Origin of the sequence: Paenibacillus hebaui (assembly GCF_051934385.1) — a bacterium.
In the GTDB taxonomy this organism is placed as follows: Bacteria; Bacillota; Bacilli; order Paenibacillales; family Paenibacillaceae; genus Paenibacillus.
Genome location: NZ_CP196836.1, coordinates 1,038,085 through 1,095,755, shown reverse-complemented (window position 1 = coordinate 1,095,755; position 57,671 = coordinate 1,038,085). Strand labels below are relative to the sequence as shown.

At 46.8% G+C, this 57,671-nt stretch carries 46 protein-coding genes and 3 pseudogenes (2 of these 49 only partly in view); 7 read left to right on the top strand and 42 right to left on the bottom strand.

The features are described from left to right. Positions 1-1,049: pseudogene (locus ACR32F_RS04830) on the bottom strand (DUF3427 domain-containing protein) (its annotated part extends 126 nt beyond the left edge of the window); the annotation flags it as partial. 242 nt (positions 1,050-1,291) lie between these two features. On the opposite strand from ACR32F_RS04830, the gene ACR32F_RS04825 reads away from it, so the two are divergent. After that, positions 1,292-2,140 (top strand): hypothetical protein, encoded by an 849-nt coding sequence (locus ACR32F_RS04825; RefSeq protein WP_440116672.1) that lies wholly within the window; start codon positions 1,292-1,294, stop codon positions 2,138-2,140. Positions 2,141-2,235: 95 nt separating this feature from the next. Here ACR32F_RS04825 and ACR32F_RS04820 read toward each other — a convergent pair whose 3' ends face one another. The 8 genes and pseudogenes from ACR32F_RS04820 to ACR32F_RS04785 all read right to left on the bottom strand — a co-directional run. Next, complete coding sequence (locus ACR32F_RS04820; RefSeq protein ID WP_440116670.1) at positions 2,236-5,373, bottom strand: DUF3427 domain-containing protein; 3,138 nt, start codon at positions 5,371-5,373, stop codon at positions 2,236-2,238. A gap of 222 nt (positions 5,374-5,595) precedes the next feature. Further along, entirely contained in the window at positions 5,596-6,486 is an 891-nt protein-coding gene (locus ACR32F_RS04815) for a permease prefix domain 1-containing protein (RefSeq protein ID WP_440116668.1), read from the bottom strand. Next, a complete protein-coding gene (locus tag ACR32F_RS04810; RefSeq protein ID WP_440116666.1) occupies positions 6,473-6,817 on the bottom strand; it encodes a PadR family transcriptional regulator in 345 nt (114 codons plus the stop codon). Before ACR32F_RS04810 ends, ACR32F_RS04815 begins: the two co-directional genes overlap by 14 nt. Positions 6,818-6,919: 102 nt before the next feature. Further along, positions 6,920-7,022 (bottom strand): annotated as a pseudogene (locus ACR32F_RS04805) (IS30 family transposase); the annotation flags it as partial. Between the two features lie 251 nt (positions 7,023-7,273). Further along, on the bottom strand, positions 7,274-7,687 hold the full coding sequence (locus ACR32F_RS04800; protein WP_440116664.1) for a hypothetical protein: 414 nt from the start codon (positions 7,685-7,687) through the stop codon (positions 7,274-7,276). A gap of 78 nt (positions 7,688-7,765) precedes the next feature. Further along, complete coding sequence (locus ACR32F_RS04795; RefSeq protein WP_440116662.1) at positions 7,766-8,236, bottom strand: hypothetical protein; 471 nt, start codon at positions 8,234-8,236, stop codon at positions 7,766-7,768. 18 nt (positions 8,237-8,254) lie between these two features. Further along, the gene (locus ACR32F_RS04790) at positions 8,255-9,397 is read right to left on the bottom strand and encodes a WXG100 family type VII secretion target (RefSeq protein WP_440116660.1); all 1,143 of its coding nucleotides are present in this window, start codon (positions 9,395-9,397) and stop codon (positions 8,255-8,257) included. 186 nt (positions 9,398-9,583) lie between these two features. Further along, positions 9,584-10,069: pseudogene (locus ACR32F_RS04785) on the bottom strand (NgoFVII family restriction endonuclease); the annotation flags it as partial. Between the two features lie 595 nt (positions 10,070-10,664). On the opposite strand from ACR32F_RS04785, the gene ACR32F_RS04780 reads away from it, so the two are divergent. After that, positions 10,665-11,066 carry a hypothetical protein gene (locus tag ACR32F_RS04780; protein WP_440116658.1) on the top strand — a complete coding sequence of 134 codons (402 nt, stop codon included), beginning with the start codon at positions 10,665-10,667 and terminating at the stop codon, positions 11,064-11,066. A 211-nt stretch (positions 11,067-11,277) separates the two neighbouring features. Here the strand turns inward: ACR32F_RS04780 and ACR32F_RS04775 are convergent, their stop codons facing one another. The 26 genes from ACR32F_RS04775 to ACR32F_RS04650 form a co-directional block, all read right to left on the bottom strand. Beyond that, positions 11,278-11,424: a hypothetical protein gene (locus tag ACR32F_RS04775; RefSeq protein ID WP_440116656.1), complete on the bottom strand. Its 147-nt coding sequence runs from the start codon at positions 11,422-11,424 to the stop codon at positions 11,278-11,280. Between the two features lie 210 nt (positions 11,425-11,634). Continuing rightward, entirely contained in the window at positions 11,635-12,237 is a 603-nt protein-coding gene (locus ACR32F_RS04770; protein ID WP_440116654.1) for a hypothetical protein, read from the bottom strand. Between the two features lie 347 nt (positions 12,238-12,584). Beyond that, on the bottom strand, positions 12,585-13,055 hold the full coding sequence (locus ACR32F_RS04765) for a hypothetical protein (protein ID WP_440116652.1): 471 nt from the start codon (positions 13,053-13,055) through the stop codon (positions 12,585-12,587). Beyond that, positions 13,055-13,393, bottom strand: a complete 339-nt coding sequence (locus ACR32F_RS04760) for a hypothetical protein (RefSeq protein WP_440116650.1) — start codon at positions 13,391-13,393, stop codon at positions 13,055-13,057. The genes ACR32F_RS04765 and ACR32F_RS04760 overlap by 1 nt, the downstream gene beginning before the upstream one ends. After that, positions 13,377-13,730: a hypothetical protein gene (locus ACR32F_RS04755; protein WP_440116648.1), complete on the bottom strand. Its 354-nt coding sequence runs from the start codon at positions 13,728-13,730 to the stop codon at positions 13,377-13,379. Before ACR32F_RS04755 ends, ACR32F_RS04760 begins: the two co-directional genes overlap by 17 nt. A 13-nt stretch (positions 13,731-13,743) precedes the next feature. Then, positions 13,744-14,238: a WXG100 family type VII secretion target gene (locus ACR32F_RS04750; RefSeq protein WP_440116646.1), complete on the bottom strand. Its 495-nt coding sequence runs from the start codon at positions 14,236-14,238 to the stop codon at positions 13,744-13,746. Positions 14,239-14,393: 155 nt separating this feature from the next. Then, the gene (locus ACR32F_RS04745; protein WP_440116644.1) at positions 14,394-14,678 is read right to left on the bottom strand and encodes a DUF4183 domain-containing protein; all 285 of its coding nucleotides are present in this window, start codon (positions 14,676-14,678) and stop codon (positions 14,394-14,396) included. Between the two features lie 82 nt (positions 14,679-14,760). Further along, on the bottom strand, positions 14,761-15,618 hold the full coding sequence (locus tag ACR32F_RS04740; RefSeq protein WP_440116642.1) for a DUF4183 domain-containing protein: 858 nt from the start codon (positions 15,616-15,618) through the stop codon (positions 14,761-14,763). Positions 15,619-16,128: 510 nt separating this feature from the next. Next, positions 16,129-16,950 carry a hypothetical protein gene (locus tag ACR32F_RS04735; RefSeq protein WP_440116640.1) on the bottom strand — a complete coding sequence of 274 codons (822 nt, stop codon included), beginning with the start codon at positions 16,948-16,950 and terminating at the stop codon, positions 16,129-16,131. Between the two features lie 606 nt (positions 16,951-17,556). Then, positions 17,557-17,889 (bottom strand): hypothetical protein, encoded by a 333-nt coding sequence (locus tag ACR32F_RS04730; RefSeq protein WP_440116638.1) that lies wholly within the window; start codon positions 17,887-17,889, stop codon positions 17,557-17,559. Continuing rightward, positions 17,879-18,505 (bottom strand): hypothetical protein, encoded by a 627-nt coding sequence (locus tag ACR32F_RS04725; protein ID WP_440116636.1) that lies wholly within the window; start codon positions 18,503-18,505, stop codon positions 17,879-17,881. The genes ACR32F_RS04730 and ACR32F_RS04725 overlap by 11 nt, the downstream gene beginning before the upstream one ends. 27 nt (positions 18,506-18,532) lie before the next feature. Continuing rightward, complete coding sequence (locus ACR32F_RS04720) at positions 18,533-19,120, bottom strand: matrixin family metalloprotease (RefSeq protein ID WP_440116634.1); 588 nt, start codon at positions 19,118-19,120, stop codon at positions 18,533-18,535. 309 nt (positions 19,121-19,429) lie between these two features. Further along, positions 19,430-22,978 carry a glycoside hydrolase family 2 TIM barrel-domain containing protein gene (locus ACR32F_RS04715; protein WP_440116632.1) on the bottom strand — a complete coding sequence of 1,183 codons (3,549 nt, stop codon included), beginning with the start codon at positions 22,976-22,978 and terminating at the stop codon, positions 19,430-19,432. 313 nt (positions 22,979-23,291) lie between these two features. Next, positions 23,292-25,262, bottom strand: a complete 1,971-nt coding sequence (locus tag ACR32F_RS04710; RefSeq protein WP_440116630.1) for an IucA/IucC family protein — start codon at positions 25,260-25,262, stop codon at positions 23,292-23,294. After that, complete coding sequence (locus ACR32F_RS04705; protein WP_440116628.1) at positions 25,222-26,511, bottom strand: type III PLP-dependent enzyme; 1,290 nt, start codon at positions 26,509-26,511, stop codon at positions 25,222-25,224. Before ACR32F_RS04705 ends, ACR32F_RS04710 begins: the two co-directional genes overlap by 41 nt. Continuing rightward, a complete protein-coding gene (locus tag ACR32F_RS04700) occupies positions 26,508-27,284 on the bottom strand; it encodes an HpcH/HpaI aldolase family protein (protein ID WP_440116626.1) in 777 nt (258 codons plus the stop codon). Before ACR32F_RS04700 ends, ACR32F_RS04705 begins: the two co-directional genes overlap by 4 nt. Continuing rightward, the gene (locus ACR32F_RS04695; protein ID WP_440116624.1) at positions 27,281-29,383 is read right to left on the bottom strand and encodes an IucA/IucC family protein; all 2,103 of its coding nucleotides are present in this window, start codon (positions 29,381-29,383) and stop codon (positions 27,281-27,283) included. The genes ACR32F_RS04700 and ACR32F_RS04695 overlap by 4 nt, the downstream gene beginning before the upstream one ends. Further along, the gene (locus tag ACR32F_RS04690) at positions 29,358-31,160 is read right to left on the bottom strand and encodes an IucA/IucC family protein (protein ID WP_440119686.1); all 1,803 of its coding nucleotides are present in this window, start codon (positions 31,158-31,160) and stop codon (positions 29,358-29,360) included. Before ACR32F_RS04690 ends, ACR32F_RS04695 begins: the two co-directional genes overlap by 26 nt. Beyond that, the gene (locus ACR32F_RS04685; protein ID WP_440116622.1) at positions 31,138-32,553 is read right to left on the bottom strand and encodes an MFS transporter; all 1,416 of its coding nucleotides are present in this window, start codon (positions 32,551-32,553) and stop codon (positions 31,138-31,140) included. Before ACR32F_RS04685 ends, ACR32F_RS04690 begins: the two co-directional genes overlap by 23 nt. 11 nt (positions 32,554-32,564) lie before the next feature. Continuing rightward, complete coding sequence (locus ACR32F_RS04680) at positions 32,565-33,920, bottom strand: diaminobutyrate--2-oxoglutarate transaminase (protein ID WP_440116620.1); 1,356 nt, start codon at positions 33,918-33,920, stop codon at positions 32,565-32,567. A gap of 147 nt (positions 33,921-34,067) precedes the next feature. Beyond that, a complete protein-coding gene (locus ACR32F_RS04675; RefSeq protein ID WP_440116618.1) occupies positions 34,068-35,093 on the bottom strand; it encodes a hypothetical protein in 1,026 nt (341 codons plus the stop codon). A 652-nt stretch (positions 35,094-35,745) separates the two neighbouring features. Beyond that, positions 35,746-36,528, bottom strand: a complete 783-nt coding sequence (locus ACR32F_RS04670) for an IucA/IucC family C-terminal-domain containing protein (RefSeq protein WP_440116616.1) — start codon at positions 36,526-36,528, stop codon at positions 35,746-35,748. Continuing rightward, positions 36,497-37,318 (bottom strand): ABC transporter ATP-binding protein, encoded by an 822-nt coding sequence (locus ACR32F_RS04665; RefSeq protein WP_440116614.1) that lies wholly within the window; start codon positions 37,316-37,318, stop codon positions 36,497-36,499. Before ACR32F_RS04665 ends, ACR32F_RS04670 begins: the two co-directional genes overlap by 32 nt. A 13-nt stretch (positions 37,319-37,331) precedes the next feature. Next, complete coding sequence (locus ACR32F_RS04660) at positions 37,332-38,375, bottom strand: FecCD family ABC transporter permease (RefSeq protein WP_440116612.1); 1,044 nt, start codon at positions 38,373-38,375, stop codon at positions 37,332-37,334. Further along, entirely contained in the window at positions 38,372-39,385 is a 1,014-nt protein-coding gene (locus tag ACR32F_RS04655) for a FecCD family ABC transporter permease (protein WP_440116610.1), read from the bottom strand. The genes ACR32F_RS04660 and ACR32F_RS04655 overlap by 4 nt, the downstream gene beginning before the upstream one ends. A gap of 96 nt (positions 39,386-39,481) precedes the next feature. After that, positions 39,482-40,495, bottom strand: a complete 1,014-nt coding sequence (locus ACR32F_RS04650) for an ABC transporter substrate-binding protein (protein WP_440116608.1) — start codon at positions 40,493-40,495, stop codon at positions 39,482-39,484. Between the two features lie 431 nt (positions 40,496-40,926). On the opposite strand from ACR32F_RS04650, the gene ACR32F_RS04645 reads away from it, so the two are divergent. Further along, positions 40,927-41,505 carry a hypothetical protein gene (locus ACR32F_RS04645; protein ID WP_440116606.1) on the top strand — a complete coding sequence of 193 codons (579 nt, stop codon included), beginning with the start codon at positions 40,927-40,929 and terminating at the stop codon, positions 41,503-41,505. A 259-nt stretch (positions 41,506-41,764) separates the two neighbouring features. Continuing rightward, positions 41,765-43,534, top strand: coding sequence for an alpha-glycosidase (locus ACR32F_RS04640; RefSeq protein ID WP_440116604.1), 1,770 nt, complete (start codon positions 41,765-41,767; stop codon positions 43,532-43,534). Positions 43,535-43,831: 297 nt separating this feature from the next. On the opposite strand, the gene ACR32F_RS04635 is transcribed toward ACR32F_RS04640, so the two are convergent. The 3 genes from ACR32F_RS04635 to ACR32F_RS04625 are packed head-to-tail and all read right to left on the bottom strand — an operon-like array spanning position 43,832 to position 48,029. Next, complete coding sequence (locus ACR32F_RS04635) at positions 43,832-45,241, bottom strand: ANL family adenylate-forming protein (RefSeq protein WP_440116602.1); 1,410 nt, start codon at positions 45,239-45,241, stop codon at positions 43,832-43,834. After that, entirely contained in the window at positions 45,238-46,653 is a 1,416-nt protein-coding gene (locus ACR32F_RS04630; RefSeq protein ID WP_440116600.1) for a hypothetical protein, read from the bottom strand. Before ACR32F_RS04630 ends, ACR32F_RS04635 begins: the two co-directional genes overlap by 4 nt. A 2-nt stretch (positions 46,654-46,655) precedes the next feature. Then, complete coding sequence (locus ACR32F_RS04625) at positions 46,656-48,029, bottom strand: alpha/beta hydrolase (RefSeq protein WP_440116598.1); 1,374 nt, start codon at positions 48,027-48,029, stop codon at positions 46,656-46,658. 500 nt (positions 48,030-48,529) lie between these two features. On the opposite strand from ACR32F_RS04625, the gene ACR32F_RS04620 reads away from it, so the two are divergent. Then, a complete protein-coding gene (locus ACR32F_RS04620) occupies positions 48,530-50,686 on the top strand; it encodes an alpha-amylase family glycosyl hydrolase (protein ID WP_440116596.1) in 2,157 nt (718 codons plus the stop codon). 596 nt (positions 50,687-51,282) lie between these two features. Further along, positions 51,283-51,675, top strand: a complete 393-nt coding sequence (locus tag ACR32F_RS04615) for a hypothetical protein (RefSeq protein ID WP_440116594.1) — start codon at positions 51,283-51,285, stop codon at positions 51,673-51,675. Positions 51,676-51,989: 314 nt separating this feature from the next. Here the strand turns inward: ACR32F_RS04615 and ACR32F_RS04610 are convergent, their stop codons facing one another. The 4 genes from ACR32F_RS04610 to ACR32F_RS04595 all read right to left on the bottom strand — a co-directional run bounded on the left by ACR32F_RS04610 (position 51,990) and on the right by ACR32F_RS04595 (position 57,036). Next, positions 51,990-53,276, bottom strand: a complete 1,287-nt coding sequence (locus ACR32F_RS04610) for an MFS transporter (RefSeq protein WP_440116592.1) — start codon at positions 53,274-53,276, stop codon at positions 51,990-51,992. Positions 53,277-53,462: 186 nt separating this feature from the next. After that, a complete protein-coding gene (locus tag ACR32F_RS04605) occupies positions 53,463-54,299 on the bottom strand; it encodes a sugar ABC transporter permease (protein WP_440116590.1) in 837 nt (278 codons plus the stop codon). Next, positions 54,296-55,651, bottom strand: a complete 1,356-nt coding sequence (locus ACR32F_RS04600) for a carbohydrate ABC transporter permease (protein WP_440116588.1) — start codon at positions 55,649-55,651, stop codon at positions 54,296-54,298. The genes ACR32F_RS04605 and ACR32F_RS04600 overlap by 4 nt, the downstream gene beginning before the upstream one ends. Before the next feature lie 95 nt (positions 55,652-55,746). Next, positions 55,747-57,036: a sugar ABC transporter substrate-binding protein gene (locus ACR32F_RS04595; protein WP_440116586.1), complete on the bottom strand. Its 1,290-nt coding sequence runs from the start codon at positions 57,034-57,036 to the stop codon at positions 55,747-55,749. 459 nt (positions 57,037-57,495) lie between these two features. Between ACR32F_RS04595 and ACR32F_RS04590 the strand changes: the two genes are divergently transcribed. Then, positions 57,496-57,671 carry the beginning of a LacI family DNA-binding transcriptional regulator gene (locus ACR32F_RS04590; protein ID WP_440116584.1) on the top strand. The gene runs 853 nt beyond the window's last position, so the window shows 176 of its 1,029 coding nt (coding positions 1-176); it begins with the start codon at positions 57,496-57,498; its stop codon lies beyond the right edge, outside the window.

Sequence of the window (57,671 nt, the reverse complement as noted above, 5' to 3'; positions counted from 1 at the left end):
TGGAGATGTATAGTTATGTTCCTCCTTGTACTCCCTCACAAACAGTGCGATCCGGTTGCCCGTCTCCCGCTGATGAATATAACGCTGTGCAGTAGCCGTATGCTCCGACACCCGGCTCTGAGTCTGCCAGTGGAATAGACGCTCGTTGATCGCATAATCCTCATACAGCGTAGATGGTGAGAAATCTTTGTCCGACTTGTTCAATGTAATGAAGAAGATATCGGTCTGTTCGTCTGCAAAATACTTCACGCCTTCACGGAAGGCGGGAGATTGCTCAGCGTTCCAGTAGCCGAAGGCGGCGAGCACTTGGTCGATAGAGTACATACAGTGGATATCCAGTGGACAAGTGTACGGGAACGAATTGCTTTTATCCACAAATCGCAGATGAGCCAGATTATATTTAAAAATATCCACAAGCTCTGCCCGGAACGCCTCGCAGGACAGGACACGCTGCACACCCTCTTCGACGCTGCTCAATCCTAGCTTCTCGGGTGTAGCCCGGTGGAACGTATAGTAAAACATGATCAACATGCGCCGTTCATCGGAGGTCGCGGGTTCTTTGCCTTTTTCAATATAGTCGATCAGGAACGTCAGCCAGCTTCGGGAGTTGATCGTCAGCACAGACGGTAGTCTGCGGATATACTCCTCCTGCTCGCCCTGGATGGGTGCGGTGAGTCCGGCTTCGGCCAGCAGGCCGCGGAAATACCTTTTTCCCGTGCGTCCACCATACAATTCAACCAGTGTCATCCCGTGATGTTCCACAAAATGAGCCAAGGTCTGCGGCAGTCCGGTGTCTTGCTGGAACGTTTGCAGCTTCTGGATCAACGCTCTGCGATTTCGGCTCATCTGTTTCAAGTTACGCATAACGTAGTCCTTCGCCTGTTTCTCCAATTGAATGAATGTGCCGCGAGGCAGATATGAGAAGCCGTTCTCGAGGTAGTGCGAGATGAATGTTTGGTAGTGCCGATCAGGGCGCGGAATTTATCCTGAAAGTTGTACTCCTGATGCGCTTGTCCGATGGGATCAAGCATGTTAAGGCATTCTTTGCCCTTTGTTCCTAGAACCTAGGACTTATAACAATGTTCAGGCAAATGCAGAAAGTCATGCAACAAATACACAGATGGGGCCGTTTAGATTTACAAGTGTATCTTATAAAAATTCAAGTGGAGTTTGGACTGTAAATGACACAGCCCCAACCGCTCAGAGCCCTTATTCGGTCAGTAAGACCAATAATGCAAATTTCCGAGTCTATGGACCTTAAATTTAATCTTTTATAAGGAGGATAATGATAATGAGAAATAAAAAGTGGTTTCTTGTCGCAGCAGCAGTAATCGTCCTAAGCGGAGCATTTTACATGAACTCTATTTCTGCTGAAAGTCCTACCCAACTAATCCAAGATCAGCTTATTAAGGAAGGAGTGGTTATTTCTAAAATCACCACCCATGAGAGGAATTTAAAATTGGAAACAAAATCAACTTCTACTTCTGGAGAAGCAACCATAGAGGATATTAAAGCCATCCGAAAAATCCGGAATGAAGTAAGAAGTGGTGTTAATGGAACCTCACAAATCCAAAATGTTGATCTCACGATCACAGGCAAAAATGGTCAGAATATATACAATGGTGTTTCTAATGACATTACCCGAATACCAGACTTCTCATCTAAGATTGTGGGTAAGCTCGATTCTGAATCAGTCCAGAACGCTATATACAGTGAACTGAAGGCAAACGGTGTGACTGTGGAATCGGCGAAAGTTACGGATAACGAACTAGGTGGAAAGTTCGCCTCGATTGTGCTTACAACGGAAATCTCAGAGGTAAACAGTCTTGTTCCTAAAATTGAGCAATGGATCACAGCGCTTAATGATTCTGATGACATTGGGGTTTCTCAATATGAACTGACCATTAATGATAAAAGTAATCATTCAACGTTATTATATTTGACAACAGATCTAGTGTACCGTGATTTTTATTGGTGGCAGTCCCCTGCTCTAAGCGATGAAGTTTGGACAAAAACCAAACCAGAAAGTCAAGAATCAGCTACTAGTAAAGACAAGGTTCCAGCGACAATTGAAGAAGGCATACATGCTGGGCCCTCTGGATCAGATAACAATGGGTATGAAGGGCCTCAATTCAAATAATAATAACAGCTTTTATCTAACTCTCGTTTGAAAGACACAACACACTCTCTCTGAATTTGAGGAGTTTCTGTTGTGTCTTTTGTTATTACATATACTCATACAATACACTTATTCGCCACCGCCACCATCTTCGCAGGCATTTCTTCCCACAGCCGCCACACGAAGCTCATCGGTTTGTTCCCTTCATGACTCACATAATCGGCTTCGCCCAGAAATACAAATGGAGATGTATAGTTATGCTCCTCCTTATATTCCCTCACGAACAGCACGATTCGGTTGCCCGTCTCCCGATGATGGATATACCGCTGCGCGGTAGCCGTATGCTCCGACACCCGGCTCTGAGTCTGCCAGTGGAATAAGCGATCGTTAATCGCATAGTCCTCGTACAGTGTCGATGGAGAAAAGTCCTTGTCCGATTTGTTCAATGTAATGAAGAAAATATCGGTCTGTTCGTCTGCAAAATACTTCACGCCTTCACGGAAGGCGGGTGATTGTTGGGCGTTCCAGTAGCCGAAGGCGGCGAGCACTTGGTCGATAGAGTACATACAGTGGATATCCAGTGGACAAGTGTACGGGAACGAATTGCTTTTATCCACAAATCGCAGATGAGCCAGATTATATTTAAAAATATCCACAAGCTCTGCCCGGAACGCCTCGCAGGACAGGACACGCTGCACACCCTCTTCGACGCTGCTCAATCCTAGCTTCTCGGGTGTAGCCCGGTGGAACGTATAGTAAAACATGATCAACATGCGCCGTTCATCGGAGGTCGCGGGTTCTTTGCCTTTTTCAATATAGTCGATCAGGAACGTCAGCCAGCTTCGGGAGTTGATCGTCAGCACAGACGGCAGTCTGCGAATGTACTCCTCGTGTTCATCCTCGATGGGTTCTGTTAATCCGGCTTCTGCCAACATACCGCGGAAATACCTTTTCCCCGTACGTCCACCATAGAACTCATGCAGTATCATCCCGTGATGCTCTACAAAATGAGCCAAGGTCTGCGGCAGTCCGGTGTCTTGCTGGAACGTTTGCAGCTTCTGGATCAACGCTCTGCGATTACGGCTCATCTGCTTCAGGTTGCGCATGATGTAGTCCTTCGCCTGCTTTTCCAACTGGATGAACGTGCCGCGTGGCAGGTTCGAGAAGCCGTTCTCGACGTAGTACGAGATGGAATGTTTGGTGGCCCCGATCAGAGCACGGAACTTATCTTGGAACCTGTACTCCTGATGCGCTTGCCCGATGAAGTCGAGCACGGTCAGGCACTCTTTGCCCTCCGCCATCCGTAGTCCACGCCCCAACTGTTGCAGGAATACAGTCAGACTCTCGGTAGGACGCAGGAACAGGATGGTGTTCACCTCAGGGATATCCACGCCCTCATTGTACAGATCAACGACAAAGATCATGCGCAATTCCCCGTTCACCAGCTGTCCTTTCGCAGAATGACGCTCCTGTTCGTTCGACCCGCCATGTAGGGCCATGGATGGAATGCCGGCTTCGTTAAATATTTTTGCCATATACAGCGCATGATCCACCCCTACGCAGAAACCGAGCCCCTTCACATCGTCCAGGTCGGTCACGTATTTGTTCAGACTGTGGATGATCTGATTGGCACGGATCTTATTATGAGTATAGAGCTTCTCCAGTTCGTTCAGATCGTAGCCTTTGCGCGACCACTTCACCTGAGTTAGATCGACAGTATCGGTGACACCAAAATATTGAAAAGGACTCAGTAGCTTCCGATCAATCGCATCGGTTAGACGGATCTCGGCGGCAATCGTATGATCGAAGTAGGCGGTAATGTCTTTGCCATCCATCCGTTCCGGGGTTGCAGTGAGTCCAAGCAGAATCTGCGGTTCGTAGTGAGACAACAGCTTCTGGTATGAAGGTGCCGCCGCATGGTGGAATTCATCCACAATGATGTAATCGTAATAGTCTGGGCTGGTGATCTCCGTCAGCTTGATGGAATTGAGGCTCTGAATGCTAACAAACAGATGATCCAGCGCCTCAGCCCGATGATTCCCGACATGCAGCTCGCCAAAGTTCATATCTTTCAGGATATACCGGAACGTGTCCCGGCTTTGCTTCAAGATCTCTTCCCGATGGGCGACAAAAAGTAGCTTTGCTCCCACATGGCTTGCCCCGAACCGCTTGTAGTCGAAGGCAGAGATAACCGTTTTGCCCACACCTGTGGCGGCGACGATCAGGTTGCGGTTTCGTCCATACAGCGTACGCTCAGCGTGAAGCTGTTCCAATACTTCTTTTTGGTAATCGTAAGGCTGGATGTCGAGGTGAAAGTGGTTGGACTGATCTTTTTTGCGATTCAGAGCGGCCTTCAACTGTGCCTCATGTCTCTCATCTTCAGCTACATACCGCGTAAATTCACGGTCATTCCAGTAACTCTCGAAGGTCGCTTCAATCTTGCGCAGCACGTCGAGTGAATCCTTCTCCGTCACCTTGAGGTTCCACTCCATACCACTGGTCAGCGCCGGGTTGGATAGGTTGGAGGAGCCGACATAGGCGGTGGTGAATCCGGTATCGCGGTGGAAAATGTACGTTTTGGCGTGTAGGCGGGTCACTTTGGTATCATATGAAATTTGGATTTCCGTGTTGGGCAGTTTGCTAAGTTCGGTAATAGCCTTGAGGTCCGTTGCTTCCATATAAGTTGTCGTGATAATTCGCAGCTTCCCGCCACCCGCCGTGAATTGTTGAAGCTGTTCCAGCAGCAGACGAAGCCCACTGAATTTGATAAACGAAACAAGCCAATCGATCCGATCGGATGTTACGATCTCTTTTTGCAACTCCAACAGCATACTCGGCTCGGACTTTGCACCTGTGAACAAAGAGCTTTGGGCGATGGGCGTATCTGGACGAACAATTTTGGTATCCCGGACCGCACGAATGCTGTTCAGCTTGGAATATACATGGGTCAGCACTTCCCCCTGCTCGTCAAGTTGCAATTCGTTGTACTCTTCTTCCCCAAGCGTGCCTTTCAGGGTAGCAATAATCTCATTACACGTTCGGATCTGCGCCAACACTGCTGTCTTATCTTCTGTTTGTTCCCGTACAATCTTGAGCGCTCGCCGGGTCACTGCCGCCAAATACGTGGACAGTAGCTTGCGAGCTTCCTCCGCATCCAACTTCTCAGTCCCAATGTTATACACATCCGGGTCCAGCGCCGAAATCTCCTGCCTGGTGATGGTGTTAATAAGCTGTTCATATATGCCCTGTTTCATGAATATACCTCGCGAGATTTAGGATGGTTGTGGATAGTTCACTATGTATATGTTATAGCTAAAAGTTGCTTCTTCTATATTATCGACCAACCTGTGGAAGATTTCATTAGTTGTTTGATTTCATAGGAAAAAGCACCTCTACTTTTGGTTTGGTAGAAGTGCCTGCATAATGTTAACTCTATCATGTTCATCCGCCATCATCTCTGCATTTACTGAATACCATTATGACGCAGAGCTCAACTTCCTTTTTGCCGCCCAATAACTCCAAGCTTTGAATAATACAAACAACAATGCAGCCATAGCCAAATTCGTCCCCATCTCCATCACACGCTGCACATTCCCTTCCAGGAAAACGCTGTACCCCTGAGTGACCGAGGAACTAAACTGATCTGACCCAAAACAGGCATAATAGAGACTAAACATCAGCATATGAACAAAGGTATATAAGATGGAAAAGACAAATGGAAGAATGGATATATACTTATTTTTACTTATCACAAAAATGATGAGTGCCTGCGCAGCCAAGAACACAGCGGCGATCAATGTGAACTCAATTCCACCTGACGTATGAAACACGCCACTAAAAAACAATTTTTCAAACATGTTAAATGTAAATCCTTCACTCCAATAATAGTACATCACCTGAAAATAAGCTTGCAGATACCCTAAAGTGAAGAACAGGGGCACAGATAACAGGCAGAGACGATCCACTCTTTTGCGTGTAAGCACAAGACAGGCAATTAATGCACACACCGTAATCCAAAGAATAGGTATCAGTTCGATATACCGGTTGTGCACAACATATCGATTCGCGATTAGTCCACCAACCAATGATACAATGAAAAGGATCAAACCTGCCAAGGCATAGCCAATAATCGTTTTCATGTTGAATCCATACGTTTCTTTGGTTATCGTTCTGCGTAGTTCTGAGATGGAACCAAATTGTTGAATGGAGCTTTCAATGGCCTCAACTTCAGACAATCCCTCACGCTTTAGATAATCCACCGAGGAATGTAGATGAGCAGCCATTTCTTCTCTCCACTCTGCTTTTTCCCTCTTGGTCAAAAACGTAAATCGAAGTACTTTATCCAAATATTGCTCAATAACTTCCATGAAGATCCCCTCCCAAGAATATATTGATAATCTTGATGTTCTCGGTCCATGATGACCGCAATGTATCGAGTTGAGTTTGCCCATCAGGGGTGATGCGGTAATATCGCCGCCGCGGTCCACCCACTTGCTCTCCCCAATAACCTTCTATGTATCCGTTAGCCTCCATTCGTTTCAGTGCGGGATACAGCGTACCTTCTTTCAGATCAAACTGACCGTTCGTCTCATCTTGCACCGTTTTGGATATTTCGTATCCATATGCGTCCTTCTTACTCAGTACAGACAATACAATTCCATCGATGTATCCTTTGATCATTTCATTTCTCAGCTTCACACACCACCTACTATGCAATTCTATGTAGTTAAGCATAACAAACAAATATTGTAAAAAGCAACATACGAAAATCCTTTTCCTTTTGACGGATTGTAATATGAAGTGCGACAGTTCCTCTGTGAAAGATTCGTGAGGGTTCTCAACCCAAGCATTTTTGTGATCTGTGATTCATTAGATCGAGTGAATGGGCAAGATCTTCATTTTGAAAGAGACCTTATGCCGACCTTCGGTACGATTGTTGTGGTCACTTCATTCTACACAAATCCAGCCATGGGCCTTTTTTTATGTATTTCCAATAGGTGTTGCACTTCATAGCTACAATCCTTCAATTTATAAAAATAGCACCTCTACTTATGGTCTAGTAGAAGTGCTTGAATCTTAATTATTGTATTTCACTTAAATGTTGTTTGGGATCTATATAACACCAATCATTATTGTAGGATGCCTTTATCTGTTTCATATCTTCCAAATTGTAAACCAATCTTCTTCAATCCATACTCTTGCATCGGGAAATTCGCTCAGAAAAGCAAAAAAAAATTTAAATAACAAATCCTCATTATCATCAAAGTCATCAGAAACTACTGCTTTAAAATATTCACTTTGCGTATCATCCCAATTATAAGTAACAGTTTGAAATTCATAAGGTTCATCATATACACTAAAGCTAAGCGTCCTTGAGTAATTCTCCTTGAATGGCATGTCGCTTATATATAGTCGAGTATATTTTAATGCACCTTCGCTATTGTAAGTTTCTTCATCATTATCAAAGAAAAATTTCTCTTTTCTACATATGTTCCCAGCAGCACTCGATAAAAGATAAGTCGGCATGCTCTTTCCATGTCTAAATAGTATAAAAGATGATATCCCCATGAATTAAATCTCCCAACAATAATGATGATACAACTTTTCACTGTTTGCCAACCATGATTAGGAATGAGCTTAAACCAGCTATTGCATAGATCCATTTTCTATACTCTCAACTTCTAACATCTTTTGTTCAACCCATTTCATAACCATTTCTGCCTCCTCTAGAGCAATCACTCCCCTTTTACTTTTAAATTTGTAAGTTTCATAAGCCCATAGTAATATAATTTTCACAAATTCAACCGTCTCTAACTTACAGATCGGTTCAATTTCATCTTCTTCCTCATCATAAAATGGATCTTCAATTATTGTATAGTCTTTATGTGATATAACGCTGGATGCATTACCTCCATGTCTAAATTCGGGTATCCCCCCCCTTAACAAATCAATATAATTCTCAATATCTTTTCTCAAATCTTTAAATCTCCAAGGTATATCAGATCCTAAGGGATCACTTATCATACTGGCGAACTCTAGTGTCTTTTCCTCGTCAAAATCCAATACAACCATATTAAATTCATCCATATATTTCAGTTTATAATTATATTTTATCATCACTAAATTATCTCCAATTCAGTATATTGGGTATGCTGAGATTATCTTATCATTTCTTAAAATAAGCTCTACTTCCATTCCTGTGCTTGTTTTCCCTATATATTTATTGTTTTTTATATTTACTTTATTATTAAAAGCTTCATTTACTGAATCAATTACCTGTTGTGGTGTCCATTCCTTTGGAAAAAATGTGGACTTGGGTCCTTTGGGTACTCCATTAATTTCAACATTAGCTTGATAGACACCAAACTCATTAGGTGTATCAACCTTCCCGACAATTTTACCGTTACTATTTGGCATCCCTTCATAATGAAAACCATTGGCATTCCCATTTTTGAGTATTTCACCACCAAAAATATGGCTTAAGCCGTTTTCTTTAGTTCCTGTTTTAAAGTTTTCTGTATTTTGTAGACTCCCGAGCCATCTCTCTTTATCTACAACAGGTTTACCATCTTGTCCATTCCCTTCTTTACCCTTATCCGATTCTTTCTTACCTCCCCCTGATCCCCCGCCCGATCCAACGTCCTCCTTCGAACGAAAAGCTTTGCCAAACAAAACATACGCCAGAGCCTGTCCCGTCATCGCTCCACCGTAATACCCTGCACCACTCTCATCGATCTGCTTCTTCTGCTCTTCTACAAATTGCTCTATATCAGACCTCGCCGTTCCCGTGCCCCAGGCGGTATCCCATGCAAACTGAATACCACGCCCAACATCCACAACTTTTCCCACTGTCATAGCATATGCCACACTGCTTAATGTACTGAACGGGTTATAGAAGAAAGCTTCGGCCGTCTGGCCCATTCCCGTCACTGTTTCTCCGATGAATTTGTTGATCAATCCAACAGTGAAGCTTGGTTCCAGTTGTTCTGGAATCCTCAAAACAGATTCACCTGAGCCATCAGTCGTCCTAAAATTTTTCGCTACATTATGAAAATAATCCTGAATATCATTCAATAGTTTCAATGTAGTAGGAAACAAGTCTTTCACCTGCATAAAATCCCAAAAGAAACGCTCCCCCGTGACACCCGACCATTCGGATTGCAACATATAAATGGATTTCTCCAGTTCTCTGAGCATTCGCTCCAGTTCCTGTTTCTTCTGCTGAACCAATCGAGCTTTCTCGTCCAACACATCTGGATGTACCTGAATACGTTGCATGTCGTTTCACCGCCAACCTGTTCATAGTAGTTCTACCTAAATTTTAACAAGCGAGAAGAAAGATTGGAATCAAACGGAGGATTCATTTTTTTGACAGCCTGATCCGGTAGGTGGGATATATCTATTAGTCAGCTATATTGCGCAATAGTGCATGTTTGACGCTAAAATACTGTGCTTCTCTATCTTAAAAGACACCAACCAATCGAACCGATCCGCTGTTACGATCTCCTTTTGTAACTCCAGCAGCCTACTCGGCTCAGACTTCGCACCTGTGAACAAAGAGCTTTGGGAGATAGGCGTATCTGGACGAACGATTTGGGTATCCCGGACCGCACGAATGCTGTTCAGCTTGGAATATACATGGGTCAATACCTCCCACTGCTCATCCAGTTGTAACTCGTTATACTCTTCCTCGCCTAACGTGCCTTTCAAAGTTGCGATAATCTCATTGCACGTTCGGATCTGTGCCAGTACAGCGTTGCTGTCTTCCGTCTGTTCCCGCACAATCTTGAGCGCTCGCCGGGTCACCGCCGCCAAATACGTGGACAGCAGCTTGCGTGCTTCCTCCGCATCCAACTTCTCGGTCCCAATGTGATACACTTCCGGGTCCAACGCCGAAATCTCCTGCCTGGTGATCGTGTTGATAAGCTGTTCATATATGCCTTGTTTCATGAATATACCTCGCGCGAGTGTAGGATGGTTGTGGATCGTTCTCTATGTACATGGGATAGCTAACTACCAATTGTTTAGTGGGAAATCTGAGACTTTTATAATCAGCATCTGAACTACAATAAGCTGAAATATCCAATTCCTCTTCGTGATCTCCTAGCAATTTCGCTATATTTGTGAATGCAGGCGGCATCGGCTTTAGCTGCTCCGCTTTATAAAACTGAGCCATTCTTCTCAAAAATTCATACCCGAGGTTAGCATCCTCCTCAGAAATAACAGTACCTACTGAAGATCAATTTATACTATTTAATTTGGATACTGCACTTTCAAATAACATTATATTTCACCTCAACATTTAGTAATCAATCTCATCTTCGTAGTACTTGCCAAAATCCTTACTAGGGTCGTAACCCGGAAGAGCTATCCAAATTTTCATCAGACAAGTTTATCCAAAAATAGAAAATTAGACAATCATCAAATTGAAAAATAGAAGATAAAGATACAGCAGAAGACCGTCTCCATTTGTTTTACTATTAACCCAATCAAAAATGAACTTAATAGAATAGTATATATTATCACATTTAGGAGGTTGATATTTATGACATTAGTAAAATATTCTACTGGTCCAGTTGAAAATGCTATTAATTTGGCGACAGTTCCCGGAGAGTCCAGAACTTTTTTCGCGAAGGCAGTTAATAATGGACGTAGCACTGCTCAGGTACGTGTTCGTTTATACCGTTTGAATGGAGCAAAAGTTCTGATAAGCACAGTTACTTTCACTCTTGCACCAGGCGCTTCCAGCTTCCGAGTTCTGAATGTTGCTAATTTGGTTCAATTTGAAGTTGAGTTTACTACAAACAGCAAACATGTCCTTGTGTCAGGATGGGGTAAAAACGCATCTGGCCGACTGGTTGCAGCTCATCGCTACTCCCCTACAGAATTGGCTAAGAAAGGATTCAGCAAGCACTCTAAGCATAAAAAGCATTACAAAAAGCATTAAATAATAATCAGTAGATTGGAGATCCACCTGCTTCTACAGAGGTGGGTCTTTTGGGTTTATGTTTTAGATTCTTTTCATTTTGCAAATCGTTATACTCTTCTTCGCCTAACGTACCCTACAGGGTAACGATAATCTCATTGCACGTTCGGATCTGTGCCAGTACTGCCGTACTGTCTTCCGTCTGTTCCCTTACAATCTTGAGCTCTCCAGGTCACCGCCGCCAGATACGTGGAAAGCAGCTGTGTGCTTCCTCCGCATCCAGCTTCTCAGTCCCAATGTGGTACATCTCCGGGTCCAGCGCCGAAATCTCCTGCCTGGTGATGGTGTTAATAAGCTGTTCATATATGCCTTGTTTCATGAATCTTCCTCGCGAGAGTGTAGGATGGTTGTGGATCGTTCTCTATGTACATGGGAATAGCTAACTACTTGGTATAGGTAAGTATTACTTCTACTATATTTTCGTCCAGCATGGGAAACATTTCATTAGTTGTTTTGATACCAAAAAAGGAGTCCTCCCTATGACAGGAGTACTCCTTTTTGGATGTGCATCAAATCTATGCCAAGTCTCTTACAAACCATCTGAATACATCAACTTATCAATGTCCAAGTTATTTGTCCGATCTGTGTACAAGATGCGCAAACGTGGTTGTCCTTGGTATCTAGCTAGATAAACCATAACTTCTGTTTTCTTATTATTGATTACCCACCGTGATTTAAACATAATGTTCCCCATACTCAGGTCCAATGCGTCGTCGTTCGTTAGACTAGACTCTGCACCACCAACGATGTATATATCAGTCGAATTGGTAGGTTTACCGTATTTGTCTTCCAAGGCATCTTTGATGCCGTAGTATGTGTTCATTTTATCACCAGAAGTCGCAAGCGTGTCACCCTTCACTTCGTAGATAGAACGAACCAGTTTGTTCTTGTAGAACAAGTAAGATAACTCTGCAGATGTTGAGGAGACCGACGAGCTGTATGTAAGGTATGAAAAATGGTTAACACTTCCTGAATCAATCAGTTTGTCCTTTTCTAGTTTCTTGATCTGTTTAGTGTTCATGCCCCACTTTATATTGCGAAAGTCTGCTTTCGAAGCAGCAGATGCGGAAAGTGGTAAGATCGCGATCGCTACCATGAAAAAAGCAATGAACATTAGAGAAACTTTCCTCATACGTCAACTCCCTATCGTATTTTTCATAATTATACCACTGAAAATACCTTTTTGTTATAGCATCAAGTTTCATTGTTAAGATTGGCACTCTTCATATCAACCATATCCTGTCGTACATTCAACGATTAAAAATCGTTTTGTCTCATGGTTATACATTCTCCTAGTTGTTATGCCTTTACTATTAAATTCTTGAATCATTTTAGTGGTTTGGGGATTTGTAATATCAATATTCTCATCTACATAAAGTACAATCCCTATGCACTAATGAGTTATATTGATGCAACTAATCCTTGAACCAGAACTATGCAAATAAGCCTGCTCCTACTTAGTCACAAGTTGGAATAGGCTTACTTAACATTATTCAACATATCGTATGGTAAAGTCTTTAATTTTTCCATATCCCCCCAACTGTATACCCAGTCATAGTCTGCTACCCAAAAATAATCATCAGGGTTTAACCTAAGGTAGTGGTATATAAATTCAAAAACTAGTTCCTGAACACCGTATATCTCCTCTATGCAGCCGACCTGAAAAAGATCTCTTCTTTCTTCTAATCCAACATCATCATTATAGTAAAATTCAAGTCCCGGCTTATCTGTTGCATCCACGTAAAATATAAATGAATAATTGTTTTCCTTCACCAATTTATGGCTTATGTTCATGGTAGTTGAAAGAAATCGTCCATCTGTTGAATAGTTTTTACTATTGTGAAAGTTGAGCATAGCATCTGCATAAAATGCTGCAACTATAGAATCCGATAATAACTTTTCAGTTGTATATTTTTTCCGATCCATTAGTATAAAAGCAGAAGTTCCCACTATTTTAATGCCCCCTTTAATTCTTCCAATGAATTCACAACAGTTATGCCTTGCTTTTCAATGCGTTCTAACATTTGCACATGTTCTGACCTCAAGTTGTCTAACGGTTTATCAATATATAGAATTACGTGCTTCTGTTCTGGATTAAAGAAGAACTCGTGGTTTTTATCTATGAATTTATTGAATTGATCTTCTTTTACAGCTTTAATTGAAGCCTTCACCTCAATAATTGCATTCTTAGTAACTACGTCTAGATCACCAGCCGCTTCGCCATTCTCCTTCAAGATCTTTTGCCCAAATGCTGTGACTTGCTGCTCTTTGTTAAATAAAGTAAACAACCTTGGCCTCAGTAGCTTTACCTACGTCTCGACTTTTCAAAAAGTTAACAACATCACGATCAATATTTTTAGGATGTTGGTCAACAAACGTAAGTTCATTCCCTGCAGGATTAGTATACTTTGTTTTGTTTCCATCCCTAACTATACTACCAACATTCCCCTCTTTCCCTTTCCCTGGCTCCGCCTTCCCTCCACTCGATCCGCCCAGATCGCTGTGCTTATTCTCCACCGCACGAAAAGCTTTGCCAAAGAGAGCATAGGCGAGTACCTGGCCCGTCATCGATCCACTGTAATTTCCCCATCCATCCTGGTCGCCCTGTTTCTTCTGCTCCTCCACAAATTGCTCAATATCAGACCTGGCTGTTCCCGTTCCCCAAGTTGCATCCCAAGCAAACTGAAGGCCTCGCCCTGCCCACCGTCATGGCATAAGCCACACTGGCCGTTGTACTTATCGGATTATTAATGAAGGCTTCGGCGGTCTGGCCCATTCCGGTCACTGTTTCTCCGATGAATTTGTTGATCAGTCCGACAGTGAAGCTTGGTTTCAGTTCTTCAGGAATGTTCAAAACAGCTTCACCTGAGCCATCGGTCGTCCTGAAAATTTTCGCTACATAGTTAAAATAATCCTGAATATCATTCAACAGTTCCAATGTAGCAGGAAACACTTCTTTCATCTGCATAAAATCCCAGAAGAAACGCTCCCCCGTCACACCCGACCATTCGGATTGCAACATATATATGGATTTCTCCAGTTCCCGGACCATCCGCTCCAGTTCCTGTTTCTTCTGCTGGACGAGTCGGGCTTTTTCCTCCAATAGATCGGGATGTACCTCAATTCGCTGCATTCCGTTTCACCGCCAACCTTGACCGTAGTATATGTACCTAAATTTTAACAAGCCAGAAAGAGGATTGGAATCAAACGGAGTATACAAAAAAAGAACGACTTCTATCGCAGATAGAAGCCGAACAAGGTAATGATGCAGTATGATTCAGGTAATCTTTAGGACACTACGAATTGTACGACAACTGGAATCCCATCATTCAGTGTATCGCCTCCGGGAATCGAAATTGTAGCGGTTGTAACGGTGGAGGTATCTGCTGTCTGCATAATGCCGTTAATATAAAGATTGTAATAATTGAACGTGCCTGGAAATGCCGTTGCAGCTGTACCCGCATCGCTTGTAAAAGTAGTCGCAGCAATCGCAAATGTTGCTCCAGTACCCGTTCCATCACCAATGGTTGCAGCAAATCTTAAACTGTTCTGAAATGGTGTCACGAGTGGCATGTTTCTCACCTCCTACCTGACATAGTATATGTGGTAGATTCGAGAGAAGTGAAGGCAAAGCCATGAGGAGATTTGACCAATTTTAACCATTCATAATAATCGCTGTTAGTTGGATGGTCTCAAGAATGATCGGCGTTTCTGCAAAGAGTACACCACTTTGTGAAGGGAAAAACAACATATTTTTACTTACGTCATATGAGTTGCCCGGCTGGATGATCCCGTTGATATAAAGATTGTAGAAACTGGTGAGTCCTATTCCTGCAAATTCGGATACACTCCCACCCTCATCATTCACGAATTCCCCGACGGGAATCGTAACCGGGTCCGATAAATCCAGATCAGTATCTGGGAAATAAAAGTAACGATTTACCGTAGGAATGATCTCAATTCCGGGTACACTGCCCGGAGGACCTTGCTCACCTGGGGGGCCCGTTGGTCCTTGGACTCCAGGGATTCCAGGGGAGCCCTGCTCGCCAGGAGGACCAGCGGGACCTTGTGCTCCGGGAAGGCCCGGCAGGCCTTGCTCACCGCGAGGGCCGACGGGGCCTTGCGCTCCGGGAAGTCCAGGTTGGCCCTGCTCGCCCTGAGGGCCGACGGGGCCTTGCGCTCCGGGAAGTCCAGGTTGGCCCTGCTCGCCCTGAGGGCCGACGGGGCCTTGCGCTCCGGGAAGTCCAGGTTGGCCCTGCTCACCCTGAGGGCCGACGGGGCCTTGCGCTCCGGGAATTCCAGGTCGGCCCTGCTCGCCCTGAGGGCCGGCGAGGCCTTGCGCTCCGGGAAGGCCCGGTTGGCCCTGCTCGCCGCCGTGGGAGCCAGTCGGACCCTGGGCACCTTGCTCCCCTACTAGACCTTGAATTCCATGAGGTCCGACAGTCTTCGTTTCATGTTGTCTGACCGGAGCGATCCCAGGCCCGGACTCCCGACATGCCGGGTTGACTTCCATCCCCCTCGGCAAAGCAATCACTTTTTTGCCCCAGATTACTTTCAGTTGTCTTATTGGACGCTTCGGTCGAAGGGAACGACGTTTTCTCCGACCGGGTTTACGAATAATATGAAATTTTCTGATTTTCCCTGGGGATTTTTTTCTACATTTCGGTGTTGAACGTCTGGATCTTGATTGTTTGGGCGTAGCTATCCTCTTATTCAGATACTTCATAACGTTCACTCTCCTTAGGCCAAGGCACACAGTGTATATGTCCTATACTATGTCCTTAGCACATTCGGAGAGTGTGCGAATAACTATGGAGGATGCCCAATAAAAAGACAAAAGCTCCTGCCATAGTCCTTTGTCTTGCTCATATGCTTTCATTGTCTGTTCATGAAGGGTCAAAAGGATAACGAATCGGGTTAACGCAATTAACCTTGATCCAGAATATGAAATAAGCCCATCTTTAATTCTTCCAATGAACTTGAAGTTTACAACATACGTTGCGGCCATCAACTCCTCTTAATCTTACATATCAATATTTCGGCCTTGGTAATTAACGAATCCCTCCTTAATGTGTATTTTAAGTGATCTAGTAATAACTTTATCTAGATGCCACCACCAACTGTTTATTGGCGTATCTCTTTTTTCGTCGCCAGCAGTAATTAATAAGTTATCATCATCTATTTCCATAAACTTTAGAATCAGTTCATCAACATGGGAAAGTTCTTCTTTGAATGATTGTGGTATCCTGTTTATCTGATGCTTTAACTGCTCTCTCATCTCAAAAAGATTCTTAAATAAATCTATATATTGTAACTCTTCTCCATCCCATCCTCCGTCTTCTTCAATGCACTCTATTCCACCAACAAGCTCCTCGTTTAAACATTGGATCATACCCTCAACTATTTCATCATTAATTAGTCTGGAGTCATAAAATTGTTGACAGTTCATAAATTGTAGATTCTCTATTTCATCATTAGCAAATAGCCCACTATCTCCGTGGTATAAAAACACGTCTTTATCGCTATCAAGGATAGCGCATATTTCTTCACAAAAAGATAATGCGAAGAAAACAGCATTCCGATCCCTACTTGGTTGTATAAATAATGCAGTTTTCACATTACTGTTTTTAGAATTCTTTAGCGTCTCCTTAGAAATTTCAAACCATATATTCCTTATTTCATCATGATCTTCAAGATTATAATAATTGACCCAAATCCAACTGTTTGACCTCTCCATTCCCCAAGAAGACATTTGGACTTTGGCATCAAACTTGGATAGTACAGTGTTTAATTTTTCGATACTCAATTCTTCTTCCATATACATTACTATATTGGATTGTGACATAATTATTTGTCTCCTTTTAGAGTAGCAATTAATTCCTCTGGAGTTGTTATAATTTTAACACCAATTGAACTAATATTTTCTGCTTTCACAGTATCAATACCATTAGGGGCATAGAGGATAACTTCTCTACGATTAAGGTTTATATATGGCTGCTTAACGTCACCTTCGAAGTACTTATAAAAATCACTTATTGAGTTTGATTTACCACCAGCAGCATTAAAACACTCAACAATATGATCCGGTCACCACCAACCTGTCCTAGTAGTTATACCTAAATTTTAACAAATGAAGAAGTCGATTGGAACCAAACGGATGATTCATTTTATCGTTAAAGATTCAGTAGGCAGGAAACATCCATAAATTTCATCTGTAAGTCCGTTATAGTGGTCCGCTCAGTAGGGCGATCGTTGAACAAAAGCAGAGAAGAATTATACAGATATTCGTTTTTCCCTCTTATTCTGACCACATACCGTCATAAAAATATCAGTACACACAACTTTCAGATCTTTTAGTAAAATTCAAGCTATTCGCTTAATTAAAGTAAGACCAAAAAGAGATCCCATAAGGAATCTCCTTCTTTTATTAACTATCATTTTCGGGCCACTTTCACAATTGTTTTTGAGCTAAATGAAACTCGTTATTCCAACGTATGATAAGCTTTTCGTGACTCGAATCTCCTTTTAATAAATATATAACACTTCCTTCTTCCGCCACATTAGACTCTCCTTCGTTTTGAGGGAATGGTGCTACTTTTTTTATAATTGAACCTATTTTCTCCCCTACTTTAGATGAATCTACGGTTGCACCCTCAATAAGGTATACCTCATCTTGCCAAAAGAAGGAGGCAGGATAATCTTCCACAACTTTTGAATCACACGCAGAAACTAACAACAAGAATATAAAAGTTGTGAATATAATACACGTTTTTTTAAATTTCATTTTGAAGCTCACTAATCAGATCTCTTATATTGTGTTCATTTCCATCTTTATCCTTAACAATTCCGTTCGATACTTTTAAAACACTCTGTGGTCCCCAAGACTTCCCGTACTTGTTAGTAAAGATCAAAACATGATCTCCTATATTAAGCACTCCACCGTCTGGTATAATTTTCAACTCTTCAGTTTCTCCTCCTTCTTCTTTATATAGCATCTTTTTATCAACTCTCAACTCGTTCTCTGGAAGTACATTGCTACCATTAATTTTCACCGGAGTAATTACTTCAATAGAAACATTTGTATACAAGTCTTCAACGTAATTGTTTTGTATTTTTGGATTTTGTAAAACTTCTGTATAATCTTTGATATGCTGAGCTTTTCCCGATGAATTAAGATCAATTATCTCGATTTCTGTAGCCCCTCTTTCATCAACCGTTCCATAAACAATGTTATCAGCTATCGCAGCTAGCTCACTTAAGCTGTAATCAGGATAAGTTGCACTATATTCAATAGTTGGCTTGGACATATAATTCGAGAAATACCATCCTAAAGAGGAACATACCCCTAAAAAAGATATGATTGATATAATATATGCAACTTGTTTGAATTTTTTATGCATAAGATTACCTCCTTAAATAGCTCAATTTTAGTAAAGAGAGTTTTTTGCATCTTTATCATATTGTGTAAGACTTCTTGCTTTCGTCTCATTCATAAAAGAGTAATTATACATCGTATATTCCTTATCTCCCGAAGCATGTTCATCATCTTCGTCATGACAATGAGCTATGCCTAAAGCATGTCCTAATTCATGAGTTGCTACACTTTGAATATCATACGCTCCTGAAACTGCACCATCTCTAAAAGTATATTTAGTGTTAAAAACAATATCAGCACGCGTCATATAAGTTTGCCCTGAAAAACTCCCAGTAGTGGGGAACATTTTTCCTATCCATGTATTATCATTCCTTGTAGATGCACTAATTGTTCCCGTGGCACTAGTCCCACTAGAATTGAATTGCATAGACTTTTTGTTACTTACTGCATTCCATTCATTCATCCCCTTCTGAATTGCAGAAGTCCAAACGTCATTAACCACAGTATCAAAGCGTAAGGGAGTAGTAGCGACGAACCACTTATAGCCCAAAGATCGTGCATTCACATACTCAGTTACAAAAAAAGAACATACGAACAACAGAATACCACACGAAGCTAGCAATACTAATTTTTTTCTCATTCTTTAAACTCCTTTTTTTCAAAATACAATACAGAATCTAATGATTGAAAAAAAAGTGAATAAATACCTATTTTTACTCTATTTTTTAAAATATTTAACATTAACTCTTTGTTTCATTTTCTTACTCCATATTTACAAAATAGAAGAGGTTACTTGAAAGCATCCTGAGGAAACCTACTGACCATGCTGATGCTGATAAGAAGTAATTCAGGACTTTAAAGAGATGGTTTGGTCATAGAAAGAAGAAAATCCCCTTCAGGTAAACCTAGTGTTCTTAATGAACACCGTTTACTTGAAGAGGATCATCTGCTACTTCTTGAATCGGAACCAGCCGAAGTCAAACTGACTACCCGGCAAGAAAATAAAGATCACCTTTTGCACACCTTTTACCTGCTCAAGCTCAAACACCCGTTCTTCATATCCATCGGACTGTGTGAACTCAACCAGTTGGTTGCTCTGTCCGTCCTCACCTGCAAAGCGAATATGAATCGTATTTTTATCAATCGGTGAATGGCCATAGATGACGAGTTTTGACATGCCTTCTGACGTAAAGTCCATGTTTTCAAACTCCAGCGACACATTGTTCCCGATGCCTTCAACGCGATCATCCTCGATTTTGAAGGTATCCCCATAGAGATGATCACATGATGCAGCCGTATTCTGCTCAAAGGCCCGACTCTGACGCTCAAACGAGAATCCTTTGATATGAATTTTCTGTTTCAGTACAAAACAGATCGACGTAATCCCGCTAAGGCGTTTGGACAATTGGTACGTTTCTTCCTGATACACATTCCATTGGGACTCTTTGTCATACACCACATCCGCGATCATCGTGCTTCCCTTTTCATCCGGCATGCCTTCCCAGATCTGAATGAAGTACTCCTCGCTGGACAGTGTAAAGATCGGAATGGTAATCGTATCGGAGCCGTACGGCCCGAAGTCAATATTACGGAAACCCACGTGCGTCTCTCCATCCCGACTTGTCGCTACCCCGCGTTCATTCCCGTTACCAACCTCACCTTTGGTGTAATCGTACAGTCCGCCCGTGATGAAACCGTATGGATCTTTGTAGGCTGTGCCCAGACCCGTTGCCTTGAATTCCAGTTGAGAGATGAGTTTGGTTTTATCAGTGCCATTACTGCTGGTCGCCCGAAGTCGGAACTCCCCGTCCCCTATAGCCGACACCTTCACCGCATGTTGATTTTCTGCATCTGAGCCCGCTACCGTATCCATTACTTCCACCTTGGCAATGTTGGACTCAATGCCTGCAGCGTTCACAACCGCCCACTCGATATCCCGGTAGGAGGTGTTCTCTGGATACAGTTTGGCGGTTACAATCAGCTCTTGGTTGGACGGATCGAGCAACTGTCCTGTTTCGCTAATGATCTCTATTTTCCGCAAAGGAATCTCCTGCGCGCGTCCCGTTAACACTGGACGTTCCTCGTTATTCATCCAAACCATTGGTGTCTGGCTCGAAGCAGACGCGGGTTCATTTACCGCTTCCCTATCCACAGCTTCACCGTTTACGGCTTCATTAACTACGACCCGCGATACAAACTCAGCTGCAGCACCTTCCAACCCTTCGGAAGAAACTTCAATCCGTACCGGTCCAGCTTCATTGGTCGCTCCGATAATAGCCATTAACTTGCCACTAAACAGCCTTCTGCTAAGCCCTTTGTACGGGTCATAGTCGGTGCTGTCACCGTTATCCAGCCCCAGCAATCGTCCTGCACCCGACACCTGAACCTGTACGCGATTGTTCGCATTGTGCACCGGATTACCCGCCTCATCTTCTACATGAATTTCTACAAAAATGAGGTCTGTGCCACTGGCTTGCAACTGCTTCCGATCCGCTTGCAGACGGATTTTCTTCGCATCGGTATAGGATCTTTGCACATCGGTTGCAATGATCTGACCGTTCTCATCGTAAGCGATCGCTTTCAGCTCACCCTCTTCGTACGGCACTTTCCACCAGCCTGACAGCTGTGTTCCATGTGCATGATCGATATCGTACGTGCCAATCGTACTGCCGTTGAGTTGCAGCTCAATCTTCGGCGCGTTGCTGCACACGCGTACATCAATGATCTGCCCAGGACTGAAATCCCAATAAGGAAACAGGTGAACCATCGGACTTTTCTTATAATCCGTCCAAGCCGCTTGGTAGATGTAATAAGAATCTTTTGGGAACGTTGCCGTATCCAGCTGTCCAAAATACGAATTCTTCGTATGATACGGTGTCGGTTCTCCAATATAATCGAATCCGGTCCACAGGAATTGCCCCAGCGAATACGGTGTATCCCGTTCTGCCAAAATACAAGCTTCTGCGGACTTCGCGCCCCAGCTCGTCGTACTGTTACCCAAAGCCGAGCACTGCTCGTCGTCATCGGCCAGAATCGGCTGTTCGAACGGGAAATGATAAATGCCACGACTCTGCACCACCGAAGACGTCTCACTACCATAGATAATCCAGTCCGGATGCTCCTCATGATGTTTATCGTAATATTTCTCTGCATAGTTATAGCCCGCCAGCTTCACGATATCCGCGCATTTTTGCGCATTTTCCCATGGCATGTAGTTCGAACCAATCGTCACACCCGCATTGCCTTTTGGATCAAATTCCAGCACATAATCCATCAGCATCCGGGTCACTTCCTGTCCACGCTCATCCGCATGGGTATCGTAGATTTCGTTCCCGATACTCCACATGATCAAACTGGCATGGTTACGGTCGCGCTTCACCCAACTCTTCACATCGGTATGCACCCAATCCGGGAAAAATCTCGCATAATCGTATGGTGTTTTCGCACGTTCCCACATATCGAAGGCTTCAGATACAACCAGCATACCCATCTCATCCGCAAGTTCCATGAACTCTTTGGCAGGCATATTATGCGCGGTACGGATTGCGTTAACGCCCATTTCTTTGAGCAAAACGAATCTTCTACGCAATGCTGTCAGGTTGAACGCAGCTCCCAGTGCCCCGAGGTCATGGTGTTCACACACACCGTTCAGCTTCATCTTGACCCCATTCAGGTGAAACCCTTCGCTTGCATCCAGCTTGATGTCCCTGAAACCAATTCGTTGTGACACGGCCTCAATCGTCTCATAACCCTGCTCGCCGGCAGCCAATTGCAGCTCCGTCACCAGTTCGTACAAATTCGGTTCATCCGTGCTCCACAATTGCGGGTTCTCCACACTCATCTGCTGACTGTTGTTCTGTATTACTCCACTTGGCATCGCTGCATTGCGAGTCGCACCTTCACCTTGATCTGTAGCAACATCCGCTTTACTGGACGTGATCTCTTTGCCTTTATACCAAATAGTATGCACAAGCTGTGCGCTCTGATCAAGGTTCAGCTCCGTATCCACTTCCACCTGCCAGCCTTCTGGCTGCTGCTGAATCGAGACATAGATTCCATCTGTAACGATGTGGTTGCGGTCTCTCGTCTTCAGCCACACATGGCGATAGATTCCGGCCCCGGAATACCATCTGCTGTTCGGGCCCTGATGCACCACTTTAACCACAATTTCATTGTCGCCTTCCACCAACGCACTCGTAATCTCATGCTCAAAGGCGGAGTAACCATACTTCCACTCTCCAACCAACTGCCCATTCACATACACAGAAGAATCCATGTAAACGCCATCAAAACAGAGCAAAAGCTGCTGCTCATCCTTCGCATACGTAAAGGTCTTGCGGTACCACCCAATGCTGTCCTCGTACAATTCAAGCGTATTATAAATCAGCCAATCATGGGGAAGCTCCACAGGTTCGAACACCAAACCCGCAGGTTCCGTAACGTCCAGCTTGCTTTTCGCAAATTGCCATCCATCATTAAAAAGCCTCTTCTGATTCATGGTAGATTCTCACTTTCTTCAGGTAAATTATGATTACGGTTACAACAATAGATATCGCTTTTTACGAAAACCTTTTCGGTAATAATTAAGTATGACTGTAACACATAACCCGATTATACCATCAGTCTCTTCCCTGTACCTCCATTTCATGAGATTTTTTCGCCATAATGATGAACGTTTTATTCCTCAAAGTATCGGAACTCTTGATAACAACAAGCCAAAAAGGCAACCCGTCAAACGGATTACCTTCTATATCTATCCTTTAGCACGCCACTTCTTTTCTCTACACTCCTACTCCAACTATACTCAACCTCTATCCTTTGTAAAAAGGGTTCCACCCTTTGCCTTTGCCCGATGGCATCGCACCAGGCACCCCATCCGCTTCAAGCAGCGGACGGACAACTAACTTCACGGGCCACTCCCTGCTCTCGAATATCGCATGAGCGAGCGCGGCCCGGTCGGATTCAGGAAGCTGCACTTGTTGCAGCGCTTCTTTCCAAGCCTGCTCCGTGATCTCCCATAACTTCGTTTCCGGGATGTGATATACCTCGCTCAATGCCTCCATGATCGCAGCCAGATTCACCTGCGTCCCCAGAGACTGTACATAGAAGATCAGCTTCTGGATCGTCTCATTATACAGGCTGTTCGAGTAACCTGGCCGAATATGATAAGCAGGGTCAGCAATGCCATGTTTGTCCAAATACGGCTGATGCAGACGCACGGAATCATGATCTCGGAACAAGAGACCGCTCACCTGTTGATCCCGTAACACCAGACAGCAGTTCTGACCATGAATCTCAGGTACAACGCCCACCTTGAACAGACGCATCACGATATTATAGAACGTGGTAGCTATACTATGGTAGAAATCGAGAACGTCCGTACTGCTCAGGTTCTCGCCCAGAATCTCCGTTAACAGATGATGCCCTTCCAGATTCACACCCAGTGCAGCCATTGGAACCACTTTATAGGCTTCATCCAACAGCTCGGTGGGATACACACGAATCTGTGCAGCCAGATGCCGGGGATGATCATCGAACAGTCCCATGGATGCTGGCATGAAGCCCCACCAGTTCTGTTCTTCGCACATATACACCTTATCCTTCAATGTCTCGTCACAAGCCACGGCCTGCCTCAACATCCGTTCTCCAGCAAGACCGTTCAGCAGCTTGACTACTGGAAGATAGCGAGCAGCCCCCAGCGACAGCACACTAACCGGAAGCTTGAGCATCAGAGTGGACTCGGTTGACGGAGCCATTGAGCGCAGAGATGATGTGGCCTGTACGTTGCCCACTTCTACATCCAATACGACAATGCTACTTTCTTCGATCTCTCCAGTGAAGTGCGGCAGAATCACATGCTGCAATTGCCACGGATGAACAGGCATCGGTAGATATTCGTGCAACGTAATCCCTTTTCGGGCAAACTCGGCTTCCACCGCTCCGCGCTGAACATCATCTAATATATCCAGAATGGACAATCCATCTTCACCTCCTTGCTGCACGGCATCGAGCCGTATAGCCACCCAGCGCAGCGAAATCGCCTTCCCGAATTCTGCTGCATACCGTGTTACATCCTCTGCGTTGAATCCCACTTTGGCTTTGGATGATGGGTGAAATGGACGATCCCGCAATGCCGCAACGCGTTCACCCTTGATAAACCATTCATAGGCAGATGCCGGGACGTCAGTGGACAGATGTCGGACCTGTTCCCAGCCCAGAGCATACTGCTCCACAGCGATGTCCAGACTAGCAAGGAATTCCGACACTCCGGGCTGTGCATAGGCTTCATCCGACAAAGCCTTCTGTAACACCGCACGTCCAACCTCTACCGGAGAACCAAGGAGAACCCAGCTTCCATCTGGTTTCTCCTCGTAGATCGGTGAACCCTGGACCCAATGATTCGCCTGTCTTACCCCTGTTTCAACCAGACACAATACACCTTGAGTATGCAATTTGAAATGGGAAGCTACTCTCTGGTTGTGCTCTCCGTCCTTATCCTCATTTGGATTATGCAAAGCAATCGTATCCGAAAGCTCGTCCACCCTGATCCCAGACTCGTTCCCATCATCTAAAGTTGCAAAAGCTGTTCTTCCCTTGTCTTTCCTGCCTTCGATGTCATATTCCTTATACAATCGACGGAACGGTGCAGGTGCCGTGGCAAAATCAATGAACGGGTGATCCTCCAGTGGGAGCAATTGCTCCGACAAGAAAGAATTCATCAGATCCGCCATAATCCGGCGTTCAGCGGCTTGCAGACTGGATCGCTTCATCAGTGTTGACATGATCATTGTCCTCCGTTAGATAATGGAATGCCGGGTGCGGATGCCCCAGAAAATCATGATGAGAGATGGTCCAGCAATAAGCTCCAGACTTTTCAAACAAAACAATATCTCCCACGCGCAGCAGTGCTACCTCCGCATCGGAATGCATGCGATCCTTCGGTGTGCATAGCTCACCTACCATATGAACTCGACGATCCCTTACCTCAGGCCGGGCAAACGAATGCTTCCAGCGATCCGTCTCCATAATCTGAAACGGGTGGTTATGTCCCCATGAAGCAGGCAGACGATTGTGGTGCGTACCTCCCCTTAACACGGCAAAATGCTGATCATGTGAGGTTTTGATATCCGTAACCTCTGCCGCGTAATACCCGTGGTCTGCCACCAGCAGTCGACCCGATTCAAAATACAGCTGACCTCCGCGTGAAACAAGGCGCTGTCTGGCTTCACTTTGCTCTAGCAGGGAAGTGAATAATGGCCAGTCGAATCCGGGGCTGCCGTCGTAAGTCACGCCGAATCCGCCTCCTGCATTCACCACTTCCACAGGTAGATCATGCTTGTACTGCCACTGCTCCACCTTTTGCAAATACAGCTCGATCATCTCGGCGTGCAGCCTGGCATCCATATTGTTGGACAAGGAGTGAAAATGGAAACCGCTTAACCGAACCACACCCGCGCCTTCCACACGAATGAGTTCAATGGCTTCTTCCACTGCTTCTTCATCGATGCCAAAAGGACTTGGCCCACCGCCCATGACGATCTTCGTCCGGGGTAACGTACTGCTTCGCAGATTGATTCGGAGCAGAATGCGCACCTCCTGCGCTTGCTCCTGTTGTTGCTTGTCCTCCTGCGCCTGCTCCCGCTCTTTCGCAATCGCAATGATCCGCCGCAGCTCCAGCAGGCTCTCCACATGGATGTAACTCACGCCATGCTCTATCGCCAGCCGCAGTTCGCTCTCCTTCTTGCCCGGACCTCCAAACAGAATCGGAACCTCACGGCTCACAGCTCTTACCTTGAGCAGCTCTCCAATTGAAGCCACTTCAAATCCCTTCACGAATGGAAGCAATGCCTCAATGATTCGCGGATCTGGATTCGCCTTGATGGCGTAGAACAACTGTGTGTTTCCGGGCAAGCTGCCCAGCATCTGACGTACCTGTTCCTGCATGCCAGCCAGATCATACACATACGAACATACCGGGTCTTCGCTTACTCGTTGCAGTTCATCAATTGCGTTCCATACACTGGATTTCATGTCTGCCCACCTGCATTCCTGTAGTCATTCCGTTTTTGGGCATACGCCCGAAATGCCGTATTCCGATCATCACCAAGCACGTATATATGTACTCCCCGCTCAGTCCAGAGCGACATGTCCTCCATGCCTCTGGTGACCGTTGCATAAGGTACTCCGCACTGCTGTGCTGTAGCATGCAATACATCCAGCGCACGTCTCACATCCGGGTGCTCCGTCTGCCATGGCACGCCGAGGGATTGCGACAGATCTGCTGCCCCCTCCAGGACAAAACTCACCTGAGGGTGAGACAGAATCTGTGCACTTTGCCGAATGCCCTCTGCACTTTCGATCATGGGTACAACCATCACCTGTTCGTTCGCTTCCTTGATATATCCGGTGAGCGGATATTTCCCGAATACACCCGGACGACCACTATTCAGGCTCCTCATGCCGAGTGGATGATAGTACGCGTGACGAACCGCTTCTTCCACCTGCTCCAGTTGCTCGACATGCGGGATAACGATACCCTGTGCCCCGCAGTCCAGCACCTTCAGAATCTCCGCTCGCTCCACCTTTGAGATCCGTACCAGCGGGGTCATACCCACCAATTCCGCTGCCCGGATCAACTCTTCCACCGATTCCATGGATGTGGCGGCATGCTCCAGATCAATAATGACAAAGTCATATTCCGCATGTCCGATCATCTCAATGATGACCGGATGCGGGATGGATACAAAAAGGCCATATACCGGCTGTTTGCGTGCAATCTTTTCCTTCAGCGTGTTAATTCTCATTCGACTATTCCCTTTAATTCGGCTGTTCTCTTGGATTCAAGTTCATCCTTCGATACCTTGAGCGGATTGCTCGCCTTGCGGAAATACAACTCCCCATCCCCATACAGACGACGCTTTGTCATCTCTTCGATCAGTGCATCTTCGGCAAAAAGGTCAAATGCAACGAAACGTTCCGTATACTCCGGGTGTTGCCTCTGATAATCCACAATTATCCCTGCGCACAGCTGCCAGAACGCTTCCTCCGATAACCCAAACTTCTCCAAAGCCAGCGCAATATCCGTCATGCAGATAAAAAAGAACGCATCATACGTATAGTCACGGACTTCCGACACATCTCTCGCATAGATGAATGAATACCGATTGAACTTGCGATGGGTTTCTGGCTCCGGGTTCAGCTTCGGTGCCCGTTCCGGGTGCAACAGTTGATCCGGTACGTAGCGGACACCATCATGCAGATCCTTGATCATAATTCGTTTGGGCAGATCATCTTCCAGTACCAAAATAATATTCTGGGCATGGGATTCCAGAGCTATCCCGTGGGCATAGAGCAAATGAATAATCGGCAGCGTAACCGTGCGAACAAGGGCCTCGCTCCACTTTTCCACACCATGACGTTCTACAGCATCCTGAATAAATGGAACACCATCCGACTGCACTAACATCAGCGCATTCAGCGGCCACGCCGTCTCGCCTTCCTTCAGGTGAACCGATACATTCTCCCGCCAGATGGCACCGAGCGTACCATAGGCCCGTCCATACTGGGTTGCAGGTAACTGCTCATAACGGAACGACAGTCCCATGATTTCTTTCAAAATGACAAACTGCACCTGCTGCAACAGCTCATCTTCACGAACAAGTTCATCCAGCCAATCGCTGATCAGCGGTGCGTTCTGGGTCGTATGCTGTGCCAGAATGCGCGTGCTCGACGTGTTGGTAATACTGAGGGCCAGCTTGATGTAGGGGGCGTCCGGGTTCACCCTGTTCGAGAGTGAACGGATCGACTGCTGCGCACGATAGGACGAGGAAGAACAGCCCAGATACACGATGTCTCCGTCCATAAGCTGCCGGGCAAATACCGATTCCAACTGGTGCTCCCACTGCCATGGATGAACCGGAATGAATACATATGGATCACCAGTGTGAGAACCTATCCGCCCATCAACCTTGCCATGATCATCACTGCCAAAGAAGTGGACTGCTTTGCTGTCCTTTCCACGAGTTGTTTCATGAATGGTCTGATTTGTCTCGTGAATCTTTTCATGAATGTTCTCAAGCCCTGCCTCACCAATGCTCTCACCAGCCAATTCATGAATTGTTTCACCAATGCTCTCCCCAACACTTCCACGAACGGTCCCACGAACTTCTGCATCGATAGTATTCCCATCTGCACCCGCCTGTGATTTCTCAACCATATCCCCTCGACCCTGCTGCTTCAGGATCTGATGAAATCGCTGTACGTCCTCCGCAGTCAGATGTTGCCCCACCAGTTCTTTAGAGGTATAACCCGCAGATACAGCGGTCTGAGTTAGTTCTTTCTTTACAGCAACCCAGACAAGCGCAACGTCGGTGTTAAACTCAGGCCCATAAGCGAGATTGTCTTTCAAAGAGAATCCCAGTCTTGATTTGTAGCTCGGGTGGTACAGATGACCGTCGGTCATGTGACTTTCAAGCGCATCATAATGCCGATCTTCACTCGGAATGTTCAAGGGCAATATAGCCCGGCACTGACTGTCCTTTGCCATCGTTTCGAGCAGTTCCTGAATAAAAGCCGTCACATTTGCACCCTTCAATGAGTTCAGTACAACTTCCTCCAGAAACAGATCCAGATCGGTGCAGCGGACGCCTTCCCTTTGGATCGAACCCTTCTTCACCTTCACCCGGCCAAACGAAAACTTCCGCTCCGCTTCACACGTGTACCCCACAGGATTCCCTGACGATGTAAGTCCCTCGGTTCGCCATTCGCTCCCACTTACATGACTGTCCAAGATGCCTTCGAACCACATCGCCTCCAGCGTCTGCCGCATGATCCGTTCCTGTACATCCACGTATACTGCTTCTGTCCTGCCGCCTGATTCAGCCCTGTATCCCACGACTCCCACGAACTTCACTCCCTATTTGTTTCATTACATTGCTCACCGGCACGTAGGCCGGGGTCTGGCTGAACCCTCTTAGACAACTCACCAGATTTTGTTTGGCTAGGAATGCGTCCGCCGTCAGCAGATGCTGCACATACGCATTGCCCCTTCGAGCCAGTTCCTCCACAAGCACCTCACGTACTTGCTTCCAAAAATACTCCTCCGGTACGTTCACATCTCGCGCCATTGCATGAATGAGAGATCCCAGATGATTGACGATAAAATAGTACGATGTCCGCGCCCAAGCCTTCTCTCGTGAATAAAACAGTAAATCGGACACATTACGATCCTGCTCACGGATAAGTTGCTCATCCACACTGACCCCTTCCAGATCACGGACGATAAAAGCCACAGGCATCCCATCCTTCAATGTTACAAGGGTATTCTGCAAATGAGCTTCAAAGTGAATGCCTTTCTCTCCCGCCGCCCGTACAATCGGCAACAGAGAACATGCCAGATAACGATCCAGCCAGCGTTCCGCTATGTCACGTCCACCACCCAGCATCGTCATCAGCCTAGAGCGCATCCCGGGAAGCGGTGCTTCAACCAGACTGGACAAGACATACGTACTTGCCGGGTCAAACTCAATTGGCCGATAGGCTATCGTAAACAGACTCGTTAATTCTTCATCATCAAAAGCACAAGTGGCTACGCCTGTCTCATACGCAATATGGGTGTTCGGTTCACCACCGAAGCAGTCATGCTGCCTAACGTATCTAGACGCATCCAGTGTTCGGCGCATCTGCTCTGCATTATTGGTACGAATCATGTTCGTAATCTGCATGTTCAATGACAGCTTGATATTGCAGTCCCATGCCGGAACATAGACCGTACGGACCGAGGAAGTTGGATAGACGGTTGGCCCTGCACTGCCGAGCAGAATTAATTTTTGATCTCGAATATAGTGCTGTACCTCGGACAACTGTGATATGTACGCGTATTGCCATGGATGGACGGGCAGAAGCCCATACATACCCGTCTTTTCTTTTAAAATAGGCTCCACATAGCTCCGCAAGAGGTCATGCAAATCCATTTCCGCCTCGTCATCCACCCATTCCTGCACATAGACGTCCTGCCTCACGGCGATATAACAGAGTTGAAACGATGTGCGCAGCTCCGGACTGTATTTATGTACATCCTGCTCGCTGAAGCCTTTGGAATTCTTCGGAAACGGATGGAACGGATGACCATACAACAGTGACTGTTCAGATGTGCGATAGTCATGGATGTCGAGACCGGCCGCTTGTTCGATATACAACGTAAGGTTGCCAACACTGTTATCTACCTTTTGTGCAAAATCTCTGGCATACTCTTCAGTGCGATTCGTATTCTCCTTCACGGTGTGGGTACTTTTTATCTCCAGTGCACTTTTTATCTCCGTTGCATGCTGCACCTCCATTACACTTTTCATCATTCCATGTTCACGCGAGTAAAGATATTGTTCCTCATGTCCGCCTAGCTCACATGTGATCCAGCGAACCAAGTCTCGATAATGCACCGCTTCCCCGCCAGATTCCATGCTGAGGTATTCATGCTCCCCCATTGCAGAGTAATAGGTCAGCTGTCCTGTCACCGTCACCCCGCTGGCCTGAAAAGCAACAGCGTACGTCAGCGTATTCGGATTAATCCGAATATCGCCTTCCTTCTCTAACGCAAGCTCACGGATGTAACAGTTCAGCAGCAGCTTGCACGAATGTTCATAGGCCTGCTGCTCAGCCTCAGACCGGAGCTTGTTTTCCATCTCGAACAATGATGCCAACCTTCTTTCGGGTTATAAGTAAGACGAGGGGAAGTGTAAGCAAAATGGCGCAGCCAAGTCCGATACAGATCTCTTTAAGTGCCCCCCATTTGGCCACCTCCATGGACGCTCCTGCCCCGGCGAGCCATTGCCAGCGCATATCGTAATACAGGGTCATGCCCATTACCGCAAACGAAGAAGCCAGCCGCTCAATCGTGGTCGACAACACTGAACCTTCATGCATGTCTTCGTCTGGTAACGCCTGTAAACCGATAGCAGATATACTCATGCCGGACAGACCAACGCCAATTCCCCGGCAAGCCATGAGCATGCCGATGATCCAGATCGATGCTCCCATGGGCAGAACCGCAAACGACAAGATCGATATCGACACCAGCAACGTGCCCCATGCGATAAAATGCATGGACCGACCACGATCCAGCAAACTGCCGCCAATCCACATGAACAGACTTGTACAGATCGACAAGGGAATGAACAAGGCACCGGACAGCGCCGGCGACAGGTGGAAGACATCCTGGAACAATAACGGCAATGCAAAGATCACGCCAAACATCACACAATCCTGAATGGTCGAGATCAGCACCGTCAGCGGGAATACAGCATTTCGCCGCAGCAACTGGTACCGGATCAGGGGTTCCTTCTGGCTATTCTCTGTCTGGACAAAACGAATGAGCAGCACCACACCGAGCGCAATCAGCAGCCAAGGCACCCATACCGCCACGACTGGACTTGCGTACAATTGCAACCCCAAACTAAGGGCACCCACAGCGCAGATCAGCATCATCACACTGGATGGATGCCATTTTTTTCTGCGGGCAGGGATATAGGTCTGAATGACTCGACCGCACCCGATGAACGAGAACACAGCCAGTGGCACATTGAGCCAGAACAACATTTCAAGCCGTCCATACTGAATGATGAATCCACCAAGCGTAGGCCCGGCAGCCGGAGCCAGCATAAGCAGCAAGCCCCACGCTCCGGTAATTCGTCCTCGCACCTCTGGTCCGTATACATCAAACAACAGCACAAGTGATAACGGAATCATCAGCCCGGCGGCAACCCCATGCATGAAACGGACCAGCAAGAGTACTTCGATGGAGTGATAAAACAACGCACCTGCCACCGAGAACAGTCCATAGATACTGATGCCCAGCATATACGTCTGCTTGCGTCCCAGTCGGTCCACGATCAGGGAAGCCAGCGGCATTGTTAACGTCATGGCGAGCATGTACAGCGCGATGATCCATCCTCCTGCTGTGGTAGAAATCTGATAGTATTGCACAAAATAAGGCAGCAGCAGGTTAAATGCACTGTTGGTCAGCACCAGAGAAAAAGCACCGATCAGAATCGCGAGTAATACTGCATGCCTCTTCATCAGGGACAGCTTCAGCATGCGGGCGTTGCTAAGGCAATCGCTTCAGCTACCGATTTCTCAAAGATCGCAAGGATCGCACCCGATTCTTGCTCCGTTATATTCAGCGGTGGCAGAAAACGGACAACAGCCGAATGACGTCCACCCAGTTCCACAATCAGCCCATTTTTGAAGCATTCACGCTGAATGGATGCAGCCAGTTCTCCACTCGGCAGATAATGTCCAAGACGATCCTTGCGTCCTGTCGGATCAACCACTTCAACACCGATCATCAGCCCTCTGCCCCGGACGTCACCAATCTCTGCATATCGCTCTTTCAACGCATGCAGTTGATTCATGAACTGTTCACTACGCAGATGCACGTTGTGCAGGACATCCTGTTCCCGGATATAACGAAGTGTGGCAAGTCCCGCAGCCATGGCTAGCTGATTGCCACGGAATGTACCTGTGTGCGCTCCAGGCTGCCATTGATCCAGCTCCTCTTTGTAGATGACGACAGACATGGGCAGACTTCCACCAACCGCTTTGGAGCAGATAATCACATCGGGTATGATTCCAGCATGTTCAAATGAAAACATGCGACCTGTACGTCCAATGCCTGTCTGCACTTCGTCAATAATGAGCGGAATGCTTCGCTCTGCCGTGATTCGGCGCAGCTCCTTCAGCCATTCAATGTCTGCCGGAATTGCACCGCCTTCGCCCTGCACCGTCTCCACAATGACCCCGCACGGTGCCGCAATCCCGCTCTCGCAATCATCGAGCAAGTTCTCGATGTACTGCGCACTTAACCGGGCCGTCATGCCTTCACCGACCCCAAATGGGCAACGGTATTCGTAAGGAAACGGCAGGAAATGTACATCTGGCAGCAGGCTTTGCAGATGCTCCTTTTTGCTCAGATTACCACTCATGGACATGGTGGCTTGCGTTGAACCGTGATAACCACCCTGAAAGGCAAGAATGGATTTGCCACCTGTAGCATGTTTGACCAGCTTAATAGCTGCCTCTACCGCATCGGCTCCGGTTGGACCACAGAACTGGATTTTGGACTTGTCCTGCATCTCTTTCGGAAGAATGGAGAATAGTTCTTGCATAAATGAAAGCTTCAGCGGCGTTGCCAAATCCAGTGTATGTAGCGGAATCTGCTGATCCAGGACATCGCGAATGGCGTTGACCACCGTGTCATGGTTATGCCCCAGCGCCAATGTTCCTGCACCAGCCAGGCAGTCGTAGAATACGCGGCCTTCTGTATCGGTAACCTTCACCCCATGGGCCTTGCTAATGACAAGCGGGAAATGTCTTGGATACGATCTTGCATTGGATTCCTTCTCATTTTGCAGCTTCAGATATTCCGTCTGCACCTCTACTGACATAGCCCTCTAACACTCCTTATAATCGATTCAGGCTGAACCAGCTGCCTGTGACTCATGCTATTTGGCATGGTAATGGTTAAAAATCATGGTAAGGTCCAAATTATAAATGACGTTATTCGTCATCTGTTATCCGTCATATGTTGTCATCTATACGTTGTTATAAGTCTTGGATTCGCATTGCTCCTGACACAGGTATTCCAGGTATAGCCGAACCACATCACGAGTCGTCCCGCCATGGGGATAGACGTGGTGTGTCAGATCCGGCAAAGCGTTCACTTCCAGAATTCCCCCCTGTTCTCCCGAGATCGGAGTGCGGATATCACGACAACGGATATCGACTCCCGCTACATCAATCTGAAGAGTCTTGGCCGCCTGAATGATCATTCGGGCATTCTCGGGATGAATGATTTCGGTACAATCCTTATAGAATTCACTGATTTTTCCGGCGGCTGAATTACGGAGATCATATAGCTCAATTTCTTTTCCTGCGGCAGGTACTTCATCCAGTGTTGTCCCTTGTGCACGCAATACCTCCAGCAGACGTTCAGCTTCTGCATCAACCTGAGGAAAAGCTTCATACTCACCAATGGGCGTCATCTCAATTCGATTCTGATTCAACTGCTTGATTAACGCCCGAACGGTTGACGTCCCGTCTCCCTCGACATAGACAGGTCGGTATTCATTCACAGCCGCCACTTCACCATTGATGATCAGCACTCTGTAATCAATTCCTGTCACATATTGCTGCAACATAATGCTGCTGCCATGGACACCCGCAAGACGAATGGCTGTTTCCAATTCATCTTCGGTACGCACATCCAGCGTCACTCCCAAGCTGCTGCTCGCATCCAGCGGTTTCACCACAATAGAGCCATGCCTTTCCAGAAAATCTGCTGCATCGCCCCCCATTTTCGGGATCACGATAAAGGACGGTACAGGCATTCCCTGTTCATGCAGTAACATATTGCATGCCTGCTTGTTCTTCGCGAGCAGTCCAGCGATTAACGGCAGACGATGGGATCTGGTTTTGTTAATGATGACTTGCTTGTCCCCTACAGACAGCTTCAGAAAATCTTCGCATCCTTCGAGAAGTGGCTCACAGGTGATGCCCAATTCTCTCGCTTTGCTTATAATGAGTCGGTTTTGCAGATTTTGAATCCCTTTCGGAAACACTGGAAAGCCTCCTCGATTGAATGAAAGTACTTGCTTCTATATAAGTTGAATTAAAGATTATTTACACTGACACTACAATGACAGAACAACCTTCCAATCGCTGTTATCCCCAGATTTTTTGACTCCCTTATCCAAAGGGGAAACCCAGTGATAAGCCTATGCTTTCGATGCCAGCTTTCTCTCAGATAGCTTTTGGGCGAAGTGTATGCTTTCGAAGTAGCTTTCTTGCAGAAAGCTTGTAGCTCCGCTTTTTCAGGTTTTTTCTGTCCTCTCCGTTACGTGTAAATGATTAGTTCAACTTATATTGCTCATACTTTCATCGAATTTTTCTAACTTCATATTGATAATGATTATCAATATCATATAAAATCTATTTTATGGCAATTCAATCTACGTTGTCAATAATAAACTTTTCAGGAAAAATAAGATTGATCTTGTGCGGATTTATGTCGACGTGGTTTTGCTTATATCGAATAACAGGTACAACAAACGGGGCAAGCTCTGGATCATGATGAAGACAAAGCTTGCCTGTTCTGTTATCCGCATTGAATGCAGTGGGGTTGATGTGGATGGTTGAAGAATAAAGTTATAGCTTGAATCATTAGTTGAATGATTATCGAAGTGATAGTTGAGTGCATAGGAAACATTTAAATTAATGCTTTAATTTAGGACAGGTCGGGCAGAAATCGTCGGGATCTTCGGCAGCCAGATAGTAAAAGCAGCAAGTCTTACGCACACGAATGGACGTATCCGAAACAGCTGTCACTCGCTTGGGACTGTTGAACTGCTTTAGCGGATTGCGCGACTCACCGAATAGATGCGCAGGCGCATCATGGAGCAGATAATGGAAATCCGCCTCTATCCGGCTTTTTTCCTCTGGCGTTGCTGCCTCCGCAAACTGATTCTCATACAACCAGTACACATAGATGGCGGTATTCTCCCATAAGACAGCGCGGGATGTGCGCGTTGCTGTAGACAGGGATTGCCATACCTTCGCCAGGTTCTCGGCAAACATCTGTGCAATGATCTGATCTCGCCAAACTTCACGTGCTCCCGCCTCAGGCGAGGTGACCTGCCAATTCTTTAACCGTGCCTTCGGCAGCCACGCTTCCCCCTTATAGATGGCTTCCATGAATCCGTTAGTTATCTCAACATTCAGCCCTTTGTTGAAACGGGACATGGCATACAGGCCGGATGCAATAACGAGATAAGCGTACCGCTTGGCAAAAAGGGATACAGCTGCCGTATCCGATTCCGTCTCATAGATATCCTTGACCCTTTCCAGAAAAGGCAAACTGATTGATGGATTCAGCAAATCCGTAAACGGCATGGACAAGCCCTCATCCCCGAACGGTTCCTGCGTCAGCCGATATTCCGCAATGAGGGTCTGCATCTCCTGTTCGTCAAGCCAGTTGTGTATAACGCTGCTGTCCACTCAGCTTCCTCCCCCTTCCATGCGGAATACATGTCGGTGTGCCAAACAGCGGATCAACCGCAATCTCACACTCCATCTGGAAGACCGTTCGGACCATGTCCTGTGTAACAATTTCTTCGGGTTTGCCTTCCGCGTAGATGGACTTGTTGTGAACAGCCACAATGTGATGCGCATAACGACATGCCAAATTCAGATCGTGGAGCACCATGACAATCGTGCGTCCTTCCCGTTCGTTCAACTCAAACAACAGATCGAGGATATCAATCTGATGTGTCATATCCAGATAGGTTGTAGGTTCATCCAGCAACAGCGTTTCGGTACCCTGTGCGAGTGTCATCGCAATCCAGGCACGCTGACGCTGTCCACCGGATAATGCATCCACAGGCCGATCGGCGAGTTCTGTCAGATGTGTGGATTCCAATGCCAGCTTAACCATGCGCTCATCCTCACGGGACCATTGCTTCAGCCACGTTTGATGTGGATACCGTCCTTGCTTGACCAGTTGGTTCACCGTCAAGCCTTCTGGAGCGGTAGGACCCTGTGGCAGAATGGACATGCGCCTTGAAATCTCCTTGGTTGGCAGCTTTGCAATCTCTTCTCCATCCAGCAGCACGGAACCCGAGCTGGACTTCAGCAACCTTGCCATCGTGCGCAATAGCGTGGATTTGCCACAGCCATTGCTGCCAATCAGGACGGTGATCTGTCCCTTGGGAATGGTCAGGTTCAAATTTTCAATAATGGGATCTGCTCCATAGGAGATAGTAAGCTCCTTGGCTTCCAGAATACTCACGGCTCTCTCCTCCTCAAAACTGATTTCGATTCTTGAACAACAGGTACAGGAAAAATGGTGCGCCTACGCCAGCGGTGAACACCCCTGCGGGAACATCAAGCGGCAGAAAGGCGGTACGGGCAATCAGATCGGCGGCAAATACAAGCAAGGCACCGACCAGACCTGACACAATGAGCATACTGCCAAACATCCGTCCAACCAGCTTCCGAGCAATGTGTGGAGCAATCAGGCCTACAAAGCCAATGGTTCCGGCAACCGCGACGGCGATTCCCGCCAGCAGTACACTGCATAACAGCAACGCTGAACGATGCCGCTGAACGGTAACACCTAGCCCCGTGGCCAGATCATCCCCGAACTCCTGTGCATTCAGGCTGCGGGCGAACCAGATCGCCAAAGGCACAACAATAATGATAACCGGGAGAATGGTTCTGACATCGGTCCACGATGCTCCGTACACACTTCCTGTCAGCCAGATATAAGCTTGACCTGCTGTGTAGAACGGACTCAGGATCAGCATAAAGGTCGTCCCGGCTCCGGTAATGGCTGATACCCCAATCCCGATCAGCACCAGGCGGATCGGACTGACTCCCTTTTTCCAGGCAAGCACGTAGATGATCAATGCCGTCACAATCGCACCGACGATGGCAAACAGAGGCAACAGCTTGATGCTCACGGTTCCGCCCAGCACTGTAACAAAACCTACAGCCGCAACAGCTGCACCGCCAGTGATGCCGATGACATCCGGTGAGGCCAGCGGATTACGGATAATGCCTTGCAGGATTGCGCCTGACATGCCGAGCGCTGCACCTACAAGCAGAGATAATAACACTCGTGGCAGTCTCAGGGTCAGCACGACGAAATCATGCTCGCCTGCGTTCATACCAAATATCGTTCTGAGTACGTCCAACGGAGAGATAAAGTCAGTACCCATACTGGTACCGACCACCCCTGCGACCAGGAACAGGAGGATACATATGCCGATGACAACCAGTGATTTTCGTTCCATTTGCACCGAGATGGTGTCTTTTTTGTTGCGGAAAGTCAACATCTTCCTCATATTTTCGTCACCCCCTTGCGGGCAATGTACACGAAGAAGGGTCCGCCAATCAGTGCAGTCATGACACCGAGTGGAACTTCCTGCGGCATGATTACCAGTCTTGCAACAACATCCGCAGACAACAACAGGATCGCTCCCCCTACAATAGAGTAAGGAACAAGCCAGCGGTAATCATTGCCCACCAGTGCACGCATGATATGCGGGACAACCAGACCGACGAGACCAATCGAACCGGCTACGGCAACCGAACCACCCGCCAGCAACACAGTAACAATTCCCATGAGCACCTTGACCAGAAGTACATTTTGTCCCATACCTTTGGCGATATCGTCACCCGTCAGCAACAGATTGATGGCTCTGCCCATGAACAGAGAGATAATGGCTGCGGCTGTCATGTACGGCAGAACAGGATATAACATATCCAGCGTCCGCCCGCTTACTGAACCGGCAAGCCAGAACAGTACATCCTGCAATCCGGTTCCATCCAGCACCAGAATGGCCTGTGTGAACGAGGCAAACAACGCTGAGATGGCCGTACCCGCCAGTACAATTTTGATCGGTGTCAGGCCATCACGACCGAGGGAACCTAGCCCATATACAATTGCTGCGGCAACGGCAGCTCCGGCAAAGCCAAACCACATCATGGTGGTGAGTGAAGATACGGACAATACCACGATGGCAACGACAATAAAAAAGATCGCACCTGCATTGATCCCGAACACACTCGGTGATGCCAGCGGGTTACGTGTCAATGCCTGCATCAGTCCGCCCGCCACGGCCAAGCTTGCACCAACGACAGCCGCAATAATTGTACGTGGCAGCCGCTCCGTCAGAAGCACCACATGTTCCACGGAGCTCTCGTCATAGAATTGCAGCGCATCCCATGCCATCTGAAACGTGATGTGCGTGCGTCCCAGAATCATACTGGCTAGGCAAGCAAGTAGAAGCAATATGAATAAACCAGCCAGTCCATAGATCTTGGCACTTGCCTTTGTAAAAAGGGGAAACATATTCTCACTCTTTCATCTGTAAAATGACAAAAGACCTGCCTGCCCATACACTTCGTTAACGAATGTCTTGGTGCATGGCAGGTCCTGCTCTGTTAGTTAGTTCAGGTTGAACTGCTTATATAGATCGTCCAGCATCATGTTGGCCGATGTGTATCCACCTGCCATGTTCCAGGCTACTTCATCGACCTGAACCAATTGGTTATTCTTAACTGCATCAAGATTTTTCCAAAGTGGACTGCTGGTCCAATCATCGTAATTTTTCTGAATGGCATCTGTTTCCGTACCTGAATTGAAGTTGAAGATCATGTCTGCATTCATATCGGGAATGCTCTCTTTGGAAGTCAGTTCAACTCCCCACGTGTCGGCATCATGTCCTGCGGGTCTGGTGAATCCAAGCTCATTCAAAATCTTGCCTGCATATCCCATGTAGAAAATACGAACCTGATCGGCTCTGAAGTTCGTGATGGTTGCTTCAATCGGAAGACGGTCACCCATCTTTTCTTTGAAATCAGCTACACGGACATCCCAATCAGACAACAGTTTATCCGATTGCTCGACCATATTCATCGCTTCGCCAACAGTTTTCACCGTTTCTTTCCAGTCAAACAGGGTCTCCGTCACTACCGTTGGTGCAATCTGGGACAATTGCTCATAGATCTCTTCATGTCTGATCTTCGTAGCAATGATCAAGTCCGGTTTCAACTTGTTGATCTCTTCCAGATTGGGCTGGGATTCCTGACCCACTTGGGTTACTCCATCCAGATCAGCTCTCAGATATTCATACACGGGCTGCTGAACCCATGATTCGACTACGCCTGTCGGTTTCACGCCCAGGGCAACAACTACATCATTCGCACCCTGGAACAGTGTCACGATCTTTTGCGGGGTTCCCTCAATTTTGGTTTCGCCCATGGCATGCTTGATCACTCTGGTCTGAACTTCAGTCGCACTGGCAGTTGTATCACTTTCGTTATTACTTTCATTGCTGCTTGCGGCTTGGCTGGACGTATTCGTTGTCTCGGCACTTCCACCCGAAGCACAACCAGCAAGTAGTGAAATCATCAGAATAAGTGCTGCATAAATGTATAGCTTTTTCTTTACTTTATACATGTAACCCGTCTCCCCTTTTTCCTCTAAATGATATTGAATCTCATTATCATTTGTATTGTAATGGAGATGCACCCATTATACAAGCATTTTATCCGGAAAAAGTTCCCGTGTTGTGTCGAACAAAGTTATATACTTCAATATCCGTAAACAGGGTCATTTCGACGTTATGAATATAATACAAATCAATAATATACTGTTATCCCTGTATACATATATGTTAGCATTTTGCATAAATCCCCAAAGCGACTTCCAATCAGCAAGATATCGATCGACATAATTCTATTCGTCTAAATCTTGTATCCATGAGCGATAACAATCGAATGATGCAAAATGCGGACTATACTGTAAATCGAATCCTGTAATTTCTTGTTGAACTATGTTAGATTATCCATTGGAATAATATCACATCTATAGATAGGGGAAATTAGAACGTGAAGAAGTCATGGGTAATATCATTTATTATGAGTTTTATTTTGCTTGGTGGGGTGCTACTTCCTACGGGATCATATGCTGCGGCCGCTGACGATGCAACATCTACATATTCGGAAGATGGATACTCCGAAGTGGACACAACAGAAGAAGAACCGGAACTTACAGCTGACGAGGAAGATTTCTTGAACTACATGGAGCAATTGGATAACGCCGCCGTGTATGAAGAGAAGGCTTTCAATTCTGTTAGTGGCGGTTCATACATTACGTCTTCCAATCGCAAATCGATTTTTCTGAAATTAACGAATATAGCCATTCCAAACTACACCAAGTATGTATCCAAGCTGAAGCTGATCAAGCCGCAGAATACAGAATTGCAAAAAATTCATGCCAAACTGATCAAAGGAAGCTATGCACAACTGGAAGGATTCCAGCTAACCAAAAAGTCGGTTTCCAAAACAACGGTAAACAGCGCGGTCCTCAAACAAGCGAATGCCAAAATTGCTGAAGGAAAGAAAGGTATTGAGAAATTCCAAAAAGAACTATCTGCCTATGCCAATAAACTTGGGTATGAATTTTAAAACATAGTAACCGCACGTAGTGTACGGTGATAACCTTTCACCCTTACATCATATATGAAGCGGAAATATCCTATACTTTTCAGATAAATGAATTTGAAATTAAAGGAAAAAAAGTGTTTTCTTTTGCTGAGTTAATTCGTATAATAGCACTATAATCAAAAGGCTATGCTGCCGAAAGGTACAACCTCGTGAACATTGGGGTTGTGCCTTTTTTGCGTTTTATAGCCGTATTATCCATCCGATACAAGGAGTGAATGCTATGTTACTTGAAGCCATTTATCATCGTCCCAAAATGAATTGGTCCTATGCGTATGATCGTTCGACCATGCACCTGAGGCTCCGTTCCAAACGCGGAGATCTGGATGCTGTTATCGCCATCATTGGGGATAAATATGCCTGGGATCGTACAGTCCTCCACCTGCCCATGCACATTTTTGCCCGGGATGCCCTGTTCGATTATTGGGAAGTGGAAGCACAACCACCCTACCGCAGATTACGCTATGGCTTCCAGCTAATTGAGGGAGAGCAATCGGTGTGGATGACAGAACGTGGATTCGAGCAGGCTCTGTCCGATCATCCTTTGGAGTTTTTTGATTTTCCGTTTATGAATCCGGCAGATATCTTTGAACCCCCAGCTTGGGTCAAGGACGCTGTGTTCTATCAGATCTTTCCTGAACGTTTCGCCAATGGTGATCCGTCGATCAGTCCGAAGAACGCAGAGCCGTGGGGCGGTGAACCAACACCTGTCAATTTTTTTGGAGGTGACCTGCAAGGAGTTCTGGACCATCTCGACCATCTGAGCGGGCTTGGCATTAACGCCATTTATTTCTGCCCGGTGTTCCAGGCTACAACCAACCATAAGTACAATACCGGAGACTACATGAGGGTTGATCCCCACTTTGGCACCAATGAGAAATTGAAGGAACTTGTAGATGCGTGCCATGCACGCGGCATACGGGTTGTTCTGGACGCGGTGTTCAACCACTCCGGCAGAGAATTTCCTCCATTCGCGGATGTACTTGAGAACGGGGCTGCTTCCCGTTATGCGGACTGGTTTTATGTCAGAGAGTGGCCGGCGCGTATTCAGGACGGTATTCCCACTTATGATACCTTTGCCTTTGAACCCCTTATGCCCAAGCTGAACACCGAGCATCCCGAGGTCAAGGACTACTTGCTGGAGGTGGCACGTTACTGGATTCAGGATATTGGCATTGATGGCTGGCGGCTGGATGTAGCCAATGAGGTGGATCATCAATTCTGGCGGGAATTCCGGCAAACGGTCAAAGCACTTAATCCCGAAGCCTATCTTCTCGGTGAAATCTGGCATGATTCCATCATGTGGCTGCAAGGGGATCAGTTTGATGCGGTCATGAACTATCCTTTTACCACTTCGGTTCTGGATTATGTTGTACACGGCAAGCTGGACGCTCTCGGATTCGCCAACGAGATTGGCAAACTGCTCGCTGCCTATTCACAGCCCGTAACGGAAGCAGCCTTCAATCTGCTGGGCAGTCATGACACGCCGCGACTCCTCACCCTATGTGAAGGGGATGTACGCAAAATGAAACTCGCCGTCCTTCTGCTGCTTACGTATCCAGGCGCTCCTTGTATCTACTATGGTGACGAGGTGGGGCTTGACGGAGGTTATGATCCAGGTTGCCGCAAATGTATGGAGTGGGACGAACGGAAACAGAACAAGGAGCTGCTCGATTTCTTTACTCAAACCATCGCCTTGCGGAAACAACACCCTGCTTTGCGTAGTGCGGACATTACGATGATTTACGCTGAAGCTGGAGATCCGTGCATTGCCATTGGACGCAAGGATCAGACCACCGGAGAACAATTCGTGCTTGTCCTCAATGCAAGCGAACAACCTCGTACCATAGAGCTACCGCTGCACCAGGGGAATTGGCGTGATGTATTCTCAGCCACCTCCCGGGAAACTCAGCAAAACAAGCTGAAACTGGACCTGGATGCGTATAGTTTCTCCCTGTTACAGCTGGATGTCAAATCACATGTAAAAGCATAATATTCTACTTTAATCATGAAGCTTTTCTCGATGCTATACAAATCTCTCGAAGTGCATCTCTTAAGATTAACGTCTATCGACGATGCTTCAAAGAAGCCAGACCGCGTTCAACGGAAGTTTTTCATGTAATATCAGGAACATCATGGTCCGTATTTTTTTCTTTCTGATAATATCAAAAAAGGGGAACCGTTGATGCGTAATGCATCCGACGGTTCCCTTCTCCCCATTGCAATCTGTTGTGTATCATCTCGCATCGGCATTAATCAGCCACTTCAGCAGCTTCAGTCACTTCGTTAGTTAATTCGCCCCTCCCGCTTCCTCCTCCACACTTGCCGCAACTTCGTCTCCGACAAAGGCGAATGCACCAGGATTTCTGATTTTCTTCATTCTCGAACTTGTTAAAATTTCTCGGGTCACGATGACCTTTTGTGGGATTTTGTACTGGGGCAGCTTGTCTCGGCAAAATTCCCAGATTTGTCTGCGCAATTCCGATAAGGACAATTCAGCGGTTAATCGGACTGTGGCCTTGACCATTTGCCCTGTAATCCCACTCGGCTCTCCACTCACGACAGCCGTTTCGATGATCTCCATTTGCTCCAGGATGCTCTCCACTTCCGCAGGATAAACCTTGCGTCCGCCTACATTAATGATCTCGGAGCGGCGACCCAAAATGCGAATGTACCCCTCCTCCATCTCTGCTTCGTCCCCGGTTTGGAGCCAGCCGTCCTCCGTGAACGGAGACGGGGCGTTCAGATACCCGATCATCGCGGTTTGTGTATGGATTTCAAGCAAACCGTCCACGATCCGATAGCGGACGGCTTCATCGCGGAGTGTAAACAGCCGTGAACCCGAATCTTTGGAACGGATCGGCAAAATTCCAAGCTCTGACATGCCATAAGCCTGCACCGTGCGTACACTCGGAAACTGGCGATTCCATGCAGTAAGCAGCATCTCTGGCATCACCTCTGAACCATAGGAGACCACTTCGAGACTGGATAGGTCGAACTCCTGATAGATTCTGCTAAGGAGCATCAGGTTCATGAACGTTGGGGAGACTGGCAGTGCCTGAACGCGGTACTTTTCAATGGCTTTGCATACCTCCACAGGAGAGCGATCCGGTATGATGCATAAACATCCGCCGCTGGACAGGGATTGCAGCATCGTGTTTAACCCGCCAATATGGTCAAACATCATGAAGGGAATTGTACAGAGCGGCCGCGTTTGCCGTCTGAATCCGTCCAACAGCCGATCCGCACAGTGAACAGCAGCTTTACTTTGTCCTGTCGACCCGGATGAGAAAATCACCAGACCTGCTTTCTTATCCTGAGCCAGCTTGTCCAATATGGGGGAGCGACGATCTTGCGCAGGGCAGCGTCTGACCGTTATTTCTCCGTCCAGGATACTCATGCGCCATTCCACCTGGGCGAGCGCTGCATATTCATCCCGTTTGGCCTTAACCAGATGATGATCCAGCGGAACCACAATACAATTCCGTTCCAGAAGAGCAATCAATGCGGCTGCAGCATAGGGCGAATAATCCTCTTCAAGTGCAACGATTGCCTCTTCAAGTCCTTCTCTGGATATCCACTGGCTAAAGGTGTGTATCTGATCCAATAGCCAGCTATAGCTATATTGCTTGTCCTCCCATATCAACGCGGGGCGGTTTCCATACGTGTCGAATCGTTCCAGAAGAAAGGTGATACTCATCGCTCATCACCCTTCGTGCAACGTTTCAATTGCACCTCCAGGTAATCAACCAACGATTCCACGGTTCGGTAAGGACTATCCGGCATGGAAGCAGCAGCCATTTCCGCAAGAGCGATCCCTGCACCGAACTGCTCCTCAACCGCTTGCTCTACAACCGCAAGCAAAGTTACAAGTTCAAGAGAGTCCAGTCTTCCCCGACTTCCATACAAAGGCGATTGCATGCCATGCTCCAGAGCAATTGGTGCGTTATGGTATCGATTAAGCTCTTCACAGCTCTCTAGTACAATCCGCTGGATGGCCTCTCGGTGTGAGGACGCCGAATTCCCCTCAGCCGAAGCGGTCTGCTTGAACCGATTGGCCTGTTGATGCGTGGTCATCAACGCTTCGTACCAGCGTAATTCGTCCGCCGCCAATTGTTGGATGATAACCGTTAACTGCTGCCTCCAATCCGGGCTTCGCTTCATCCTGGCGATCTGGAGCTGCTTGTGCGCCTGTTCCCAGCGGGCTATCAAGGCGTGGAATTCCGCAGCATATCGATCATGGGGAGTCCCCAGCCATGTGGCGGCTTCTTCCAGCAAATCGCGAAAAAAGTAGCGGCTCCAGCGCATGTCGAACAGGAACGCGGAGACTGCTTTCTCTTGTTCCCGATCCGACTCGGCATCTGGATGCAGGCTTTGTAACAATTGTAAAGTCACGGCTTGTCCAAAATAGTAGCTTCGCTTTCCTTGCCAGACTGTTCTGCCTGTGATGAATTCATAAGCCTGGGTTGCCAGCGCAGAGCACAGCGTGTCCCGATATCCTGTGGAGTCAAGTGTCTTCACAGCACGAATCTCCATCGTGCCATAGGTCCGCAGCGTTTCTTTACGTCGGGCTACCTCCAGCTCCGAAATGTTTTTGTTTCCTTTCCAGAACTCCTGAAAGTCAGCAGACGAGACAGCTCCCATGTATTTGGATGGGACGGGATCATAGACATAGAACTGCTCCTCATCCATTCCGTATACGGCCAGCCAATGATCGACCAGATGCAGGCGCGAGCCTTGTTTAACGAGTTTATGAATATATTCAGGATTGCGGTAATCCTCCCCATAAGGCAGGCAATAGCTTGTACCCGTTGCGATAAAAAGCTCCCCATCCCGCAGCCGCCGCTGAATATATTCCTTTCCTTGCTCAAAGCCGCCAAACTCCCGTTCTTCGAACACTTCCCACACCGGCTCACCATAATTCAGCTTGTGAAGATAAGGCTTCATCAGGCCGTGATCCGAACAGGAAGGCAGACTATACAACCGGCTGGAGGCTAACAGCCCCAGACTGCTTATGGAGCCCTGACGCTGGAGTATTTCTTGAATCAAAGGAAAATTACACGGATAATAGTATGGAATATCCATTGTCGGTTGAAACGAATGAATGATCATGGCTACCTCCTGTTCCCGGCTTTGGCAGCCGTGCTACCCCAAGACTGGATTTGATAATGAAGAGACAGGTCATCATTGGCACGAAACACACGATTAGGCAGCGCTGCACCATCCATATCGGTCTCAAACTGGCGGAAGCCACGGGTGAACCTAAAGCGAAATCCGCTGTCGCGGGGAACCTCGAAGCAACCCTCATACCGCCCCCCGCCTGTATGCAGAAGCTTCATGCCCATCCCTCCGTAAATGGAGTTATCATACATGTCCTGGGGCGGTGCTTCTACGCTCATGCACACTCTCACGTGACCTGATAATTCTTCCACGACCGTGTACATCTGAGATGCTGACAGCTTTCCCACCGTCAGGGTGACCACTGCATTACCAGTCCCGACAGGAACCAGCTCCCCGCTTGGTCGTACTTCAAGGATATCGGGATGATCAGACCTATATTCCCCTTCAAGCACACTCATGGTGAACCCGCTGTCGTAATGAAGTAGCGCATTAATATGACAGCTCATTTTTCCTTTTACTCCGATAACATCCCTTCCCCTCAGCTCCAGAGAGACCGGGTTACCGATTCGGCCAAACATGTACAATAGCGGAAGATGAACCCGTTCTCCCCAATCCGCTTCCTGATGACCGGCACCCGGCTGTTCCAGAAATGCGATATCTTTGCCTGGCTTGTATCCCAGAGCAAACATCTGATGAACCCTGTTCCTTACCTGGGAAGGCAGAAACAATCCTTCTGCGTCCCCGATATCCATCCACATTTGAATGGGGGCACGGCTCTCAGGTATGAGGACCATGTTTTCTTCCCGCAATCTGCTCTCCGACATTTCGTCCAGCTGCACGTCCACGAAGAAGGGAGACAGCATGATCAGTTTGCCAAAAATATCAGGATGACGTGTTCCGATATGAAAGGTGCTGAGCGCCGCTGCGGAAGACCCAAGCAGTCCCGTATTGTCCTTGTCCGGAAGAGTGCGGTAATGCTCGTCAATGAATGGTTTCAGTTCATGAAGGATAAAGTGTTCATAATCCAGACCGGAGCAGCCCACACTCACTGCTTCTCTTGCAGGTGCAACGAAATGGTAGAATTCATTGTGTGTAACTGGACGCACATGGGCAATCCCGACAATGATCAGCCCATCCATCAAGCCTTGGGCGATCAGTTGGTCTGCCGCCTGATCCACGTTCCACGTTTCATTTCCCGCAACCGAAGAACCAAAGGCTCTCTGACCCGCATGCATGTATAACACCGGATAGCGATGTTCCACATGCTCCCTGTAGCCTGGTGGCAAATAGACAAAAATCTTCCTCGTGTTGCCCAGCTGAGTTGCATTGAAACCTTCCACACATTCGATGACAGAAGGAGTGTTCACTGAGCCATCAACCGCCTCTCCTATGGATTCCCCTCGGTACAATACCGGATTTTCGATATGTCTCCTGCTTGTGCTCTACCCTCGGCTGCATCGACAAACAACCCCGTCTCAGAAGAGACGGGGTTGTCTTAAAACATCGAAATGTTCTAAAATGCATAGCCCTTATATTGGTGGGTCTGCGAATAGTTTAAATCGGTTGAGGCTGGTTTGTAAATATGGGAATAGAAAAAAAATGCTTAAGAAAAAGTTATTGACAAGTAAACCATTATTTAATTATCATAGCGTTGTGAATATAACTCGAGGGCCATGCTTTTAAACCCATTCGGTTTAGGACAACCCCGGTAACTCCAGCAGGAGGTGCCGGGGTTGTTTGCATGCAAGAAGGAGGGGAATCGTCTAGAACAACCTGTCAAACACCTGTTTTGAAAGCGCTTTTCTGATCATGAGAAGGCTGCACAGCAAAAACAAACTCAATCCAAATACACGAAGGGTGGATTACCATGTTCAAATGGACCAAACGAATCATCCTCAGTACCACGCTAACCCTCAGCTTGCTGGCTGGAAGCGCACTGCCCTTATTCCCTGCCGCCTCTGTATTCGCAGATCCCGATACGGCTGTAACCAACAAACCAAATTTCAGCACCGACGTTATTTATCAGGTGTTTACTGACCGCTTCCAGGACGGCAATCCCTCGAATAACCCTACCGGAGCGGCCTATGATTCCTCCTGTACCAACCTGAAGCTCTATTGCGGCGGGGACTGGCAGGGATTGATCAACAAGATTAATGACAACTATTTTACAGATCTCGGCATTACCGCACTCTGGATTTCTCAGCCTGTGGAGAACATTTACTCGCTGATTAACTATTCCGGTGTCAACAACTCGGCCTATCATGGGTACTGGGCACGGGACTTCAAGAAGACCAATCCAGCCTTTGGTACGATGGCCGATTTTCAGAATCTGATCAACACGGCCCATGCCAAGGGCATCAAAGTGATCATTGATTTTGCTCCCAACCATACCTCTCCAGCCATGGAAACCAACACCTCGTTCGCAGAGAATGGAAAGTTGTACAATAATGGCACTCTGCTTGGTGGCTACACCAATGATACGAACAAACTTTTCCACCACAATGGCGGCTCCGACTTCTCCACACTGGAGAACGGCATCTACAAAAACCTCTATGATCTCGCTGACCTGAATCACAACAACAGCACCATCGACACGTACTTCAAGGATGCGATCAAGCTCTGGCTCGATATGGGCATTGATGGAATCCGTGTGGATGCGGTCAAACATATGCCGATGGGATGGCAAAAAAATTGGATGTCCTCCATTTATAGCTACAAACCAGTTTTCACATTTGGTGAATGGTTCCTGGGCTCCTCCGCTTCGGACGCGGACAACACCAACTTTGCCAACCAATCCGGCATGAGCCTGCTGGACTTCCGTTTCAACAATGAAGTACGTAATGTGTTCCGGGATAACACATCCACGATGGTTGCCCTGGATTCCATGATTACCAGCACTGCGGCTGATTATGCCCAGGTGAATGACCAGGTGACCTTTATTGACAACCATGACATGGATCGATTCAAAACCAGTGCCGTTAACAACCGTCGTCTCGAACAAGCGCTTGCATTTACACTTACCTCACGGGGCGTGCCAGCCATCTATTACGGTACGGAGCAGTATTTGACAGGTAACGGTGACCCGGATAACCGTGCCAAAATGCCTTCCTTCTCCAAAACAACTACCGCTTTTAACGTCATCAGCAAACTCGCACCATTGCGCAAAACCAATCCTGCCATCGCCTACGGAACAACCCAGCAGCGCTGGATTAACAATGATGTGTATGTGTATGAACGTAAATTCGGCAACAATGTGGCTGTCGTAGCGGTTAACCGCAATCTTTCGACTTCTACTTCCATCAGCGGCCTGACCACCTCGCTCCCTTCAGGGACCTACAACGATGTACTTGCTGGTGCGCTTAATGGTAACAACATTACCTCTACTGGTGGAAACGTCTCCGCCTTCACACTTGCCGCAGGAGCTACAGCGGTCTGGCAGTATACAGCCAATACCACAACACCAACCATCGGGCACGTGGGCCCTACCATGGGCAAAGCGGGCAATACCGTTACCATTGATGGTCGTGGATTCGGCACAACCAAAGGCACAGTTTATTTCGGTACAACAGCTGTTACCGGTTCAGCCATTACATCCTGGGAAGATACTCAGATTAAAGTCACCATTCCATCCGTTGCCGCGGGCAACTACGCCGTTAAAGTGGCAGCGGGCGGAGTCAACAGCAACACCTATAACAATTTCACGATTCTGAGTGGCAACCAGGTTTCCGTCCGTTTTGTCATCAACAACGCATCCACCACACTCGGCCAAAATCTCTATCTGGCGGGTAATGTTGCGGAGCTGGGGAACTGGTCCACAGGCCCTCTTGCCATCGGTCCGGCCTTCAATCAGGTCATCTATTCCTATCCAACCTGGTATTATGACGTCAGTGTGCCTGCCGGAACGAATCTGGAATTCAAGTTTTTCAAAAAGAACGGCTCTACCATCACGTGGGAAAATGGCAATAATCACACCTTCACCACACCGACCAGTGGAACCGCAACCGTTACGGTGGACTGGCAATAGTCATTCCTTTATCGCCCTATCATTCAACCCGGAGCCAGACGCGACAAAGCGCCTGCTCCGGGTTCTTTACAGCGTGGATGCTTTTGAATAAATAATTTTAACAAACCATGTAATCACTCCTTTACGTTGGTAGTATGATTCGTAAATTACTCTTTTCCAAGAAATAAATTACATATCATCAACTTTTATGGGTTATATATGATATATAATAATTCCTGTAAAATATACTAACATTTAGAAAGGAAGCGAATGAAATTTTTAAAAAGCCTTCGTTTGTCCTAAACTCCATAGTTGCAGTAAGTATTTTATTATCCGGATGTGGTACTGAGAGTTCAGAAAAACCTATTGATAAGACAGAAACTACATCGACGGAGACGAACAAGAAAGATGAAATTGAAAATCAAACTCCAGATTCACCCTATACGAAAGTAGTTAAGATTGATATCAATCAAGATAACCCGACCGTTCGAGCCCGGATAGATACAGATAATGGTGAGTTATATGTTGTTTCAGAAGGAAAAGAAGCGATTGGACATGTCACTATCCCAAGTGTTCTAGGGCAAGAAAGCGACTTTTTTTATCAAGGTAATTACTCCGTGATTTACAAACATAATGACGACATAAAAGAAATAAAAGAACTACAGGAGCTTGTTTTTATTCAATCTTCTGACCAACCCATTTCCTTCGAGAAAATCAGCTTTAAAGGAATGGACGTTTTTTTACTCACTCCTGAATACACAGCTTCAAGAGGATATAATTCTTATGCTTTTTGCATTGATAAAAAAAGTGGAGAAGCATTCGCAATTACTTTTAAAAAGGCTGAGGAAATTCAGGAAACTATCAATTATGAAAAAAGTAGTATTCCCGTTAATGAAAACGAAAAGCTGATCGTAACCACGAGAAATACAGAAGGACAGAATACAAATGGCGATACATTAACTACAATATATAGCTTTAATAAAGATAGTAAACAATTCGTTGCAGAATAGTAAGCGTTGCTCCTTATGCGTATGGACATACTTATAATCTCCGTGGTTGCCTCTGTCGGATCAGGTGGAAGATACTATCCTCTCACTTTAAATTACTGACGTAAACGTAAGTATTTTGTTGGAAAGTAAATAATCTATGTTTGAAAAGTTGTTGTACCGCAGGTGCGGCAAATGGTTTTCTGTTTTATCACAATTAATGTGCAGCATTTCGTCTCGATTTCGTTCGTGCTGACATAAGCCATATATGGCGATTGGAATAGATGCTAAAGAATACGCGATAAAAATCAAATTGAATATTGTCTTATGCTGGACTACTATCGATAGGTACGGATTGACTTTAACCCTGCTGCCGCCATCACCCCTACCACCAGCAGCAACGCTCCCAAGCTCTCCAGCACAGTTTGGGCACCCCATTGATCCGCCAAAACCGAAACTACCGTTAATCCCAGGATCGGGGCTGTACTTGTGATCGTTCCAAGCACGCCGTAGATTCTTCCCTGCAGCTCACCGGGAACCTCGGCACGCATCATGATCTGGGTTAACATTGTACAGCACGCAAACATGGCACCCCCAGCAATGATCAGCGGCAAGGCCAGCAAAGGAGAAGATACATGGGATAACAACATATACAGTGGTCCAAGGACCAGTAGACCGATAAACACCCATCTCCCTCTTCGTTTCAGCCGTTTGCCCGAGGCAATCAGTACCCCAGAGCCCAGCATGTACCCCAAAGGAATACACGTTTCGATCAGCCCAAACTGGACTGGATTTGCCTGCCATACGTTGACGGCCATGACCTGAACCAACATAATGGCAGACATGAAGAAGAGAATCAGCAGCGGATTCAGTATAACGATGGACCGAATTAAAGGATTAGCGAAAATGTAGGTGAACGAACCACGCCATTCCTGGGCGAAGGACGCAGGAGCAGTGGATGACCGCTGTACATCGGGGAAACGCCCTGCCAATAGTACACACATCGCAGAGAGCAAAAAAGTCACCCCCGTAATCATAATGGCCGTAAATCCTCCAAATGCAGAAACTGCAATCCCTGCTGCGGCCAGTCCGCTGATGCGGGCCATATTATCCACCAGATGGATGGTTCCTGTAGCTTGTTGCAGATGCTCACTCCCGACCAAACTGGTTACCGAAGCATGAAATGCAGGCGCCTGAAACAGGCTGGAGAACATGGACAGCGAAAGCATGAGCAGTACGAGCGGAAAAGGAGCGTGCAGCACAAACAGACTCACCGCGATGATAAACGCCATCGCTCCACGAAACAAATCGGACGACAGCATCAATGTTCTGCGATCCAGCCTGTCCGCAAACGTACCCGCCAGCGATCCGAACAGAAAACTGACGACCATATTGCATACCTGTACAGCTGCCATGCTCTTGGCACTTCCTGTGGTCTGCAACACCCATAGACTGATCGCAATGCCGTTGAAGCAATCCCCAAATACGGATATACCGTAGCCGCATAAAATCCTGCGATAAGCCACATTGCGCCAGAGCGATCTGTTGGCCATTTTCTTATTCTCCGCAGCAGCGCGAGCCCCGTTTGACTCCAATTCAGGTTCTGGGGAATGTAGCGTTCCCATGGATCATTTCCTCCTCTTGGTTCTGGGATCTCAAATTACAGGCAGGCGCTTCTGAAGCAGTTCCAAGATGGATGGAACCGCTCAGAAGCGCCTGATTGGTGGCCTGAGGATGTTCTACAGGCTGTCTATACGGTTATAGGATGCGGCTGTGTATTACGATGTATTACGATGACCAGCACTGCAACTTTATCCTTTGGAAGCGCCAGAGGTCAGCCCTTGCACAAGGAAACGCTGTAGGAATACAAACAACAACGTAATCGGAATAGCGATCAGTACGGCCCCGGCAGCAAACATCGTAAAGTTGCTGTCTTGATATCGGCTAACCAGATCCCACATGCCAACCGCAAGTGTCCAGTTCTCTTTGGTCCGCAGCACCAGCCGGGCAAAGATAAAGTCCATCCACGCACCCGTGAAGCTGGTTAAGGCTACATAGGTCAGCATGGGCCGGGACAACGGCAAAATGATGCTGGTGAACACACGCAGATGACTGGCCCCGTCGATCCGGGCTGCTTCATCCAAACTGCGCGGGATGGTATCAAAGAACCCTTTGACAATAAATCCACCCAGAACGGCCCCGGACGAATAGACCAGAATCAACGCGGCGTGAGTGTCCAGCAGTTTGATCTGCAGCAAAATAATATAAATGGCAATCATGCTCATGAAGCTGGGGAACATCCCCAGAACCAGCATCGTTGATAAAATGGTCTTGCGACCGCGAAACCGGAATCGGGACAACGCATACATGCCCAACGTAACCATAAGCGTTGAGAAAATCATCGTGAAAAAGGCGATCTTCAACGTGTTCAGATACCATTTTCCATACATGAACGACGGGTTGGTGAACAGTTCTCCGTAATGTGCCAGCGTGAACGCTTCAGGCCACAGACGTTCACTGTACAACGCCGCTCCTGGACGCAGCGACGAGAGAAAGATCCACAGGACAGGATACACCGATACGATTGCAATGATGACCAGCAGCACATAACTGATCGTCAGACGCATGGGATTGTTACGCTTTTTCATTGAATCATGTCCTCCTCCTTGAACGATTTGGAACGACGGAAATTCCAGATGGAGAACGACGCAATAATCAGGAAAATGATGATGCCGACCGCCGAAGCCATATTGAATTTGTTGTTATCCAGCGTCAGTTTGTACAACCAGGTCACGAGAAGATCGGTCGCTCCCGCGTATTGATAATCGCCACGCAGCGGATTGCCGTTCGTCAGCAGGAAGATGACATTGAAATTGTTGAAATTCCCGGCAAACTGCATAATGAGCACCGGTGTTGTAGCAAACATGATAAAAGGAAGCGTAATGATGCGGAATTTCTGAAAACCGGACGCACCGTCCACCTCAGCCGCTTCATACAAATCCCTAGGAATGGCCGTCAACACGCCCAGTATAAGCACCATGCTGACCGGAATTCCGATCCACATGTTGACAAGGACGACCGTCACTTTCGCCCAGAACGGATCGGTTAGCCACGGCAGCCCCTCAAGGCCAAAAGCCTTCATATACGTATTAATGGGGCCAAATTGTCCGTTAAACAAATTACGCATCAGAAGCAGTGAAATAATCTGTGGAATCGCATACGGGAGGATGAATATCGTCCGCCACAGCTTTTTGAATCGAATGCCTCTCTGTTCAATGAGGAGCGCAACCAGCACACCTCCAAAATAGGTGGTGACCGTTGCCAGAATGGCCCAGATGACCGTCCATGTTAACACCCCAAAGAAGGTATGGCTCCACGATTTAAGCTGGATCAGGTCCGTGAACGTCTTGAAACCTACCCAGTCGACCAGCTTGGCGGGTGGAATATGATCCGGTGCCGAGTAATTGGTGAAGGCCAGGGTAATCGTAAACAAAATCGGCATAATCGTGAAAAAAAGAATGCCGAGCGCAGGGATGGACAAGAAAAGATACGGGAATTGTTTATCGAGCAGATATCTCAGGGAAGCAGAAGCTCGGGTGGCCTGCTTTCCTTCCTCTCTTAATTTTCCCGTAAGATATGCGTCCCGGATATTGAAGATATATAGAAGAAGAAAAACGAAAAACACCAAGAGCACAATAATTCCATTGAGCAGCAAAAAAATAGAATGGTCACCCTGTTGCAGTACCGTTGATCCATTCACTTTGACAAAACGCTGCGTCTGCTCACCCAGTGTCCATACGCCCCATACAGCCTGGTTCAATCGGGGAATCAGATACGCGAGTCCCACTGCCTCCAGGATCAGAAAACAGATTCCCTTGATCCATTGACGGTTATATAGTTGTCCAAGTCCTTGCATGACAACGGACAATACAGCCGCTGTCATGCGATGCTGCCTTTCTCCTTCCGGCTTAACAGTGACTGGAACATGCTGCTGTTTCATTCATTCCTACTCCTTCCCGGCAAGCAAAGTTACCGATCGGCTATAGCAGGGTGCAGAGGACATGTTGGTTTCCTCTGCACCTGCTCTTCCTTTTTTTATTGGACCGTTGCAAGGCTCTCCTTGACTTGGTTGACCGCGTTATCCAGAGAGGTTTTTACATCCTTGCCCCCATCCCAAATGTCGGTCATTGCCGCGCTTATCGGCCCCCATACACTGTCCATGGCAGGAAGCGAAGGCATTGGGGTGGAGTTATTGAATTGCTCAAGGAATGCCTTCGTGATTTCATCGCCCTGAATCTTAGAATCGGCAGCCACGTCTTTGTTGGCCGGGAGTGTTCCGTTCATCTCAAAGTTAACCAGCTGGGATTCAGCACTGGAGAGATACGCCGCAAATAGCTTGGCAGCATTCGGATAGGTTGTAAATGCATTAACGTAATATGCCTTGACCCCAGAGAAGGAAGTCATCGGGTTGCCTTCAATTGACGGGAGTGGAGCAACACCGAAGTCAATACCAGCAGTGCGATAGTCTGCTATGGACCACGGTCCGTTAATATCCATGGCCAGTTTGCCGCTGGAGAACAGTCCTTTTTTGATGTCATAGTTCACATCGCCCATCTTCACAGGCAGCACTTCCGATTTTAGTCTTTGCAAGAACTGGCCGCCCTTGATAGCTCCCTCATTATTGAGTCCGATATCCTTGCTGTCCATGCCTTCATCGCCAAAGATATATCCGCCCTGGGAAGCAAGATAAGCAAAATTGTAATAGAACTGCTGAAGCTCCCACATCAGGGTGTACTTGTTGTTTTTGGTATCGTTAAAGGTTTGGGCAAAGCTGATAATGTCTTCAAATGTCTTTGGTGCCTCGGGATACAGCTTTTTGTTGTAGAACAATGCATAGGTCTCTACGCTGTAGGGATAGCCGTATAGGATGTCTTTGAAGGTTACCGCTTTCAGTGCATTGTCACTGGTGGATTCCGAGGTCTTTTGCTCAAAAATATCATTCGGCAAGATCAGTCCGGCTTCTGAAGCACTGCCAATCTTGTCATGCGGGAAAACGACCACATCCGCAGCCAATCCTGCGGGTCCGTCTGTCGTCAGCTTGGTCACCTGATCGGTTGGCGGCAATTCCTCGATCTTTACAGAAACGCCATACTCCTCTTCAAATTTCTTCGCTCGCTCCTCGATAAAGCTTCGCTGATTTTTATCCTCCCATATGACAAGGCTTGCGCCCTCTTCCGGCTGTATGTTTTCTGCGGTCACTGTAGTTTCCCCAGTTCCACCGCTGTCTGGTGCAGTGGGCGCAGCCCCGCCTCCACCCCCGCTTGAACATGCGGCAAGTGTTAATGCCATGAAACCTGCAAGTGCTGCTTGCTGCCATTTTCTCATTGAAATTCCCCCTTTTCGTAATCGTGCTCCATGCTGTACTCGCGCTTTTCACCCGTTTTTCTGTGTACTGTTCCTGCATTCTGAGGTTCTGGGTATATTCCGTTCGGCATGTGTACAAACGTTTGCTCAAACGAACCTCAGACGGCTACAATGAGTATGTAATCGGGATAAACATTCTAGGTCGTATGTTCTTTTCAATGATGTAAGCGCTATATTAACAATCACATCATACAATAGCCAACTTTATTTGCACAAACGTTTGCACAAGTCATTTTCGTTCGTTTTTCTTCACTTTTATGGCGTATCTTCCCGTAATTTCCCATTTGCTTGATCTCGCTCCATCTTCCTTTATTTTACTTTCTCCTTCTTGCCCCTAGTGCAGTTTACAATTGATTTATCCAAATCTTTCAATTAACATAGGAGACATGTTGAAATGCTTGTACAGAAGGGATTTTTCACATGATTACAATCAAAGATATTGCCAAATTGGCGGGTGTATCCCCTTCTACGGTGTCACTGGTTATTTCCAACCATCCCAGAATCAGTTCGGAAACGTCGCTCAAAGTGAAGCAAATTATGAAAGAACTGAATTATCATCCAAATATGATGGCGAAAAGCCTGGTTTCCAAAACAAC

Coding starts and splice junctions, on each gene's coding strand:
- ACR32F_RS04780 (WP_440116658.1), top strand. CDS start 10,665: ATGACATTAGTAAAATATTCTACTGGTCCAGTTGAAAATGCTATTAAT.
- ACR32F_RS04750 (WP_440116646.1), bottom strand. CDS start 14,238: ATGCAGCGAATTGAGGTACATCCCGATCTATTGGAGGAAAAAGCCCGA.
- ACR32F_RS04735 (WP_440116640.1), bottom strand. CDS start 16,950: ATGTCACAATCCAATATAGTAATGTATATGGAAGAAGAATTGAGTATC.
- ACR32F_RS04640 (WP_440116604.1), top strand. CDS start 41,765: ATGTTACTTGAAGCCATTTATCATCGTCCCAAAATGAATTGGTCCTAT.
- ACR32F_RS04730 (WP_440116638.1), bottom strand. CDS start 17,889: ATGAAATTTAAAAAAACGTGTATTATATTCACAACTTTTATATTCTTG.
- ACR32F_RS04685 (WP_440116622.1), bottom strand. CDS start 32,553: ATGAAGAGGCATGCAGTATTACTCGCGATTCTGATCGGTGCTTTTTCT.
- ACR32F_RS04820 (WP_440116670.1), bottom strand. CDS start 5,373: ATGAAACAGGGCATATATGAACAGCTTATTAACACCATCACCAGGCAG.
- ACR32F_RS04815 (WP_440116668.1), bottom strand. CDS start 6,486: ATGGAAGTTATTGAGCAATATTTGGATAAAGTACTTCGATTTACGTTT.
- ACR32F_RS04800 (WP_440116664.1), bottom strand. CDS start 7,687: ATGGGGATATCATCTTTTATACTATTTAGACATGGAAAGAGCATGCCG.
- ACR32F_RS04635 (WP_440116602.1), bottom strand. CDS start 45,241: ATGAGTATCACCTTTCTTCTGGAACGATTCGACACGTATGGAAACCGC.
- ACR32F_RS04680 (WP_440116620.1), bottom strand. CDS start 33,920: ATGTCAGTAGAGGTGCAGACGGAATATCTGAAGCTGCAAAATGAGAAG.
- ACR32F_RS04600 (WP_440116588.1), bottom strand. CDS start 55,651: ATGAAACAGCAGCATGTTCCAGTCACTGTTAAGCCGGAAGGAGAAAGG.
- ACR32F_RS04650 (WP_440116608.1), bottom strand. CDS start 40,495: ATGTATAAAGTAAAGAAAAAGCTATACATTTATGCAGCACTTATTCTG.
- ACR32F_RS04620 (WP_440116596.1), top strand. CDS start 48,530: ATGTTCAAATGGACCAAACGAATCATCCTCAGTACCACGCTAACCCTC.
- ACR32F_RS04795 (WP_440116662.1), bottom strand. CDS start 8,236: ATGATAAAATATAATTATAAACTGAAATATATGGATGAATTTAATATG.
- ACR32F_RS04630 (WP_440116600.1), bottom strand. CDS start 46,653: ATGATCATTCATTCGTTTCAACCGACAATGGATATTCCATACTATTAT.
- ACR32F_RS04700 (WP_440116626.1), bottom strand. CDS start 27,284: ATGAGAATTAACACGCTGAAGGAAAAGATTGCACGCAAACAGCCGGTA.
- ACR32F_RS04705 (WP_440116628.1), bottom strand. CDS start 26,511: ATGAAATCCAGTGTATGGAACGCAATTGATGAACTGCAACGAGTAAGC.
- ACR32F_RS04690 (WP_440119686.1), bottom strand. CDS start 31,160: ATGGAAAACAAGCTCCGGTCTGAGGCTGAGCAGCAGGCCTATGAACAT.
- ACR32F_RS04595 (WP_440116586.1), bottom strand. CDS start 57,036: ATGAGAAAATGGCAGCAAGCAGCACTTGCAGGTTTCATGGCATTAACA.
- ACR32F_RS04770 (WP_440116654.1), bottom strand. CDS start 12,237: ATGAGGAAAGTTTCTCTAATGTTCATTGCTTTTTTCATGGTAGCGATC.
- ACR32F_RS04775 (WP_440116656.1), bottom strand. CDS start 11,424: ATGAAACAAGGCATATATGAACAGCTTATTAACACCATCACCAGGCAG.
- ACR32F_RS04745 (WP_440116644.1), bottom strand. CDS start 14,678: ATGCCACTCGTGACACCATTTCAGAACAGTTTAAGATTTGCTGCAACC.
- ACR32F_RS04825 (WP_440116672.1), top strand. CDS start 1,292: ATGAGAAATAAAAAGTGGTTTCTTGTCGCAGCAGCAGTAATCGTCCTA.
- ACR32F_RS04605 (WP_440116590.1), bottom strand. CDS start 54,299: ATGAAAAAGCGTAACAATCCCATGCGTCTGACGATCAGTTATGTGCTG.
- ACR32F_RS04660 (WP_440116612.1), bottom strand. CDS start 38,375: ATGAGGAAGATGTTGACTTTCCGCAACAAAAAAGACACCATCTCGGTG.
- ACR32F_RS04740 (WP_440116642.1), bottom strand. CDS start 15,618: ATGGAAGTCAACCCGGCATGTCGGGAGTCCGGGCCTGGGATCGCTCCG.
- ACR32F_RS04790 (WP_440116660.1), bottom strand. CDS start 9,397: ATGCAACGTATTCAGGTACATCCAGATGTGTTGGACGAGAAAGCTCGA.
- ACR32F_RS04715 (WP_440116632.1), bottom strand. CDS start 22,978: ATGAATCAGAAGAGGCTTTTTAATGATGGATGGCAATTTGCGAAAAGC.
- ACR32F_RS04720 (WP_440116634.1), bottom strand. CDS start 19,120: ATGAGAAAAAAATTAGTATTGCTAGCTTCGTGTGGTATTCTGTTGTTC.
- ACR32F_RS04610 (WP_440116592.1), bottom strand. CDS start 53,276: ATGGGAACGCTACATTCCCCAGAACCTGAATTGGAGTCAAACGGGGCT.
- ACR32F_RS04655 (WP_440116610.1), bottom strand. CDS start 39,385: ATGTTTCCCCTTTTTACAAAGGCAAGTGCCAAGATCTATGGACTGGCT.
- ACR32F_RS04725 (WP_440116636.1), bottom strand. CDS start 18,505: ATGCATAAAAAATTCAAACAAGTTGCATATATTATATCAATCATATCT.
- ACR32F_RS04710 (WP_440116630.1), bottom strand. CDS start 25,262: ATGTCAACACTGATGAAGCGATCCAGTCTGCAAGCCGCTGAACGCCGG.